At 44.6% G+C, this 57671-nt stretch carries 51 protein-coding genes and 5 tRNA genes (1 of these 56 cut by a window edge); 38 read left to right on the forward strand and 18 right to left on the reverse strand.

Annotation, left to right across the window (positions count from 1 at the left end; genetic code table 11):
• Window positions 1-93 precede the first annotated feature (93 nt).
• The 13 genes from ABH09_RS02100 to secF all read left to right on the forward strand — a co-directional run bounded on the left by ABH09_RS02100 (window position 94) and on the right by secF (window position 12183).
• Window positions 94-2319 (forward strand): SpoIIE family protein phosphatase, encoded by a 2226-nt coding sequence (locus ABH09_RS02100; RefSeq protein ID WP_162662331.1) that lies wholly within the window; start codon window positions 94-96, stop codon window positions 2317-2319.
• 95 nt (window positions 2320-2414) lie between these two features.
• A tRNA-Met gene (locus ABH09_RS02105) sits at window positions 2415-2487 on the forward strand.
• Between the two features lie 62 nt (window positions 2488-2549).
• Complete coding sequence (locus ABH09_RS02110) at window positions 2550-2984, forward strand: Dps family protein (protein ID WP_230977924.1); 435 nt, start codon at window positions 2550-2552, stop codon at window positions 2982-2984.
• 488 nt (window positions 2985-3472) lie between these two features.
• A complete protein-coding gene (rpmH, locus tag ABH09_RS02115) occupies window positions 3473-3628 on the forward strand; it encodes a 50S ribosomal protein L34 (protein WP_006188846.1) in 156 nt (51 codons plus the stop codon).
• Between the two features lie 11 nt (window positions 3629-3639).
• Entirely contained in the window at window positions 3640-4026 is a 387-nt protein-coding gene (rnpA, locus tag ABH09_RS02120; protein ID WP_162662333.1) for a ribonuclease P protein component, read from the forward strand.
• Window positions 3998-4243 (forward strand): membrane protein insertion efficiency factor YidD, encoded by a 246-nt coding sequence (yidD, locus tag ABH09_RS02125; RefSeq protein WP_162662335.1) that lies wholly within the window; start codon window positions 3998-4000, stop codon window positions 4241-4243. The genes rnpA and yidD overlap by 29 nt, the downstream gene beginning before the upstream one ends.
• 11 nt (window positions 4244-4254) lie before the next feature.
• On the forward strand, window positions 4255-6015 hold the full coding sequence (gene yidC / locus ABH09_RS02130) for a membrane protein insertase YidC (protein ID WP_162662337.1): 1761 nt from the start codon (window positions 4255-4257) through the stop codon (window positions 6013-6015).
• Complete coding sequence (gene jag / locus ABH09_RS02135; RefSeq protein WP_162662338.1) at window positions 6012-6692, forward strand: RNA-binding cell elongation regulator Jag/EloR; 681 nt, start codon at window positions 6012-6014, stop codon at window positions 6690-6692. The genes yidC and jag overlap by 4 nt, the downstream gene beginning before the upstream one ends.
• Window positions 6693-6695: 3 nt before the next feature.
• Complete coding sequence (locus tag ABH09_RS02140) at window positions 6696-7499, forward strand: DUF6675 family protein (RefSeq protein ID WP_253715018.1); 804 nt, start codon at window positions 6696-6698, stop codon at window positions 7497-7499.
• A gap of 10 nt (window positions 7500-7509) precedes the next feature.
• Window positions 7510-8580, forward strand: coding sequence for a peptidylprolyl isomerase (locus ABH09_RS02145; RefSeq protein WP_253715019.1), 1071 nt, complete (start codon window positions 7510-7512; stop codon window positions 8578-8580).
• 85 nt (window positions 8581-8665) lie between these two features.
• Window positions 8666-9103 carry a preprotein translocase subunit YajC gene (yajC, locus tag ABH09_RS02150; protein ID WP_162662342.1) on the forward strand — a complete coding sequence of 146 codons (438 nt, stop codon included), beginning with the start codon at window positions 8666-8668 and terminating at the stop codon, window positions 9101-9103.
• Between the two features lie 99 nt (window positions 9104-9202).
• On the forward strand, window positions 9203-10948 hold the full coding sequence (secD, locus tag ABH09_RS02155; protein ID WP_162662344.1) for a protein translocase subunit SecD: 1746 nt from the start codon (window positions 9203-9205) through the stop codon (window positions 10946-10948).
• A complete protein-coding gene (gene secF / locus ABH09_RS02160; RefSeq protein ID WP_253715020.1) occupies window positions 10945-12183 on the forward strand; it encodes a protein translocase subunit SecF in 1239 nt (412 codons plus the stop codon). The genes secD and secF overlap by 4 nt, the downstream gene beginning before the upstream one ends.
• 70 nt (window positions 12184-12253) lie before the next feature.
• Here secF and ABH09_RS02165 read toward each other — a convergent pair whose 3' ends face one another.
• The 6 genes from ABH09_RS02165 to glgX all read right to left on the reverse strand — a co-directional run bounded on the left by ABH09_RS02165 (window position 12254) and on the right by glgX (window position 20533).
• Window positions 12254-13033, reverse strand: a complete 780-nt coding sequence (locus ABH09_RS02165; RefSeq protein WP_253715021.1) for a ComFC family protein — start codon at window positions 13031-13033, stop codon at window positions 12254-12256.
• Window positions 13034-13111: 78 nt separating this feature from the next.
• A complete protein-coding gene (locus ABH09_RS02170) occupies window positions 13112-13873 on the reverse strand; it encodes a hypothetical protein (protein ID WP_253715022.1) in 762 nt (253 codons plus the stop codon).
• Between the two features lie 112 nt (window positions 13874-13985).
• On the reverse strand, window positions 13986-15311 hold the full coding sequence (ffh, locus tag ABH09_RS02175) for a signal recognition particle protein (protein WP_253715023.1): 1326 nt from the start codon (window positions 15309-15311) through the stop codon (window positions 13986-13988).
• Window positions 15312-15422: 111 nt separating this feature from the next.
• Window positions 15423-15866 carry a nucleoside-diphosphate kinase gene (gene ndk, locus ABH09_RS02180; RefSeq protein ID WP_253715024.1) on the reverse strand — a complete coding sequence of 148 codons (444 nt, stop codon included), beginning with the start codon at window positions 15864-15866 and terminating at the stop codon, window positions 15423-15425.
• A 60-nt stretch (window positions 15867-15926) separates the two neighbouring features.
• Complete coding sequence (locus tag ABH09_RS02185) at window positions 15927-18377, reverse strand: glycogen/starch/alpha-glucan phosphorylase (RefSeq protein WP_253715025.1); 2451 nt, start codon at window positions 18375-18377, stop codon at window positions 15927-15929.
• Between the two features lie 11 nt (window positions 18378-18388).
• A complete protein-coding gene (gene glgX / locus ABH09_RS02190; RefSeq protein WP_253715026.1) occupies window positions 18389-20533 on the reverse strand; it encodes a glycogen debranching protein GlgX in 2145 nt (714 codons plus the stop codon).
• A gap of 346 nt (window positions 20534-20879) precedes the next feature.
• Here glgX and ABH09_RS02195 point away from each other — a divergent pair, with 346 nt between their 5' ends.
• The 11 genes from ABH09_RS02195 (at window position 20880) to ABH09_RS02245 (ending at window position 32286) form a co-directional block, all read left to right on the forward strand.
• Window positions 20880-22178 (forward strand): cyclic nucleotide-binding domain-containing protein, encoded by a 1299-nt coding sequence (locus ABH09_RS02195; RefSeq protein WP_162662359.1) that lies wholly within the window; start codon window positions 20880-20882, stop codon window positions 22176-22178.
• Between the two features lie 52 nt (window positions 22179-22230).
• Complete coding sequence (hprK, locus tag ABH09_RS02200) at window positions 22231-23220, forward strand: HPr(Ser) kinase/phosphatase (protein ID WP_162662361.1); 990 nt, start codon at window positions 22231-22233, stop codon at window positions 23218-23220.
• A gap of 9 nt (window positions 23221-23229) precedes the next feature.
• On the forward strand, window positions 23230-23496 hold the full coding sequence (locus tag ABH09_RS02205; protein ID WP_162662363.1) for an HPr family phosphocarrier protein: 267 nt from the start codon (window positions 23230-23232) through the stop codon (window positions 23494-23496).
• A 9-nt stretch (window positions 23497-23505) separates the two neighbouring features.
• The gene (gene holA, locus ABH09_RS02210) at window positions 23506-24516 is read left to right on the forward strand and encodes a DNA polymerase III subunit delta (protein WP_253715027.1); all 1011 of its coding nucleotides are present in this window, start codon (window positions 23506-23508) and stop codon (window positions 24514-24516) included.
• Window positions 24517-24654: 138 nt separating this feature from the next.
• Window positions 24655-26256: a lysine--tRNA ligase gene (gene lysS / locus ABH09_RS02215; protein WP_253715028.1), complete on the forward strand. Its 1602-nt coding sequence runs from the start codon at window positions 24655-24657 to the stop codon at window positions 26254-26256.
• A gap of 361 nt (window positions 26257-26617) precedes the next feature.
• On the forward strand, window positions 26618-27700 hold the full coding sequence (locus ABH09_RS02220) for a uracil phosphoribosyltransferase (RefSeq protein WP_371922137.1): 1083 nt from the start codon (window positions 26618-26620) through the stop codon (window positions 27698-27700).
• A gap of 16 nt (window positions 27701-27716) precedes the next feature.
• Window positions 27717-28538: a tetratricopeptide repeat protein gene (locus ABH09_RS02225; protein WP_253715030.1), complete on the forward strand. Its 822-nt coding sequence runs from the start codon at window positions 27717-27719 to the stop codon at window positions 28536-28538.
• Window positions 28539-29891 (forward strand): sodium-dependent transporter, encoded by a 1353-nt coding sequence (locus ABH09_RS02230; RefSeq protein WP_253715031.1) that lies wholly within the window; start codon window positions 28539-28541, stop codon window positions 29889-29891. It abuts the gene before it with no gap.
• Window positions 29892-30031: 140 nt separating this feature from the next.
• Window positions 30032-30715: a hypothetical protein gene (locus ABH09_RS02235; protein WP_162662372.1), complete on the forward strand. Its 684-nt coding sequence runs from the start codon at window positions 30032-30034 to the stop codon at window positions 30713-30715.
• Window positions 30716-31269: 554 nt separating this feature from the next.
• Window positions 31270-31629 carry a hypothetical protein gene (locus ABH09_RS02240; protein ID WP_162662374.1) on the forward strand — a complete coding sequence of 120 codons (360 nt, stop codon included), beginning with the start codon at window positions 31270-31272 and terminating at the stop codon, window positions 31627-31629.
• 96 nt (window positions 31630-31725) lie between these two features.
• The gene (locus ABH09_RS02245; protein WP_253715032.1) at window positions 31726-32286 is read left to right on the forward strand and encodes a hypothetical protein; all 561 of its coding nucleotides are present in this window, start codon (window positions 31726-31728) and stop codon (window positions 32284-32286) included.
• Window positions 32287-32310: 24 nt separating this feature from the next.
• Here ABH09_RS02245 and ABH09_RS02250 read toward each other — a convergent pair whose 3' ends face one another.
• The 4 genes from ABH09_RS02250 to murC form a co-directional block, all read right to left on the reverse strand.
• Window positions 32311-33144: an HhH-GPD family protein gene (locus ABH09_RS02250; protein WP_253715033.1), complete on the reverse strand. Its 834-nt coding sequence runs from the start codon at window positions 33142-33144 to the stop codon at window positions 32311-32313.
• Window positions 33145-33242: 98 nt separating this feature from the next.
• Entirely contained in the window at window positions 33243-33818 is a 576-nt protein-coding gene (gene cmk, locus ABH09_RS02255) for a (d)CMP kinase (RefSeq protein ID WP_253715034.1), read from the reverse strand.
• An 11-nt stretch (window positions 33819-33829) separates the two neighbouring features.
• The gene (locus ABH09_RS02260) at window positions 33830-34696 is read right to left on the reverse strand and encodes a YicC/YloC family endoribonuclease (protein WP_162662380.1); all 867 of its coding nucleotides are present in this window, start codon (window positions 34694-34696) and stop codon (window positions 33830-33832) included.
• Window positions 34693-36144, reverse strand: coding sequence for a UDP-N-acetylmuramate--L-alanine ligase (murC, locus tag ABH09_RS02265; RefSeq protein ID WP_253715035.1), 1452 nt, complete (start codon window positions 36142-36144; stop codon window positions 34693-34695). The genes ABH09_RS02260 and murC overlap by 4 nt, the downstream gene beginning before the upstream one ends.
• A 98-nt stretch (window positions 36145-36242) precedes the next feature.
• Between murC and ABH09_RS02270 the strand changes: the two genes are divergently transcribed.
• Window positions 36243-36316, forward strand: a tRNA-Arg gene (locus ABH09_RS02270).
• A 113-nt stretch (window positions 36317-36429) separates the two neighbouring features.
• Window positions 36430-38013 carry an NAD-dependent epimerase/dehydratase family protein gene (locus tag ABH09_RS02275; RefSeq protein WP_253715036.1) on the forward strand — a complete coding sequence of 528 codons (1584 nt, stop codon included), beginning with the start codon at window positions 36430-36432 and terminating at the stop codon, window positions 38011-38013.
• On the opposite strand, the gene ABH09_RS02280 is transcribed toward ABH09_RS02275, so the two are convergent.
• Window positions 37994-38761, reverse strand: a complete 768-nt coding sequence (locus ABH09_RS02280) for a DUF1295 domain-containing protein (RefSeq protein WP_253715037.1) — start codon at window positions 38759-38761, stop codon at window positions 37994-37996. The genes ABH09_RS02275 and ABH09_RS02280 overlap by 20 nt on opposite strands.
• Window positions 38762-38914: 153 nt before the next feature.
• On the opposite strand from ABH09_RS02280, the gene nth reads away from it, so the two are divergent.
• On the forward strand, window positions 38915-39568 hold the full coding sequence (gene nth / locus ABH09_RS02285; protein WP_253715038.1) for an endonuclease III: 654 nt from the start codon (window positions 38915-38917) through the stop codon (window positions 39566-39568).
• 57 nt (window positions 39569-39625) lie between these two features.
• On the opposite strand, the gene ABH09_RS02290 is transcribed toward nth, so the two are convergent.
• The gene (locus ABH09_RS02290) at window positions 39626-40396 is read right to left on the reverse strand and encodes a metallophosphoesterase family protein (RefSeq protein ID WP_253715039.1); all 771 of its coding nucleotides are present in this window, start codon (window positions 40394-40396) and stop codon (window positions 39626-39628) included.
• A gap of 24 nt (window positions 40397-40420) precedes the next feature.
• On the opposite strand from ABH09_RS02290, the gene ABH09_RS02295 reads away from it, so the two are divergent.
• The 9 genes from ABH09_RS02295 (at window position 40421) to clpX (ending at window position 47652) form a co-directional block, all read left to right on the forward strand.
• Window positions 40421-40999: a hypothetical protein gene (locus ABH09_RS02295; protein ID WP_162662391.1), complete on the forward strand. Its 579-nt coding sequence runs from the start codon at window positions 40421-40423 to the stop codon at window positions 40997-40999.
• Window positions 41000-41134: 135 nt separating this feature from the next.
• On the forward strand, window positions 41135-41542 hold the full coding sequence (locus tag ABH09_RS02300; RefSeq protein ID WP_253715040.1) for a hemerythrin domain-containing protein: 408 nt from the start codon (window positions 41135-41137) through the stop codon (window positions 41540-41542).
• A 712-nt stretch (window positions 41543-42254) separates the two neighbouring features.
• Window positions 42255-43244 carry a formylglycine-generating enzyme family protein gene (locus tag ABH09_RS02305; protein ID WP_253715041.1) on the forward strand — a complete coding sequence of 330 codons (990 nt, stop codon included), beginning with the start codon at window positions 42255-42257 and terminating at the stop codon, window positions 43242-43244.
• 738 nt (window positions 43245-43982) lie between these two features.
• A tRNA-Lys gene (locus tag ABH09_RS02310) sits at window positions 43983-44055 on the forward strand.
• 84 nt (window positions 44056-44139) lie between these two features.
• A tRNA-Leu gene (locus tag ABH09_RS02315) sits at window positions 44140-44219 on the forward strand.
• 35 nt (window positions 44220-44254) lie between these two features.
• Window positions 44255-44326 (forward strand) — tRNA-Gly (locus ABH09_RS02320).
• A 111-nt stretch (window positions 44327-44437) separates the two neighbouring features.
• Entirely contained in the window at window positions 44438-45829 is a 1392-nt protein-coding gene (gene tig / locus ABH09_RS02325; protein WP_253715042.1) for a trigger factor, read from the forward strand.
• Window positions 45810-46415 carry an ATP-dependent Clp endopeptidase proteolytic subunit ClpP gene (gene clpP / locus ABH09_RS02330; protein ID WP_016523077.1) on the forward strand — a complete coding sequence of 202 codons (606 nt, stop codon included), beginning with the start codon at window positions 45810-45812 and terminating at the stop codon, window positions 46413-46415. Before tig ends, clpP begins: the two co-directional genes overlap by 20 nt.
• Entirely contained in the window at window positions 46408-47652 is a 1245-nt protein-coding gene (clpX, locus tag ABH09_RS02335) for an ATP-dependent Clp protease ATP-binding subunit ClpX (RefSeq protein ID WP_253715043.1), read from the forward strand. The genes clpP and clpX overlap by 8 nt, the downstream gene beginning before the upstream one ends.
• Window positions 47653-47807: 155 nt before the next feature.
• On the opposite strand, the gene ABH09_RS02340 is transcribed toward clpX, so the two are convergent.
• Entirely contained in the window at window positions 47808-48227 is a 420-nt protein-coding gene (locus ABH09_RS02340) for a hypothetical protein (RefSeq protein ID WP_162662401.1), read from the reverse strand.
• A gap of 207 nt (window positions 48228-48434) precedes the next feature.
• Here ABH09_RS02340 and ABH09_RS02345 point away from each other — a divergent pair, with 207 nt between their 5' ends.
• Window positions 48435-50030 carry a UDP-N-acetylmuramoyl-L-alanyl-D-glutamate--2,6-diaminopimelate ligase gene (locus ABH09_RS02345; RefSeq protein ID WP_371922138.1) on the forward strand — a complete coding sequence of 532 codons (1596 nt, stop codon included), beginning with the start codon at window positions 48435-48437 and terminating at the stop codon, window positions 50028-50030.
• On the opposite strand, the gene ABH09_RS02350 is transcribed toward ABH09_RS02345, so the two are convergent.
• The 5 genes from ABH09_RS02350 to ABH09_RS02370 all read right to left on the reverse strand — a co-directional run bounded on the left by ABH09_RS02350 (window position 50027) and on the right by ABH09_RS02370 (window position 56433).
• On the reverse strand, window positions 50027-51382 hold the full coding sequence (locus tag ABH09_RS02350; RefSeq protein ID WP_253715045.1) for an AraC family transcriptional regulator: 1356 nt from the start codon (window positions 51380-51382) through the stop codon (window positions 50027-50029). The two genes, ABH09_RS02345 and ABH09_RS02350, sit on opposite strands and share 4 nt — an antisense overlap.
• Before the next feature lie 471 nt (window positions 51383-51853).
• Window positions 51854-52522, reverse strand: coding sequence for a class I SAM-dependent methyltransferase (locus tag ABH09_RS02355; RefSeq protein WP_253715046.1), 669 nt, complete (start codon window positions 52520-52522; stop codon window positions 51854-51856).
• Window positions 52523-52849: 327 nt separating this feature from the next.
• Window positions 52850-54532: an ABC transporter substrate-binding protein gene (locus ABH09_RS02360; RefSeq protein WP_253715047.1), complete on the reverse strand. Its 1683-nt coding sequence runs from the start codon at window positions 54530-54532 to the stop codon at window positions 52850-52852.
• 63 nt (window positions 54533-54595) lie between these two features.
• Complete coding sequence (locus ABH09_RS02365; RefSeq protein ID WP_253715048.1) at window positions 54596-55525, reverse strand: carbohydrate ABC transporter permease; 930 nt, start codon at window positions 55523-55525, stop codon at window positions 54596-54598.
• Entirely contained in the window at window positions 55519-56433 is a 915-nt protein-coding gene (locus ABH09_RS02370) for an ABC transporter permease (protein WP_253715049.1), read from the reverse strand. Before ABH09_RS02370 ends, ABH09_RS02365 begins: the two co-directional genes overlap by 7 nt.
• A 244-nt stretch (window positions 56434-56677) precedes the next feature.
• Here ABH09_RS02370 and ABH09_RS02375 point away from each other — a divergent pair, with 244 nt between their 5' ends.
• Window positions 56678-57671, forward strand: partial view of an alpha-L-fucosidase gene (locus ABH09_RS02375; RefSeq protein WP_253715050.1) — the 5' portion only. 428 nt of this gene lie beyond the right edge of the window; only the first 994 of its 1422 coding nucleotides appear in the window; its start codon is at window positions 56678-56680; its stop codon lies off the right edge, out of view.

Raw genomic sequence — 57671 nt, forward strand, 5'->3', positions numbered from 1 at the left:
TTATGAAAACAACATACCTAGACGCTCTGCGCCGTGGTATGTTGTTTCAATAGAGAGTAGTAAAAACAACAAAGCATTTTACCAGGAGCGGGTATGGAAACAGGTAAAAAGATATTTGGCAGCAAAAAAAAATATAGACCAACGGTAAATTTATGGAGTAGTGTCCGTATAAAATTTATCGTTATTATTGTTACTATTTTGCTTGTTGTTATTATCAGTGTTGCCACAGCTCTCGCAATTGCCATTATCCGCCCTTATAAAGATTTACTTTCAAACAGCCTCTTGTTGCAAACAAAAATATTACTTGATAATCTTGAATTACGGGTTCAAACTCATTTTTCTAACCCCACTCAGGAGGATTTTGATCTTTTATTATTGAATCGTGTTACTTTCCCCGAAGCAAAATATGTTGTTGTCACAGGTAGAAGCACTCTTCCGGGACAGACGGGGCTTCACTACGTCCTTGCAACTGATTATCAAGATATCACTAAACTGATTAATACCCATCGATATATTCCCGGGGAATCACAGTTTTATCCTGAAGGAATTGAAGAAATCCTTCAAAAGCTGATGTATATTAATGATGAAGCCTCAACAATCGTTCAGCAACATATCGACTCGATTCAACTGCTCACAAATGAGATGGAAGGGTTGGATATACATCGCGATTCGTACATGCTCAAGCGCCAAACTGAAATCCAAGCAAATATCAGACATCTGGAAGCAAAGCTGCAATCTAATCTTTCGGCACTGGCCGATCAAGGTTTTGGTTCCTACCCTGATTATTCCATGCAGAATCTTTCAAAAAAACGGACAGAATATTTATTCTATGAACCGATTATCTATTATAACCCTGAAAAACCGAAGGAGTGTGTTCAAGGAATTGTATTTGTTGATATTTCGGTAGAGGGGCTTTTGGAAAAAATAAATGAACAGCAAAACCGATTAATTCATATCATCGTCCAAATCTCATTGATAGTATTGATTGCGGGTATCTCTACTGCATGGTTCCTCAGTTCATTATTTGTACGGCCGCTCGGTTTGTTGGCGGCGCACGTCGCATTAATTCGCGATACCGAAGATAAAGAGAAGTTAGCTGGTAAGTCGGTTCAAGTTACCTCACGAGATGAATTTGGAATGTTGGGAACAACGATTAACGATATGACTGAAAGATTGGCTGCCGCTGCTGCTATTTCTAAAGATTTAAAGGTTGGAAAAGAGATACAAAAGATGTTTATCCCGCTGGATCTTAGTTCCTCCGGCAGGAAGCTGACAACTGGCAGTCATCGTGACATTTATTCTGAATTTTTCGGTTATTACGAAGGCGCCCACGGCGTTTCAGGTGATTATTTTGATTATAGAAAATTGGATGCCTTCCACTATGCCGTTATAAAGTGCGATGTTGCAGGAAAAGGGGTTCCTGCTGCCCTTATTATGGTAGAAGTAGCGACTTTATTCCAAAATTATTTTCAAAATTGGAGCTATAAACGAGACGGCTATAATCTCAGCGATATTGTTATGCGGATTAATGACGTTATCGAATCGCATGGGTTTGTGGGGCGTTTCGCTGCATTTAGTCTTTGTATTATCAATATGCGTGTTGGCGATGCTTATTTCTGTAATGCAGGTGATAATATCGTTCATATCTACGACAAACAGGCACGGCGCTTGAAAAGCTATACGTTGCGTTCAGGGTCGGCTGCCGGAGCATTCTCTTCGGAAATGATAAATCTTAACGGTGGGTATCCCGTAGAGAAAATACACCTGAATTGTGGGGATATACTGTTTCTTTATACTGACGGTATTGAAGAGTCCAAACGCAAGCTTCGTATCCCGCTTTCGAAGCCGAAAGACGGTGCCGATGCTATATTATCGGAGGATAATGGTGACAACAATCATCTGATAGGTACCGACAGTGAAACATTAGGAAAAGATAGGGTCGAAGCGATTATTGAAGCGGTTTTTGCTCGAAAAAAGTTTACGCTCAAAAAACGGCAGAGCGATCATATTTATGAGCAGATGGACTTTGATTTCTCTTCGTGTAACGGGACGATTGAGGATGCTGTTCTGGCGCTTATTTCAGTTGAGAAAGTCTTTAGAATGTATAAAGACAGTTCCGCGCAATCTTTTGATTGCGTCCAAGTAGATAAAAAAATCGATGCGTTCTTGAGTAAGTGCTTTCTGCAGTATGATATTTACTGTTACGATAAGGAGCCTCATCCTATTTACGATGAATATTTTTACTACAAACAAATAAAAGAAGATATTCAATACGATGATTTGACCATTCTTGGTATTGCACGCAGGGTACCCGTTTAAACGCCTGTTACAGGGCTGTGTATAAGTTTTATATGAATATTGTCAACTCTTACTTGACATTTTTCCAATTGTGTTTTATTTTATACCAAGTACATCGCAGGGTAGAGCAGTTGGCAGCTCGTCGGGCTCATAACCCGGAAGTCGTAGGTTCAAGTCCTACCCCTGCTAAGTTTAAAAAAAAGGCATCCTTCTTTTGGGGATGTCTTTTTTTTTAATCAGGAGGTAAGATTATGGCTATTGTTGAACGTTTGGCAAAGCATGTTGCTGATTTTGGTGTTTTGTATACGAAAATACACAATTATCACTGGCATGTCGGTGGACTTAACTTTTTGGTTATTCATCAAATGACTGATGGTTATTATGAAGATGTTGCAGATAGCTACGACTCTCTTGCTGAACGTATCTTGCAGTTGGGCGGCACCGCTCCTGCTTCGTTGAAGGAATATTTGGCTCTGACCAGTATAAAAGAGGAGACAAAAAAATCTTTTACAGCAAAAGAAGTTATTACCGGCATCAAAACCGATTTTGAATACTTAGTGGCTGAATTGCACGAAACCCGTAAGGCAGCTGCCGATTCGAATGATGCTGCTACCGATTCTCTTTTAACTGACATAATTGCCGGTCTCGAAAAGAAAATCTGGATGCTAAACGCCGCCCTTAAATAACGTTTTTGATATTTTTTTCAATGCGCGAGATTTTGTGTAAAATTTCGCGCATTTTTTTTATCTCAGAGAAAGGACAAAATGCATCAGGCTAAGTAGATAAAATGGCGGAAAAATTGATGCTATCCTTGACAGTTCTGGCCGAATAGCATCAATTTTTCCGCGGGGTTCTTAAAAACCGGCCTGATGCGTTTTGCCCCAAAGCGATAGATTGACTTTTTTATAGTGCTATAGTATAGTCCTCTGTCTAGTATATTGAGGAAGGTTTATTTTCAGCCGCTAAAGATAGCGCGGCTGAAAAACACGGCGAGTTCGCTTTCGCGAACGTCGCTTATTGACGTATGCGCGTTCCGCGCATCAATGCAACAATCTCCAAAATTGATATTTTGTTCGGTCGTTGCATTTTAAGGAAATTTTGCTTTCCTCGCTATCCCAAGATCTTTTAGGCGGGTAATGCGCCTGATAATTATATATAGAAGGAGTCTAGTTTTATGAAACGGACATTTCAACCGAGCAGAACAAAACGCTTGCGCCGTCATGGATTTCGTGCGCGTATGGCAACACGCGGAGGACGTGCAGTTTTAAAGAGTCGCCGTGCAAAGGGGCGCTATAAGCTTTCCGTATCCGACGAAAAAAAGAGTTACTAAGAGTTTAACACATGGAACGCTCTTGTTTGCCTAAAGAAGAGCGTCTTTGCGGCGCCGCGCGGATACGGACTCTGTTTAAAATAGGTCTCCGCTATAGCTGCGACGGCGCAAAGTTGTTCGTTTTACCGAATAAATTACCATACAATCGTTTTGTTTGTACATTTAAACGACATTACGGTTCCGCCGTACAAAGAAATAAGGCTCGTCGTTTATCTAGGGAAGTATACCGTCAAATGAAATCCCAGCTTGTAATAGGAAAGGATATTATTTTGCTTATATTCCCCGGTGGCGATACTTTTTCTATACGGACAACGCAACTACAGTGTTTGTTTAAAAAAGCGGATATGTTTTCTATTCGATCTCAACAATATGAAACACAATTATCTGAAAAAGATTGAGCGTTTTTTTACGTTTTTGTTATGCGCGGGGGTAAAGGTGTACCAAAAGTGTATTTCTCCCTTATTCCCGCCTTGTTGCAGGTATTATCCCACCTGTTCTCATTACGCCCTTGAAAGCCTGACAAAATATGGGCCGGTTAAGGGAGGGTATTTAGCGGTAAGACGAATTCTGAGATGTCATCCTTTTCACAAGGGAGGGTATGACCCCGTTCCCTAGGAGATTCGTTTATGAATAAAAATACAGTTATTGCAATGGTGCTTTCCGGTCTTGTCATTGCAGCTGCGATGTTTGTGCAATACAAATTTTTCCCCCCTGCCCCCGTACAGCAACAGCCGTCTACCACCGCCTCTGTAACGGAGCAACAGGCAGCAGTTCCGCAAAATACTTTCGTAGCGGAAAATATGCCTGCCGATTCAGCTGTGCTGGAAGTCCCTGATGAAACTGTTATCGGTGAACAAATCGTTACGATTAAAACCAATGTTGCAGAAATTACGTTTACAAATCGGGGCGGCGATATCATTTCGTATAAGTTGTTGGAACACAATAATTCCAAGGGTGATTCCCATGTAGAAATGGTAAAAAACCTAACCGATCGGAATAGAGCGTTTTCGATTGCGCTTGGCGGTGCTCAAGCTCCCGCTTTAAATCAATTCTTTAATGTCAAAGAAGAAACGGTAAACGGAAAGCAGACTGTCGGCTTTTTTAAGACAATTTCGATAAAAAACCAAGACGGTTCCATATCTTCGTTTACACTTGCAAAAAGATATACCTTCCTGCCTGATGATTATATGTTCGAACTTGCCGTTACGGTCAGCGGCGATGCCGATATGAAGGGGTTGAATTTTGATAATGCGGGGTATACATTGCGGACAATGCCGCAAATCGGTCCTGATTGGGATGTAAAGGCGGATCGCTACGAGTATCGTAACTTTTTTGCGTATATAGACGGGAAGAAAAAAGATGCTACATTAAAAGCCAATCAGACTAAGTTGATTACGGATTCCGTTCCATGGGCAGGCATTTCGGGAAAATACTTTAGCCTTATCGTTATTCCCTCAACCCCTGCGCAGCAGATCCTGTATTCTGCCGCGCAGCCTAACGCAGATAGGGTACAAGACGGGCAATTGTTTTTTTTGCGCCCTGTTATTACCGGTAATAAGGTAACCGATGTGTACCGTATCTACCTCGGCCCGTGTTCTGAAAATATTTTAAGCACTTATAATATTCCGTCAAAAAACAATTACAATTATGACAATCTGCGTATTGATACGGTTGCTGTTTCAAGCGGTATTTGGCGTCCGCTTGAAGTGTTGCTTAAATGGTTATTACAATTCTTCTATAAACTTATCCCGAACTGGGGTGTTTCGATTATTCTTGTAACGATTTTGATCAAGGTTATCTTTTTCCCGCTTACTAAGAAGAGCTCGGAATCAACGCAGCAGATGCAGAAAATGCAGCCAAAGATTAAAGAGTTGCAGGAAAAATATAAAGGCAAGCCTCAAAAGCTGAATGAGGAAATGGCAAAGCTTTATAAAGAAGCCGGTTACAATCCGCTCTCGGGTTGTCTACCGCTATTGATCCAATTGCCGATATTATTTGCGATGTACCGTCTGTTTAATAACTATTTTGAATTCCGCGGCGCTATGTTTATTCCCCATTGGATACCGGACTTATCTATCGGTGACAGTGTCTTGCAGTTCCCCAGTCCTATTCCCTTCCTCGGATGGACGGATCTGCGTATCTTGCCGATTGTCTATGTGATTTCGCAGATGGTCTTCGGAAAAATAACGCAGACACCGACAAACGATCAGCAACAAAACAGCACAATGAAAATTATGATGTATGGTATGCCGTTGTTCTTCTTCTTTATGTTCTATAATGCGCCGTCAGGGTTGCTACTCTACTGGACATGCACGAACTTCTTAATGCTTGTTCAGCAGATGATCATTAAGGCAATGATGAAGCAGAAAAAGGAGGTTCGGAAATGATTTATGAATTTGAAGGAAAAACCGAACGTGATGCTATAGATAAGGCAATTGCCGAGCTCGGTGTAGAGTCTGATCAATTTGATGTGGAAATTGTTGAAATTCAGAAAAATTCACTTTTCAAGAAGGGGTATGCTAAAATCCGTGTACATATTGACGATAAAGCGACCGTAGAGAGACCAACTAGCGACACTCCCCTTCAATCTGGACCCGGTCGAGAGGCTGCTACGGATAAAGAGGCTGATTTGGTGAAATTTATCGGTGAACTCATTCATGCGATGGGGTATACCGCAAATATCGAAATCCTTTCACATGAAGAACACAAATTGCTTGTGCGGCTTTCTTCTGAGGATTCTGCGATTTTAATCGGTAAGAAAGGGAAGAATTTGGATGCGCTCCAATTGATCGCTAATGTGTATGCCGGTAAAATCGGAATTTCGGAACGGATTATGCTCGATTGCGAAAACTATCGGCTCCGTCGTGAAGAATCGCTGGTTCGACTTGCTTATACCACTGCCGATCAGGTTGTAACAACAAAGACTTCGGTCTTGCTTGAGCCAATGAACCCCTATGAACGTAGACTTATCCACAGCACACTTGCCGACATTCGGGATGTCGATACGAAGAGCGAAGGTGAGGGCTTATACAAACAAGTGCGTGTGCTGTATAAAGGGCTATAGCGGATGAGGCGTTGTCTTATTCTTCTTACCCTTTTAACAGCCGGTTCTCTTTTTGCACAGGATATCGGCAATGTACCCGATTCGGTGATTTCTGTGCTGGATTCGTTTTTATCCGCTGAGCAGCGGATAGAATTACTTAAGCAAGGACATCTTTTCCGGTCGGTGTATAATAAAGAGAACGCTGTACCGCGGCTTGCGCCGCTTTTCGCCGTGCCGCAAACATTTGCGGAAAACTGGAACAAGGGTAATCCTACTTTTTTGATAGAAGCGTTGTATGTGCATAAAAAGACGCAAGGCAATACGAAAGACATAGAGAAAATCTCCCGCATTCTCCGCTCTGTTTCAAAGCTGGAAGGACTGCAATATTATTCGAGCAGCCGCAAGAAGATGCGGACACTCTACGAGGCGTCGTATGTTATTGACGACCCTAAAACACAAGGACGGATTGCCGATCCTGTTGACAATCCTGCAGCGGATTTTTCGGTCTATGTACTGCAAAAGGATTTAACCTTCGATAAAAATATTTATCGTTACCGTTTCTGTTCTGATGCCGATTCTGCCGGTTTTATGTCTACAAATATCGATGTCTTAAAGTATTCGATATTTAAAGCAATGAAACCTGAAAATTTAGAAGTATCGATTGCAGTAACCGACCTTGGCGAATATCTACTGGTACATATGCTGACGCGTGCCGATTTTACTGCGCCTTCCATTTTTAGGGAGCGGGTACAGAATTCGTTTAGAACACGGGGAGAAGCGATTTATAATTGGTTTATTGCGCAATATGAAGACGGGGTAGCACTTTGATGGAGGAACTATGCGGTTGAATAAGATTCTAGTGCTGGTTTTACCGGTTACTTTTTTGATTATCGCGACAGCAGCTGCTGCTGCGATTATTTTAACGGGAGATTCTGAAAAAGGAAAAAAAATGAATGCGATAAGCGCTGAATTACAAAGGGACGGTATCTATGCCGTTATTGATACGAACAAAGGGGATATTGTTTTGGAGCTGTTTTATAAAGAGACGCCCCTGACGGTATGTAACTTTGTCGGATTGGCCGAAGGAACATTGGATGCGGCAAAGGGAAAACCTTTTTATGACGGTTTAACCTTCCACCGTGTTATTTCGAATTTCATGATTCAAGGTGGCGACCCTGACGGCAAGGGCACCGGCGGGCCGGGATACCGATTCCCTGATGAGTTTGTCGACAACCTCAAACACAATACTGCCGGCATTCTTTCGATGGCAAATGCGGGGCCGGGAACAAACGGGTCTCAGTTTTTTATTACCCATGTGCCGACGCCTTGGCTTGATGGAAAACATACGGTATTCGGCCGTGTCGTAAAAGGGCAGGATGTCGTCAATAAAATTGTGCAGGGTGATCGGATGAATTCCGTGTCGATTATCCGTAAGGGAGCTGAAGCACAGAAGTTTACTGCAACGCAAAAAGATTTTGATACTTATCTTGCAGGCGCTACAGAGCGGGCAAAACAACGTGCTACCCAAAAGCGGGAAAAATATGAAGCTTTGATAAAGCAAAAATTCCCCAATGTCGTTAAGACCGAAAACGGTATTTTCTATACAATTACGAAGGAAGGGAAGGGGGCAAAGGCTCAAACAGGCAAGACCCTGACGATGAAATATAAAGGTTCGTTGCTGGACGGCACCGTATTTGATGATTCCGATATGCATGAACCGCTCAAGTTTGTTGCCGGTGCAGGACAGCTCATTGCAGGGTTTGACCAACAAGCGGTACAGATGGCAACCGGCGAGAAACGGATAATTGTTATTCCGCCGGAACTGGGTTACGGTTCACGCGGAGCTGGTGGGGTTATCCCTCCCGATAGCTATCTGATATTTGAGCTTGAACTACTGTCGGTAAAGTAATCTCCGGCAAAACCCTGTGAATTGACTACGCATTTTTTTTGTGCTAGTATTTTAAGGATATTTATCATAAATAAGGATGTAAATAATGAATGCAATTCCATTGTTGCAGCAAGCCGCCTCAGGGGGTAGTTTTATTCCGTTGCTTGCTCTCGGTCTTATCTTTGTAATTTTCTACGTTTTTATTATCGGCCCTCAAAAGAAAGAGCAAAAGAAAACGCAGGAAATGATTGCCTCCGTTCAGAAGGGTGATAAAATCATCACAATCGGCGGTATTCACGGTGTTGTTTCTTCCGTAAAAGAAACAACGATTATTCTTAAAGTTGACGATAATTGTAAGCTCGAAATGAATCGTTCCGCAATCGGCAGCGTTATATTGGACGAAAAAACGAAAGCGAGCCGCCTGGCAAATGTGCCGGAAAAGGCATCTCTGCTTTCTGCTCTCTTTAAAAAGAAAGAAAAGAAAGCTGAAGATTCCAGCTCCGAAAAACCGCAGCCACCCGATTTTTCCGGCGGAGCGGAATAAACGTTTCCATTATCATAGGAGCGTATCAGCTTATAAATCGTTCGTGCTGTGCCTAACCCCCAGTATGAACGTTTGTTTCCGTTAGATGAGGAGATAGACATGAAAAAGCGAACTCGATTCGTGATTGTTCTGGCTGTGTTAGGCCTCTGTTTTGTGTTTTTGTATCCCACCCTTAAATGGTATTTTTGGACAGATAAAGACGATAAGGCACTGGCGCTCGGTTCCAGAGAAAAAATTAAAGATTATGTCATAAATATGACAAAAACGGATATTGATGCATTAATCGCATCTGCAAAAAAAGGTGATTCCGAGCCGGTTTCAGCAAAATATGATCCGCTTATTAAGGCTGCAAAGAAGAATTTAAAGGATCTCGGTAAGGAACGTCCATCGGTCTGGACAGCGAGTGCATTGCTCGCAGCATTCCCTGGGAGTTCTGAAGAGAGGGCTCGTTCGGCAATGAGTTCTATCCTAGAGGATTCATACCGTAGCAAAATACTCGGTATTAAAAACGCGCAAGCAAATGCCGTAAAACTCGGGCTCGACCTCTCTGGTGGTATGAGTATTATCATTAAAGCAGATTTAAGTGCAGTAACCGGCGATAGTGGGGATAGCAGTACTTCGGCAAAAAAAGAAGCGATGAATTTAGCTATTGATACCATTTCGAGCCGTATCGATAAGTTCGGTTTGACGGAACCTGTTATCAGGCAGCAGGGTGAAGATCGTATTTACGTTGAGATTCCGGGTGCTGCCGATGCCGACAAGATCAATTCTATTATCATGGGGCGCGGCTTGCTTGCATTCCATATTGTAGACGATGATGCGACTCAAGCTTTTTATTCCTACTATAATGCCAATCCAACGCGTACTTTTGATGCGGACTATAACCTTATTGATCCTTCGATTATTCCTGCAGACACCAAGGTACTCGGTGTATATAGCAAGGATGTGTACGGTTTGGATGAACGGCAAGGTTTCCTTGTTATAAAGAAAGAAGCAGCGCTTGAAGGTAAACACTTGCAGCGTGTAAGCACAACCACGAGTCAAACCAATGAACCGCTGGTTGTATTTGAACTCGATAAGGAAGGTTCGGAAATCTTTGCAACCGTCACTACCGCAAATCAAGGTAAACGGTTGGCTATTGTATCCGACGATAAGATTAAATCGGCGCCGAATATCAAGGAGCCGATTACCGGCGGTACGGGAACTATCAGCGGTTTCAGCGCGGACGAGGCGGAAAACCTTAAAACAATTTTGCGCACTGCATGGCTCAATGTACCGCTCGAATTGGAAAACCAGCAGGTAATAGGCGCCAGCATGGGAGAGCAAGCCATCAATCAGGGATTAATGGCGTTGCAATGGGGATTAATTGCAGTTTTGGCGTTCATGCTGATTTGGTATCGCGCAGCCGGTATTAATGCTTGTATCGCGCAGATATTGAATCTTTATATCGTATTCAGCGTGCTTTCAGCCTTTAATCTTACGCTTACACTTCCGAGTATTGCCGGTATGATTTTGACGATTGGTATGGCGGTTGACGCAAACGTTGTTATTTTTGAAAGAATTAAAGAAGAACTTGCCCTGCACAAAAGTAGAGAAGCAGCTATTCAAACCGGTTTTGATCATGCCTTCTGGGCAATTATGGATTCCAATATCACTACCTTTATTGCAGCCTTGTTCTTATCAATATTGGGAACCGGCCCGATTAAGGGATTTGCTTACAGCTTGACAATAGGTGTTGTTTCTTCCGTATTTACAGCTCTTTTTGTTTCACGGCTTATCTTTGATTTTGGCACGGAAACATTACACCAAGAAAAGCTGCACATTACGTGGAGGTCGCTCGCATGAAAAAAACGATAAAATTCAGCAAGCTTTTTGCCGTTATGGTTGTTTTGAGCTCTGCTCTTATTATTTCCGGAATTGTAGGTTTCTTTACTAAAGGTATTAACTTCGGGATCGATTTCCAGGCAGGGTTTATCGAGAAAGTACGATTTGCTCCTACCGCATTTATTTTAACGTATGATGGCGAAAAAAATATACAGGTAGCACAAAGTTCCCAAGGAATTGATATTACCGTTATTTCGGTGGATACTGAAAACAAGGTTGTATCTTTTAAGTATACTGAATACCCCACAGTTGGGCAGTTTATTGAGGCCATACAACAGCAAATTGATGGTGTAAAGGTTAAGGCACTTGCAAAGACCGATACCGCATTGCAAAGCGTGTTTATTACCTCAGAAACATCTCGCCTTACGACGGAGCCATTCCGTGCGCATTATATTCCCGAGCAAATACAACCGATCGATGCCGATGAGGTGCGTCATGCACTTGCTTCCATCCCTTCGGTTTCAGTACAGCAAGTTGGTGAATCACGTGACCGCGTGTTCCAAATTCGGTTACCTGATAACGGCACATACACCAATGCAAACGCTGAACTGCGGGCTTTAATTAATACTGCGCTGGTAGCTGCTTATGAAGCGGATAATTTTGCCGTATTGAGTACCGATTTTGTCGGCTCTCGCTTCTCCGGTTCGCTTGCTCGCCAAGCGGTACTTCTGGTAATTGGAGCATTGTTCTTAATCTTCATTTATGCTTTAGTCCGTTTCCGTTGGACATTTGCATTAGGCGCCGTGCTTGCTTTGGTTCACGATGTTCTGATTATGATCACCTTTATTGTGTGGACGCAGATGGAGTTTAATTCCACCACCATTGCGGCAATTCTGACAATTGTCGGATACTCAATAAACGACACGGTTGTCGTATTTGACCGTATCCGCGAAAATATTCGGCTTAATCCAAAGCTTGCATTGGTTGATGTTTTGGATCTTGCACAAACCGAAGTGTTGAGCAGAACAATTATCACAACCGTTACGACAATGCTTGCCGCTGTTTCGCTTTATATCTTTACATCCGGTAGCATGAAAGACTTTGCGCTTGCCTTATTGGTAGGTATGATAAGCGGTGTATATTCGACAATCTACATTGCCGGCGCTTGTATCACCTTCTTTTCCGGTAAAAAGCACGCAGGTGAGTTAGCACTTGGTAGTACTAAAAAAAGGCCGGTTGCCGAGGTAACCATATAATCACTGATATACCTCTAAAGATTGTAAACCTCTAAAAACGTGAGTTTTTAGAGGTTCTTTCTTTTCTTATTTAGTCAAAAAACAGACAGAGCCCATAGACTTCTCTACATCCGGCATTTTTTAACACATGGGCACAGGCTTCAAGCGTTGCGCCGGTCGTCATCACATCATCGAGCAGCATGACTTTGTCGGGAACGGCCTTCGCCGAAAATGTAATCTTCCCCTGTAAATTCACTGCGCGATCGGCCTTGGATAACTTTTTTTGCGGAATGCCGTCCTGTCGCTTTAAACACCGGTATATCGTCAGTTCCGGATAAACCGCTAAATCCTTCGCAAGATCTTCAATTTGATCCCAGCCTTTTTCCCATAGTTTTTTGGGACGCGGCGGCACCGGTACGAGCGGTAGACTTGCAAACTCCGGATGCTGTGTGAGAAAGTTGTGGATAAGCGGTGCAAATACGGTGGAAAAGGTTCGAATACTATTGTTCTTCCAAACAGGCAGCAATTTTTGGCCAAGACCGATATAGGGAAAAAGCGTAAAGATACGATCGCAAGCAGGCCGCGGTTTTTCTGCGGTTTCATCCTTTACAGGCCTGCAGCGGGTACAATACTCGTGCTCGGAAATGAGGATTTTCCCGCAGTGCTTGCAGCGAGGCTCGGCTCGGCATAAATGCTCCAAATCATCGGAACCGATATACGGCTCAAATTCCGTTTGAATACAATGGCTGCACAGCGGCAGCCCTGCCTCGCTTGCGTTCCCACAGAGGATACAAGTCTGCGGGCACAAAAGCCCGCTGTAACATTTACGTAATACATTCTTCACATGATACAAAGGCACGATGCGTTTCATATAATCTCCTATAACAGGGTCGACCTTTTGCAGCCTTATTATGGTCTTATATAGCACGCGAAGGAAAATGGCTTGTATTTATTGATTTTCTGCAGAAGATTTTTCAGAATTTGAAATTATACCAGCCTTTTGAGTGTCAACTGCCGCTGAGTTATCTTTTTCAGCTTGTGTTGCTGCCGTCTGACTGTCTTTTTCAGCCTGTTTTGCAGCGATGGCTATTTGTAGCTGCTTTTGCCGGTTTTCTTCAAGCTGATTCGTATCGTTAAAAAAGCTATATGCCTTTTTTATATCGTCGTAATGAAACGGGATACTGTCGATATAGTCGTCTACGGTCAATTTCCCATCGAGGGTCTCTACTTGGAAGCCTTCAAGCAACAGGTATTTTTTTCCGTCCTTCAGCAAAAAGTTGAACCGTACATGGTTTGCAATTTTTCCTTTGGCAATGAGCCTACTTATCGTCTCTTTAGATGATGCATAGACATAGAGGGTCGTTTCACCAAGGTAACGCTGTCCGTTTTGCCTATGCTGGGAATCGGCTATATTGCTTATGGTAAAAAAGCGGTCGAGTATGGCCTTCATTCCGTTGTTTACGGAAAAATCAAACCGATAGGTATACAGCATTGTATCGACTTTAAAACTGATAAAATCGTCTTTTGCTTTGGGCATTACGCAACAATCAATAGCGTAGACAACGTCAAACTGATGATTTGTCGTATTGACTGTAACACCTGCAGCGACCGGTTCCGTATACAATGCCTTAGAGGGTAGCGTTGTGCAGGCTGTAAGGCAGAATGCGCAAACAGCCGCTGGAATCCAAACTGTTTTTAAAAAGTTATTCATAATATCCTCCTTTGGTCGATAAGTGCTGTTAATCAGAATTCATCATAATCAGTACATTCTCAATTTTTCCAATTATATTATATAAGTAGAAAATTTTTGTGGAAGCAGATTGCTACCCCATCAGCCCCATTAGCCGCGCTTGCAGTCCCTTGCTCTTTGCGACCTTCCGCATTGTTTGGCGGGTCTTTTCAAACTGCTTTAACAGCTTGTTTACTTCGGCGACGGATGTACCGGATCCCTTTGCAATGCGTTTGCGGCGGGGCGGCCCAATGATGTAGTGATTTTCCCGTTCTTTGAGCGTCATCGACTGGATAATCGCCTTTTGCCGCTTAAAGCCTGCTTTGTCGATATCCTCTGTAGAAATTTGTCCGGCAAGCCCCGGCATCATATCGAGCATGGATTCAATCGAGCCCATCTTTTCGACATTTTCAAGCTGGTCGAGCATATCGGAAAGGGTGAACGTTTCCGTCGCCATCTTTTTCTGCAAGCGGGCGGCTTCTTCCGCATCGATATTTTCCTGCGCTTTTTCGACGAGCGAAACAATATCGCCCATACCGAGGATTCTGCCGGCAATACGATCGGGATAGAACGGTTCAAAATCTTCGATTTTTTCGCCGACACCGACATACAGGATAGGCTTGCCGGTTACGGTTTTTAACGATAACGCCGCACCGCCGCGAGCATCGGAGTCGAACTTGGTTAAAATAACGCCGGTCAGCCCCGCCTGTTCATCAAAGGCTTTGGCGACCTCGGCAGCATTTTGTCCTGTCATCGCATCGGCGACGAGGAGGGTTTCTACCGGATTGACCGCCTTTTTTACCGCGGCGATCTCCTGCATCATCGCTTCGTCGATTTGCAGCCGTCCCGCCGTATCGACGATAACGGTATCAAAGCCGTTTTTCCGTGCATAGGTAACCGCGTTTTGTGCAACCCGTACCGCATCCTTGGTGTCTTCTTTATACACAGGTATGTCGATACGCTCCCCTAATGAGGAGAGCTGTTCCACAGCTGCGGGACGGACGAGGTCGCAGGCAACGAGCAGCGGTTTACGGCCTTCTTTCTTTAAACGGGCTGCCAGCTTCGCAGCGGATGTCGTTTTACCGGAACCCTGCAAGCCGAGGAAGAGGATAACCGACTGGGTGTCGGGGCCTTTCAGTTGCAAGCTTTTCTTTTCATCGCCTAAAAACGAAATAATTTTATCGTGAACAATCTTGATAAATTGCTGACCGGGATTAACCGATTTTAATACGGTTTCTCCCTTTGCTTCTTCGATTGTTGCGTTGATAAAGCGGCGTACCACGCGGAGGTTGACATCCGCTTCGAGCAGCGCAATTTTTATTTCCTCTACCGCTTCTTCAATATTTTTTTCGGTAATGGTTGCCTTGCCGCTTATCTTGCGGACAATGCCGCTAAACGTATTGGTAATTTTCTCAAGCATTTTTCATCCTTATTCGTACGGGGTGTTGATTCATGCGGGGGACGCTGATTGAGTGTTAAAAGGTGTCCAATATTTATCAGCTAAAGTAAATGGACTGAACCCCCGCTCTTGTTAAAACCAATCTTTATTGCTGTCTTCCCAGCTGAAAAATTCTTCCGGCTGAAAAAACAGGCCAAGTTCCCGCGCGGCGCTTTCGGCAGAGTCCGACGAATGGACAACGTTGATATTGGTATGCAAGGCATAATCGCCCCGGATGGTTCCCGGCTCCGCATTCAAAACCTTTGTTGCTCCGCAGAGTTTCCGCACAATCGCAACGGCATCATCTCCCTCAAAGGCCATCGCAACTACGGGGCCGGAGGTGATATACTGTACCAATTCACCGAAAAACGGCTTATCGGCGTGTTCGGCATAATGTTTTTTCGCAAGCTCCGGACTGATACGCATCAGCTTTAAGGCAACCAGTTTGAGCCCTTTTTTTTCAAAGCGGCTTAGCACTTCTCCTGCAATCCGCCGCTGCACCACACCCGGCTTCATCATTACAAATGTTCTTTCCATAATCTCTTTTCTCCCATTTTTGGTGATGTCTTAAAAGTGTTTTCCTTTTCGACATTCCCCTTAATTGACACTCACTTTTTCCAGCTTCCAGATATCCCGCACATAGTCTTCGATGGTACGGTCTGAACTGAACTTACCCGATCGGGCGATGTTCAGAAGGCACATTTTAGCCCATTTCATCTGGTCGCGATAGTATTCGACAATTCGCTCCTGCGCTGCTGTGTATGCATCGAAGTCCGCCAGTACGTAATAGACGTCCGGCCGCTGACCTTCCACGCCGTATACCAGCGAATCATACAATTCTCTAAAGCTGTTGTCAAAGGGCGGCGTATACGTCCCGTCGATAAGCTGGGTCAGCGCTCTCGCCAATGCAGGATTGCGGTTCAGGTATTCTTGCGGATTATAGCTGTGCTCGTGCTCGATTTTTTGAATCTCATCGGCGGTGATACCAAAAATAACGGCGTTTTCAGCACCTACTTCTTCCACAATTTCGATATTGGCGCCGTCCAGTGTTCCGAGCGTGATTGCACCGTTCAGCATAAACTTCATGTTGCCGGTTCCCGACGCTTCCTTACCCGCAGTGGAAATCTGTTCGGAAATATCCGAAGCGGGGAAAATCTTTTCGGCAGTCGAGACGCAATAGTTTGCCACAAATACTACCTTTAATTTTCCCCGTACACGGTGATCGTTGTTGATGCGGTCGGCGACGGTATTAATCAGCTTGATGATGAGCTTTGCCCGCCGATAGCCCGACGCCGCTTTTGCGCCGAAGATAAAGGTGTGCGGGATAGGATCATACGTCGGGTCTTCGATAATTCTGTTATAGAGCGTCATCACATGCAGGATGTTTAAGAGCTGGCGTTTGTATTCGTGGAGCCGTTTTATCTGCACGTCAAAAATCGAGTTAGGATCGATCACAACACCCTGCGTCTGCTTGAGAAATTCCGCAAGCCGCTCTTTATTGTGTTTTTTTATTGCGATTAATTCGTTTAACGCTTCCTGATTATCAGCCAGTTTTTCAAGCTGCCGCAGCTGCGTAAGGTCTTTAATCCAGCCGTCGCCGATATACTTCGTAATAAAGGCCGAAAGCGCAGGGTTTGCGGTTAAAAGCCAGCGGCGCTGGGTAACGCCGTTTGTCTTATTGTTAAACTTCTGTGGATACAGGTTATACCAATCGGACAGCTCTTTGGTTTTAAGAATTTCGGTGTGCAGCGCCGCGACACCGTTGACCGAAAAGGAACCGACGATCGCGAGCCATGCCATACGGATTTTTCCTTCGCCGATAATGGACATCTTGTTGTGTTTTTTCCAATCATTCGGGTATTTTTCCCGTAGTTCCAGCAGGAAGCGGCGGTTTATCTCTTCTACAATTTGATACACGCGCGGCAGTAGCCCTTGGAATATCTCGATCGGCCATTTTTCCAACGCTTCCGCTAAAATCGTATGGTTTGTGTATGCAAAGGTTTGCGTAACAATCGCCCATGCCGCATCCCAGCCGAGGTGGTGTTCGTCCATCAAAAGGCGCATCAGTTCGGGGATTGCCACGACGGGGTGCGTATCGTTTAGCTGGATAACATTATAACGCGGGAAGTCGGAAAAATTTGTACCGTGTTTATGGATAAATGAACGCACTAAATCCTGTAAACTTGCAGAAGTGAAAAAATACTGTTGCTTTAAGCGGAGCGCTTTTCCCGACGGGCCGCTGTCGTTGGGGTATAATACGCGCGAAATATTTTCTGCGGAGTTCTGCTTTGCAACCGCAGCGGTGTATTCCATATTGTTAAAGAGCTGGAGGTCGAATCCATTGGGAGAGGAGGCTTCCCACAGGCGCAGGCGGTTGACGGTTTTGGTGCCGTATCCGATGATCGCCATATCGTAGGGGGTTGCGATAACCTCCTCGGCATTTTCCAACCGATAGCACAGGGTGCCGTCTTCTTGCTGCGTGCATATCGGGGTGCCGCCGAAGCGTACCGTTACCGCTAAATCATCGCGGCGTATTTCCCACGGATCGCGATAACGCCGCCAATTGTCGGGGTATTCCACCTGATACCCGTTTTCAATTCGCTGTTCAAACATACCGTACTGGTAGCGGATACCGTAGCCGTGTCCGGGGTAATCGAGCGTTGCAAGCGAGTCCAAAAAACAGGCGGCGAGCCTACCGAGACCGCCGTTTCCAAGCCCTGCATCGGGTTCTTCATCCTCGATGTCCCGATACGAGGCGGAAAGCTCCGTTAAAAGTTCTTCCATCACGGCGCGCATACCGGTGTTGTTCAGGTTATTCGAAAGCGCTCGCCCCATCAAAAATTCGGCAGAGAAATAATACATCTGCCGTACATCGGGTTGCTCCTGCGCGGCTCTGGTTGCGGATATGTTCGGCTGGATGCTATCCATAACGCTGCTCGCTGCGGCATCATAGAGCTCACGCTTTGTTGCCTCGGATATGTCCTTGCTGAAATTCCGTTTCAACTTGCCTAGAATACTTGCCCGTAAGGTTTCTTTTAATTGAGACATAATCTACCTCGCTATTTCAGAATTAACACGACGGCTGTCGCGGCTAATACAACATATTTTTGCTGATTTTCCGACAGCGGCGCCTGTTCGGGATCGGTAAAATCTTCCCCTGCCGGATAGGATGTATCGATCAGCCGATACCAATGCTTTCCTTGCGGAGGAGGGCATATCGTTGCAGTAACGTCTAAACTACCGCCGTTTAATATGATGTAAAAGCTGTTATCATCGCATTCGGCTCTCGTTTCCGCCGCGGAACCGTCAAGAAAATACGCTAAAAACGATGAAGGTTGGTTCCAATTGGGGGTATTGCCCTGTGCATCATACCAGCTGATATCCTGCTTACGCCGGTCTCCGGATTGCGTTCCCGTTAAAAATTCCGAACGCAGGAACGCCGGATGCTGTTTGCGCAGGCGGATCAATTTTTTTACAAAGGTCAGTATGTCGGCATTGCTTTGTGTCAGCGACCAATCGAACCAGCTTATCTCGTTGTCTTGGCAGTAGGGGTTGTTGTTTCCCCGTTGTGTCCGCAGTACCTCATCTCCGGCAGTTAGCATCGGAGTTCCCAGCGATAAAATGAGCGTTAGCAGGATGTTTTTTGCTTTTTGCTTCCGTAGGGTTTCGATGCGGGTGTTTTCGGTTTTCCCTTCAAAACCGTTGTTATAGCTGCAATTAAAATCGGTACCGTCCCGATTGTCCTCTCCGTTCTCTTCATTGTGTTTTTTATCGTAGCTTAATAAATCGTAGAGGGTAAAGCCGTCATGACTGGTAACAAAGTTGATGGAATGGAAAGGCTTGCGTCCGTTGCCGGAGTACAAATCGGCGGAACCGGTTACACGTGTTGCAAGCTCCCTAGCATGGGAGGAATCGCCGCGCCAAAAGAGGCGCACATCGTCGCGGAAGCGGTCATTCCATTCCGCCCACCTGCCGCCGGGGAAGTTCCCTACCTGATAGGCGCCGCCCGCATCCCATGCCTCTGCGATGATCTTTGTTTTTCTCAATATGGGATCTTCGGCAATATGCTCAAGGGTAGGCGGATTATCCATCAGTTTCCCTTTTTGATCCCTGCCCAAAATGGAGCCGAGGTCGAACCGGAAGCCGTCAACGTGCATTTCGATAACCCAGTAGCGCAGGCAGTCCAAGATAAAGGTCTGCACAATCGGGTGATTGCAGTTGAAGGTGTTGCCGCAGCCGGAGTAATTCCGGTAATAGCGGGCGTTATCTTCTAATATATAATAGACGGTATTGTCCAAGCCGCGGAACGAAAGGGTCGGCCCGAATTCGCTGCCCTCCGCCGTGTGATTAAATACGATGTCCAGAATCACTTCGATACCGTTTTTGTGCAGCTCGCGCACCATCCGTTTGAACTCGAATACCGCACCTATGCCTTCACGGTCGGAAGCGTACGACGACTTAGGCGCAAAGAAGGCGATGGTACTGTATCCCCAGTAGTTTTTTAACACCATGCCGGTTCGAGGATTTATTCTAGTCAATTCATGCGCGTTAAATTCCTGAATGGGCAGCAGTTCAAGGCTGGTAATACCCAGCTCTTTTAAATACGGGATAGTATCGATAATCCCCTGATAGGTTCCCTTGTGCTGTTGCGGTGCATTGGGATGGCACGAAAGCCCTTTTACATGCGCTTCGTATATGATGCAGTCCTTCAACGGATAATTGAGGGGATGGTCGCCCTGCCAGTCAAAATCATCTTGAGCTACTGCGATGCACTTGGGAAAGTGAGCAGGCGACTGTTTTGTTAAAAAAGCAAGGTCGCCGTCTATATGCGGCGGAGGTGTTTGCGTAGAAAAATTTCCGCTAAAAGATTCTGTGTTGGCAAGTCCTTGTGAGTATGGGTCGAGCAGATAATTGCCGACATTAAAACGCATTCCTTCATAAGGGGCAAATGGGCCGTCTACGCGGTAAAGATATAAGGCATTTTTCGGCAGTCCTTTTACAAAGACATGCCAGATATCTCCTGTTTTATTCGTTTGAGGATCAAAAGTGTATGAACAACAAGGCGCGGAATCTTCGGATTTTGCAAAGATATCCAACGTTACCGAAAAAGCATGTCGGGAAAAGACACTGAAATTTACGCCGTCGCAATAGACAGCAGCACCGGCTGGAAGCGGGCTACCCGGCAAAAATGATAGGTTTTCCATGAACGAAACGAAATGTAGCACGAAAAGTAAAATTATGCTATACTCTCTTCAAGCACAGGGTAATCGCACCAGACTGTTTTTTACCACCCCGCGGAATAAAGAGGTTGTTCAAGCAGAGCTGCCAAGGATGGCAGTGGTTCCATGCAGCAGCGATGTTTTGTGCACGTACAAAACTCGCCTTCAACGGTTGTACACGGATGTACAACCGTTGAAGATGGTTCAAATGCTTGCCCAATCTCCTGATTTTGCGATTCATATTTATTTGTCTGATGCGTTTGCCCGCCTTTCCTAAAAGTAGTGTGAAATTTTGTATATCTACAAAATTTCACACAGAAGGATAAAAGTTATGAAGAAGATTCCGATTGTCAGTACGGTTGTAACCACAGTAGACGCGATGCAGCAGGCGTGTAAGCAGTCAAACTTCAGTATTATCTCGCAACAATTACATGATTACAGCGAAGCGCTTGCCGCTTTTCGATACGAGATGCCGGAAATCAAGATTATCGATTTCGGTGATCCGGCAGTTCATGCGGAAAAATGCCTTAAAGTGGTAAAGGATGATCCGTGGCTGCTGTTCGGGGGCGTTATTGCAATTACCGATTCACAGGATCAAAAGGCAACGTTGACGCAGCGGAAAGAGCCTAACTTTTTATTCGTTTTAACGCGCAAGGAATTTGAACAGTATGTTGCGCAAATTATTAAAATTTTAAATTCACATGAACATTTTTTAGTCAATCGCGGTATGAACCATCCTGCGAATGAACTTGAGCATGGCAGCTTTATGAGTGAGACCGACCCGTTCGAAATTATGTTCTATGCAAATCTCATTTCTACCTACCTTTATAATACCGATCGTGTGAATGAGGCTGAACGGAGTGCCTTTCAAGGCGCGATGATGGAGCTGCTGTTGAATGCCGTAGAGCATGGAAATTGCAATATCAGTTATAATGAAAAATCAGAATGGCTCAAACAGGGAAAGGATGTACTTGAGCTCATCAGGATAAAACGGAAGGATCCTGCCGTTGGAACAAAAAAAGTCTTGATTACGTATGATATTTCTCCTGAACGCACGCGAATTACCATCAAAGACGATGGAAAGGGATTTGACTGGCGTTCCGCGCTTGATGCTCCTTTTGAGGCAGGGCTGCATGGTATGGGTATTAAGATGAGTCAGAGCTTTGTAAAGGAGTTGTATTATAATGATGCGGGAAATGAGGTTTCATTCGAGGTGCCGAACCAGAAAGACAGCACCAATCTGACGCCGGCAATTCTGCGGGAACAAGAAACCTTTCATTTTAATCACTTGCAGGTCGTATGTCGCCAAAACGACGAAACAAATAATCTCTTTTATATTCGATCCGGTCGCTATGCGGTCTATGTGAATAATACGCTGCTGACAGTGTTGACACCGGCGGATATCTTTATCGGGGAGATGGCTTTCCTCACCAATGATACGCGATCGGCAACGATTGTCGCGATCGGGAACGGTACGTTGGTTAAGGTGCCTAAGATGAAATTTATGAAGCTGATCGAAGCGTATCCCCATTACGGTATCTTTTTGTCACGACTCCTTGCAGACCGCCTCGCACGTCAATCACGCGAGAGCGCAGCACTTAAAACAGAACTAAAAGCTTTGAAGGATTGATGTTCGAATAAACACATTTACAAAAAATTGCTGCTGCGCTATACTTGCACACATGCTTTCTAAAAGTTTAACGGTGCTTGAATTACTCGATCTCGACTTAACAGAACACGATGCCCTTCACCTGCATTGCGTGTGCGGGCAAAAGGGTTTGACGCGCAGTATTACCGTTGCGGATTTAAACCGTCCCGGGCTTGCGCTGTCAGGATTTTTTGATTCCTTTGCATATCAACGTGTTCAGTTATTCGGCAGAGGAGAATGCGCCTATTTGCAAACACTTATCGAAAGCAATACTCTCGAAAATATCAAAAAAATGCTTACCTACGATATTCCTTGCTGTATCTTTTCTCATAATATCCCTCCTCCTGCCGTATTTTTAGAGCTGGTGCAGGGAACGGGATGTCCTGTGCTGCAAACCGACCTTTCCTCCAGTGCGCTTTCCGTGCGGCTGATGCGCGTTCTCTCCAATGTATTTGCTCCGACAGTCGCGATACACGGTGTTCTGGTAGAAGTGTACGGGCTCGGTATTCTTATTTTAGGCGATTCGGGAGTTGGTAAGAGCGAAACGGCGCTGGAGCTTGTAGAGCGCGGGCATCGCTTGATCGTTGACGATGTAGTAGAAATCACCTGTATCAATGGTAATAGTTTGATTGGACGGGGCGCCAATAAGATGATCGGGCATCACATGGAAATACGCGGACTCGGCATTATCAATATCATGCAGCTTTACGGGGTTCGTTCCGTGCGTGAGCAAAAGCAGATACAGCTGGTTGCAAAGCTGGAAGAATGGGATTCGCATAAAGTGTATGACCGTATCGGTACCGAGGAACTTACCACCGAGATATTGGATGTAAAACTGCCGCTTTTGGAAATACCGGTAAAATCAGGGCGGAATATTCCGATTATTTTAGAAACAGCCGCGATGAACGAGCGGCTCAAAAGTATGGGCGTTTATTCTGCGAAGGAATTTAATCAAAACATTCTGCGCTGGATGGAAAGCGATACGAGCCGGGTACCGTATTATTCGGCGGATGATACCTATTAAGGAAAAACTATGGTAACAAAAAAGATTATTGTGCAAAATCGTGCCGGAATCCATGCGCGCCCCTCATCGTTGATTGTACAAACGGCAAATAAATTCCAGTCGAATATTATGTTTGAAAGAGAGAATATTACCGTCAATGCAAAATCCATTATGGGCGTGATGACGATGGCTGCAGGATATCAAACCGAGCTGACCGTTTCCGCCGACGGCGTCGACGAAGCTGAAGCGATTGCTGCACTTGAGCAGCTTTTTGCAGCAAAATTTGAAGAGGAATGACGTAACCGGATGAGTACTCCTTTATGGCTTTTTACCGGCCCCGAATTGGGGGAACGGAGCGATGCGCTTGAAGCGCTGCGGAAGAGTGCAGGAAAAAAATATGGACAACTCGACAATCATCTCTTTTATGCGGCGGATACCTCAATATCGGTGGTGTTGGATGCCGTACAGAACGGTTCCCTATTTGCGGATGCTCGGTTCGCCGTTGTAAGAAATGCGGAAGCAATCAAGAAAAAGGAAGACATACAAGCGCTTACGCAGTGGGTTGAACAGACGCCCAATGAAGATGGCGCCTTTTTAGTGTTGATTTCCGATGAAATCGGCATCGATAAAAAAATTGAAGCACTAGTACCTAAAGATCATAAAAAAATATTTTGGGAACTGTTCGAAAATAAAAAACAGGATTGGATTCGCCGTTTTTTTGCGCAATCGAGGATCAATATTGAACATGATGCTATCGATGTTCTGTTGGAGCTGGTGGAGAATAATACCGAAGCGCTTAAAACTACATGCACACATATCAGCCTCTTTTTTGAGCCGGGAACAACGCTAACGGCGGAGACCGTTGAACGTCTGCTTGCCCATAATAAAGAGGAAACACCGTTTACGCTTTTTGATGCATTGAGCAATGCCAATTTGGAATATGCGTTGAATATCCGCCAAAAGCTGACCCTTTCCAAAGAATCTTCGCCGGTACAGCTGATTGCGGGACTTACTTACTGCTTTCGACGGCTGTGCGACTGGCATGCTCTTGCGAAAACAGGCGGGATTGACGATTTCAGTTTAAAAAAAGCAGGCTTTACGTCGAAAAAAGCGATTGACCAATACCGCCGCGCAAGCAGACAATGGAACGAACAAACCGTGTACCGTATTATATCGCTCTTAAATAAGACCGATATGCAAATCCGTACGATGGGGCAAGAACTTTCGGGAGTGCTGCTCGATACTTGCCTCTACAGCATTATTTACAATCAAGGGCGTGAATTAGCCGCATATAGTAACGCTGCACAGCTGTGCTAACTATGCGACGGTAGGGTATCTTTAATTGACACAATCGCCCGCGCAGTATACAATTCCGCAATATTTTTCGAACAATCACTAAAACACAACCTTTCGAGCCTAATTGACAGGGGCGTTTGAGTTCAAAACAGGGATGATATGAGTAAAGAACAAAACAATCAGAAATTAGTACATTGGGCGGATCAAACCGCGGAGAAGATTATACGCGAGCGCGGCGATTTGGAATCTTATACGTGCGCCTCGGGAATTACGCCGTCGGGAACCGTTCACATCGGCAACTTCCGGGAAATTATCTCGGTTGATTTAGTTGTACGTGCGTTACGCGACCGCGGCAAAAAGGTACGCTTTATTTATTCGTGGGATGATTACGATGTGTTCCGCAAAGTGCCTGAGAATATGCCGGGAAAAGAAACGCTGCAAAACTATCTGCGGTATCCCATCACAATGGTACCCGACACAACCGGCCGCGACACGTCTTACGCGCGTCATCACGAAGTAGATGTAGAGCAGGTGCTGCCGAGAGTCGGTATTCATCCCGAATTTTTATATCAGGCTGAACGGTATCGCAGCGGCATGTATGCCGAAGGGATGAAAAAAGCGCTGCAGAACCGCGACAAAATAAAGGATTGCTTAAACCGCTACCGCGATGATGAGCATAAAATTCCCGCAACGGAAGAATATTGGCCGGTTGCGGCTTTTTGCTGCAACTGTAATAAAGACACTACCGAGATTGTTTCTTACGACGGCGAATACGGATTGGAATACCGCTGTACAAGCTGCGGTCATCAGGAAAAGGCCGACTTACGCACCTCAAAGGAATTAAAACTCGGATGGAGAGTTGACTGGCCGATGCGCTGGCAGTTTGAAAAAACGGTTTTTGAACCTGCCGGAAAAGACCATCACAGCCAAGGCGGTTCTTTCGACACGGCGCGGCTTGTCGCGGATGAAGTATATGATTGGCCTGCTCCCGTCAGCTTCCGCTACGATTTTATCGGTATTAAAGGCTTGCCGGGTAAAATGTCCTCGTCGAAGGGGAAGGTTATCAGTCTGTCCGATGTCTTGAACGTGTATCAGCCCGAAATTGCGCGGTACTTGTTTGCCGGAACGAGGCCGAATACGGAGTTTTCCATCAGCTTCGACTTGGACGTTATCAAAACCTATGAGGATTACGATAAAACCGAGCGTATTGCATGGGGTGTCGATAAGGCTAAAAACGATGAGGTGTATGCGAAAGAACGCCGCATCTATGAACTTTCGCAGGTTGAAGGGATGCCATCCTGTATATCGTATCAAATTCCGTTCAGACACCTCTGTAACCTGTTGCAGATCAATGCGGGAGACATTAAAGCAGTAATGAAGCTTTTGCCGGATATGGAGGAAGAACAGCGGGAGCGTTTTGAAGCACGGGCGAAGTGCGCATGGTATTGGATTACCGAATGTGCGCCGGAAGACTTCCGGTTTGCACTGCGTACCGACGGCGGCAAGGCGGAACTTTCTGCAGCCGAAACCGCTGCGCTCTGCAAAATCCGCGATGAGCTGTTACCGCAGATGGATGCGCTTGATGAAAAGGCTTTTTCAACTGCGCTGTATGATGTAGCTCATGCGTGCGAAATCGAACCGAAAGCGCTGTTTACCGCCGTCTATCAGGCGTTGATTGGGAAAGACCAAGGACCGCGCCTTGCAGGTTTTATGAAGATAATCGGAAAGGAACGGCTTGCACAATTGCTTTCATTTTATTAGAATACTGCGCAAATGATGGCACAAGGTTGTAATGCGGTTTTGAATGTACATTCTACTTTAAAAGACAGGCAAGAGGTATCCCATTTTTGCCGCTTCATCCTTTGCAGCCGGTTGTTATGTTATTATTGAATTTTTTAAACGCTCTTTTTTAAGGGCGTTTTTTTTTGTGAACACGGATGGGCATCTCTAAAAACTCGGTTAGATTTTTAGAGATGCCCGACGAGTATTTTTATAAATTGTTATACTGTAATAATTTATAAAAATACATCGCAAAAAGTTTAAGGAAAACCTCTAAAAAACTGAAGTTTTTAGAGGTTCTCGGATGCTTTAAAAAGCCGGCCGCGTTTATGTATTTAATTTAATAGAGGAGTTTGATATGAAACAAGTTATTATGGAAGCGGAATCGCTTCAAGGGTATTTGACATCGAAGGATAATGCATATCTCAAAAAATTAGATGAATTGTATAATCAGACAATGCAACAATTTACACGGCTCGATACTGCCGCGGATATAAAAGAAAAAGATGCGGCTGAAACTGAGATTATCGCATTATATGATAAAATGGGAAAGATTTTGCAGGAAATCTGTAAAGAAGTGCCTCAGCTCAAGGTGTATTCATTCATTACTGATTTTGCAAGCCATGCGGAAGCCTCTCGCGTTATGGCGAAACTGCGCAGCAGCGAAACCGGTCATAACGAATTCATCTATTATACTCAGCGCGCCTTTGAAATGCTGTTCAAACTTGCGTATAGCGGAAGCCACGAAGACAGCAAAAACTACCTTATTTCCAAAACGCCGGTTACCGTTCCCGTACAGAACTATGCCGTACATAAAATCTGCGACATCGATCATAAGATAGAAAATACCGTCATGTGTGTTATGCTGCGCGGTGCACTCCTTCCGTCGATGATTATGTCCAAGGAGATTGAAGAATATTCCTCACACGGCTATGTAACCCCGTTCGCACTGTTTAAGATTAAACGGGATGATACAAAAAAAGTCGACGATATGCAGTACGTACTCAATTTGGATATGTCGTATTTCAATTTAGAAGAATTGAACGGAAAAGACCTGATCTTTGCAGATCCGATGAATGCAACCGGCGGCAGTTTGATTACTGTTGTCAAATACCTTGAACGGCAGGGAGTGAAACCGAAATCGATCAGCTGCTTCCATGTCATCTCATCGCTCAAGGGAGCTTTGTGTGCCGCCCGCGCTTTAAAGAACTGTACGGTGTATACACTGTGGATGGATCCTGCACTGAACTCCGCCGCGTATATTCTTCCCGGGCTGGGAGATGCGGGCGATAGGATCAACGGGATTGATGAAGCTGAACATCCGCGGAATATGATTCAGCTTATTGCGGATTACGGCGCGACTATTGCAGGTTTGTATCGTCATCAGTTGAGAGCGATTGAGAATGTGGTGCTTCAAAATAAATAAGCGTATCGATGAGAGAGTGGTTCAATTGACGACGGGAGCGGTGGTTCAACGAATTACAGCTGTTAACTCCGCTGAGGACGTCTACAATATTGTCGATCGAGTACCGAAAAACAGCATACTGTTTGTTCTCCTTTTTTTTATAACCGCTGCCGGTCTGTTTGCAAAGGGCAGTGTTGATTCCGAGACAGCAAAAGCCTATTTTGAAATTGCTCAAGCCTATACCGAGATATCCAAGTACGACAAAGCGGCGGAATTTTACCTAAAGGCGGCAAAAGATCCTGCGCATAAAAATGCGGCGGAGTATAATTTGGCACGAGTGTATGGGCTGCAAGGCGATTGGGAAAAGGCAAAGAATATTTTTGAACGGCAATACAAAGAAGCGCCCGGTAATGTGTTGATTGCAAAGGCGTATGCCTACAGCCTTGCAGCAACCGGCGACGAAGCGCGCGCCTGTGAAATGTATAAAAAATTGTACGATGAGGATTCGGAAAATCCCGAAGCGGTGCTCAATTATGCCCGTATACTGATTCTTTCCAAACGGTACGACCAAGCACTTTCTTTTATTGAGGAGATGAAAACTCGATTTACCGAAAGCAGCGAAAACAAAGCCTTTGCCGAACTCGAAGAAAAAATCAAGAAAGCGCAGGAAGAGCCGGAAAAACAGAAAAAAGAACCGCAGCATCAGGAAGAGCTGAATAAAGACGGTAAAGCGCAAGAAAAGCAGGATAAAGAAGAGCGGAATAAGGGCGGTACCGAAAACCGATCGGGAAAAGCCGCCTCCAATTCCAAGGCTGAACCGAGTACTAATTTTGAAAAGGCGAAGGTAGATGAAAGGTAGATGATAAGAAAAAAGCATAACAGGTTTGTCAGCAATGTAGGGTTTATTCTCGCTTGTGTCGGCTCGGCTGTCGGTATGGCGAATGTGTGGGGTTTCCCCTACAAACTTGGAAGCAACGGCGGCGGCGCCTTTTTGCTCATCTATATCTTATTTGTTATCCTTTTCGGATATGTCGGACTTTCCGCAGAATACGCAATCGGCCGCCGCAGCGGTACGGGGACGCTCGGTTCCTATGCCTATGCGTGGAAGCACGGCCGCAAAGACCTTGAGGGCATCGGTAAGATAGTCGGATGGCTGCCCTTGGCGGGTTCAATTACAATCGCCATCGGGTATGCCGTTATCATCGCGTATGTACTCAAGGCTTTTACGCAGTCCGTATTGGGCAGTATTATGACGGTAGAACCCGGACAGTGGTTTGAATCCTTTGCCTTTCAGCAGTTCAGCGTTGTGCCCTATCATATGGTTATTATTATTGTAACGCTGCTGACCATTGTGCTCGGTGCACATACAATCGAAAAAACAAATAAAATAATGATGCCGCTTTTTTTCATATTGTTTGCGGCATTGGCAGTTCGTATGGCATTTTTGCCCGGCGCTTTTGCAGGGTATACGTTTTTATTTACCCCCGATTGGAATCATTTAAAAAATCCGTCCGTGTGGATAACCGCGATGGGGCAGGCCTTTTTCTCATTATCTATTACCGGCTCGGGAATGATTGTCTACGGCGCTTATTTAAGTAAAGATCATGACTGCGTAGCTGGAGCAAAAAATACCGCACTGTTCGATACCATCGCGGCGATTGTTGCAGCTCTTGTGATGATCCCTGCGTGCTTTGCTTATCGGATGGATCCCGCAGGCGGTCCCGGTTTGCTATTCGTTGTCCTTCCTTCCATTCTTCAAAAAATGCCCGGCGGCAGAATATTCGGTATCATCCTGTACCTTGTCGTCGTGTTCGGAGGAATTTCATCCTTGCAAAATATGCTTGAAGTGGTCGCCGAATCGCTGATGCACACGTTTAAAGGCTTAAAACGCACCGCGGTGATTACCGTTCTTGGCGTCATCACCTTCGGCATCGGTGTATTTATGGAACCCATTGCAGAAACCAAGGGCGCAATTCTCGGTGGTTGGGGCGCATGGATGGATTTGGTCTCCACATATATTATACCGATCGGTGCAGTGCTCGGCGCTGTTTCCTGGTTCTGGGTAATGAAAAAAGATGAGCTTTTGGACGAAATCAACACCGGAGCAAAGAAACGCTACGGCAACGGCTGGTACTACCTTGGTAAATACGTGTACACACTCTTCGCATTGTTTTTGTGCGTTGTTGCATTGATGCGCGGCGAGGGATTTTAGAGCATAGGCCTAATCCGGCTGTTGATGATGTGTTCCGGCGAATGCTATGATAGAAAGATGAGGCTGTTTGGCGAGGTATAGTTTAGATTGAAAGCGTGTAGTTTCTATGATATTATGAGGAAAGGTCTAAGGGGTGTTATGTGGTTGACAAAATTATAGGTGACAATAATGAAAAAAAAGGAAAAAAATGGGTAGTGAAAAAAAACAAATTTGACAGAATATCACAATGGATGGGTTTTATTGGTTGTATATTAAGTATAATTATTGCAGCTTTTAATCTTTATTCTAAAATTAAACCATTACAGCATAATGTGAGCATTGCTGTTCCAAAAGTAGATATTAACGAGGATAATATTCAATTTGCTTTAGTTTGCGATAACAAGGGTGATTATGATGAAATAGTAACAGATGTAAGTTTATATTTTGTTGAGAATTACCAAAGTAATAATATGAATAATGCACACATTGCTCAATCGAATGAATTAATTTTATTACCCAAAAAAGGTACTGTTAAAAATATACTTGTAGGCAAACTCGATCTAAACCGCATACCTTTTAATATTTTACTGGTCAATGATAAAACGTATACTATTGTGCTGAATATTAGTTTAGTAAAAAATGATAATGAAATAGTGACAAATGAGTTGCCTATTGGAATGATTAAAATATTGAAAAATAGTAATAATGATTTTGTCTCGGGAGATATTCAATTTATTACACAATATAAAAAAGTTGATTTTAGTAAATCAAAACCAGTTCTAACAATTACTAGTTTCCCTAGAACTATAGAATATGATACTTTTGAATTAAGCATAGTTAAGTAATCGACGAGCGATCTAACACCCGCTTCAACGCTGGCAAGCGGGATAAGTCCGTTTGCCAGCTTAACTGCCTGTTACCCGGATACCCCTCTGGAATGCTTGGAGAATAAAAAATAGTTTTTAATGGTTTTTTACTAATATCATTTTACTTTTTCGTATTCATTCTTCCTGGAATCGGAATAATTTTTGGTATTATAGAACTTAAAAATAAAATCTCAAATAAGAACGCTGTTTCTAAAAAGAAAAATAATAGATTTGGTATTTATGGTATTGTTTCAATTCTTTTTATAATTTTTCTTCTTTTTTTTCCTATCCATACAGTTCTTTCTTTAAAATATTCAAAACCGGAATCTTTATTAAACTATTTTGAAAAGAACTTTGATTATTTTGAAAAGTACAGTTTTGGTTATAGAAAGCAAGTCAAACTTACTAAGGGAGTAGTAATACGTGATTTTATGCTACTTGAGGTATTCTAATAATAGAAACGTAGCTTTGAAAAAATGGAAAGAATATGACTTTACTTATTTCAAATCAGATTATAGAACTGGAACAGACAAATGAATAAATTAACACAAAATAAAGTTAGTATTATTAGTATTTATTTCTTTATTTTCTTATTCTTATTTGTATTATCATTATGTATTTACAAAATATCTGATGGATCAATTACATACATCGAAATGTTACAAGAGGACTATTTAATAATTTTACTTGGTGTTCCATTATTTATTCTTTCAAAGCATAGTTTACTTGATAATTTTATGAGTATTATTATCATTTTAGGTACAATAATTCCAATCGGGTTTTCAGTTAAGAAAAAGAAGTTACTGCCATTTATTATCATTAATATATTATCAGTAGCGTTATGGTTCTTTATCGGAATGATTGCGTTTGGCATTAGAAAAGGAGAAGGATAAAACTTCTAACACTTACTTCAATACTGACATTTCAGACAAGCCGCAAATGCAGATTAAACGAATGTTAGACGTACACCTTTAGTGCAGGAGAGAAAAATGAAATCAACTGAAGTATATAAAACTATAAATGCAATAATTAAGGATGATTTTAAAGCATTAAGATATAAAAAAACTAAAGGTGGAATGCTTGGGTTTTATAAGCAAATAAATAAATTATATGTAATATTTTGGTTTCAATGTTCTCAAAGTGCTTTTAATTTTTATACAGGATCAAAATTTACCATCGAATTTCAGCTAAGTGAGACAGATGGAATAGGCTCTGAGGCTATTGAGAGGCATAGAATAAGTCATTATTTAACACAAGAAGAATTACAATACATTACAAAAAAAGAAAATGAAATAAGAAAAAATATGAAAAAGCCCCCTTCAAATTATTCATTGCTAAATATGTCTGATGATATTAAAAAATGGTTTATGAAAAATTACGAACCCATAAGAGATGTATATAATAATGATACAGATATTTGGCTTAGATATATTGAAGAAAAGAATATAAAAGAATGGGTTGAATATTTTAAAAATATAATCAAAAGAATAGTAGGTGTCTTGGAGCAAAAAGCAATGAGTCAGGAACGCCCATTAATAGTAATTGGTTGATAGTAACATAAAAAAACAATCCCCTTACTGCTTAATGGAATAGAACCCGTCCTCTTCTGCAACAAAACCTTCGCGGATGAGACCTTCGAGCGCTTTATCGAAGAGGAGCTTTTCCGTCTGAGTATTGCCGTACAGCTCTGCATATTCTTGACTATTGTGTGCCGTAAGGGTTCTGATAACCGCTCCCCGTGCCTGTCGTACCGAACCTTCAAACTTGGACTGTTTGGTATAATGTCTGCTTTTTCTGTTCGGATTGACGGTTTTCTTTTTTAATTCCACGCCGTAGTCCATCAGCGCGTAGTACCAAAGTCGCGGATTTTCTTTATACAGCGAGGCTTCAATATGCGGAAATAGTTCTTTATCGCTGATATCGGTTCTGTCCTTAAAAAAGAAAAAGATAAACACCGCGCGGATATTTGTTTCGATAAATGCGTTGGCTTTATTGTAGGCGAATGTCGAAATCGCGGCAGCCGTGTAGGGGCCGATACCTGAAAGTGTTTGAAGCGTTTCAGGAGCATCGGGAACAACTCCGCCGTATTCGCTTACAATGGTTTGAGCGCACTGATGTAAAAAACGCGCGCGGCGGTTGTATCCGAGACCTACCCACTGCTCAAGCACCCGCACGAGGGAGGCAGCCGCAAGGTCTTGCACTGTGGGGAACACTTCCAACCAGCGGTTATATTTTTCCACCACCCGTTCGGTCTGCGTTTGCTGCAGCATAAATTCGGACACGAGGATGGAGTACGGATCGTTCGTTGTGCGCCACGGAAAAGACCGCCCGTGTGCGGAATAATAATCTAAAATCGCTTTTTGAAAATCGCTGTAATCGGGTGTGTGTACGGATTCAAAAGTATTCATAGGTTTTCTATTGTATGGATAATGTGTATAAACTTACGGTTATAGAATTGATATCCATTCATATTGCACGCTAATGTTCAGTTTATGATATGCTTTTGTTATGCATCTGCTTTCGGAACAATGAGCGAACGCCGTAAAAGTTCGTCTATGATGAGCTCTACAATGAGATCGGGAGTATAATGCTCCGTATCGATCAGCATATCGGCAAAGGCATAATCGGTATTGTCGATATTATACAGTTCTTTGTACCGGCGGGTATCGTCGCTGTCCCGCATCGCGGTAAACTCTTTGATATGCTCAAGGCTTCCCCCCTCCCGTTGAAAGATACGTTCCGCGCGTACTTCTTCAGAGGCATAAAGGTACACTTTTAAATCCGCCTCTTTCAGCATCCAAATCGCAAGGCGGGAACCGAGTACACACGATGATTTCAGCGCCTGTTCAACTTGGCGGTTATCGACAATACGGTCAAAACTGAAATCGGTCTTTGCTTGTTCAATGACTTGCTTTAACGGCATATCCAATTCTTTTGCGAGACTTCTAAAGGTGTAATTGATGCACGGGATACCCAACGTATCGGCCAGCAAGGTAGAGACCGTTGTGTTGCCGCAGCCGGAAGCGCCTGAGATCGCAATGCGCAGCTCTTTTTTTGCAGGAATAGCATAGTCGTTTTTCATCAGTGTATCCCTCATTCGATATTATGAGCCTGCTCGCGGATATTTTCCAGAGCATCCTTAGCGGAGATTACCGCTTGTCCGATTTCCGTCAGCTGATTTTTGGAGCCGATGGTGTTAATCTCCCGATTGATTTCCTGACATAAAAAATCAATTCTTCGACCGGGAGCTTCGTTTTCCGTAATTTCTTTTTCTAAAGCGGCGATATGCGCTTTTGCCCGTATAATTTCTTCATTGATTGTATACTTAACAAGCAACGCCGCGACTTCCTGCATAACACGCTGCGGATCCGGTTCACGCTCCATCAATTCGGAAAATTTCTTTTTCAACATCGTAGAAAAAAGTTCTTCCATCCTTGCAGCGTGCCGCTCAATCTCCGCAACCGAGTTGGAAAGTACGGCAAGCATTTTCCGTATGTCTGCGGATAATGCCTTACCTTCTTCAATCCTGCACGTGTTGAATTTTTCAGTCAACTCATCGAGGAGAGGAATAAGAGCGTGTTGCCAAAGCTCCTTATCAAAGTTTTTATCGATTTGCAGCACCCCCTCTTGCCGTAAAATCAGGTCGAGCGTGATTTGATTTTCCATTCCGAGCGCATGAGCGATATCGGCGATGGATTTATAGTACGCTTGTGCAAGGGTAATATTGGGTAGAATGGGCTGCTCATTGTGTAATTTTTTTAAGCGGAGATAAAAATCGACTTTACCCCGTATAATACGCTTGGAAAAATACTTACGCAAAAACGGTTCGAGCTGAGTCATCGTAGACGGAATATTGATGTTGAGATCCAAAAATCGAGAGTTATAGCTTTTCAGTTCGCAGGAAATGTCGGTACCGTTCACAATGCCGTCAAGGTAGGCATAGCTTGTCATGCTCTTCATACGCGCGCCTTTTCGAGTAAGTCGTTATAAACGGCGCGGCCGAGTTTCCAATTATCGCCTGCTCCAACGGTGATAAATAAGTCGCCTGAACGCAGTTCATGTTCTACAAAGTCCTTTGCGTCCATAATCTCTTCAAAGTAATAAACCCGTCTGCGCCGCTTTTTCATTTGGTCGAACAAAGTTTTGCCGCTTATCGATCCGTTGTATTTTTCCCGTGCCGAAGCATATATCTTATGCAGGATCACCGTATCGGCGTAGGAAAAGGCGTCGGCAAATTCGGGAAGCAGCGCTGCGGTACGCGAATAGGTATGCGACATAAAATCCGCGATAATCCGACGTTTAGGATAAAAGTCATGTATACCTTTGAGCGTTTTATAAATTGCGGTCGGATGGTGTCCGTAATCGTCCATGAAGAGGATGCCGTTGACTTCGCCCAAAATTTCACTGCGCCGCTTTGCCCCCTTAAACGAAGCGAGATTGTTCCTGATTACGGTGAGATCGGCAGCGGTAATCTCTTGTCGTTCCTGCTTGATAAGCCCGATTACCAGCGCGATAGCGGCGGCGGCATTGAGGACGCTGTGCTCTCCCGGAATACCGATACGGAATTCTCCGCCGAAGCCGCGCAGAGAAAAGACCGACTGCCCGTTTTGGATGCCGAGGGTTTTAATCCCGTAATCGCCGTGCGCCGTTTTGCCGTAAGGCGTTAAGACAAGATCGGGACGGGAAGAAAATGTCAATTTTGCCGCCTCCCGCGCTCCCGCATCATCGGAGCAATAGATCAGTTCGTTGAACTGGGGCAGGCGGTCGATATACTGTAAAAAGGCGGTTAATATGTCTTCGTATTTAGGATAGTAGTCCTGATGATCGCTTTCGATGCTGGTAAGCACGATTTTTTGAGGATGAAAAAATAAAAAGTTGCGTTTATATTCGCACGTTTCAGCCACAAAATACTTTGAACCGTTGATAACCGTACACCCGCCGCCGAAGTTGGACACGGCGCTTCCCGCCAATACGGAGGCGCTTAAATGTAAGTCCTTTAAAAGAGTACCTGCGATACCGGTAGTCGTTGTTTTGCCGTGTACGCCTGCAATACCTGCCGAATAGCTGTGCTCGGAAAAAGCGCCGAGTGCTTCGGGATAGCTCATGCGCGGGAGATTTTGCTCCGCAGCAGCATGCAGCTCCGGATTTTTATCAGGCGTGTAAGCCGTCGAGTATATGATCAGTTGGGTGGAAGCAGGGATATTTGAAGGCGCAAAAGGACTGCTGACCGGTATATTCAGCTTACGCAGCAGTGCATCAGTATAAAATTCATCGCTGACATCGCTGCCGGTCAATATTGCACCTCGCGAAACAAGCAGCTCCGCTAAGGCCGCCATACCGGTTCCTTTTATACCGATCATATGTATATGATAACCGGAGAGATTTTCCGGCAAACGGGTTGTAATCATAGAGGAATATAATAATGAAAAAGTTTGTTTTAAACAAGGCAAAGCTTTAACAAGGGCTTGACACCCAATACCGTCTTGTGTACTATAAAACAGCCTTTGGGACTATAGCTCAGCTGGATAGAGCGTCAGATTCCGGATCTGAAGGCCGGCGGTTCGAATCCGCCTAGTCTCATTCTTTTTAAAATATATCTAATTTCCGGTTTCTTTTCTCCGTTCTTGCCTACTTGACTTAAATGCTATTTTACTTGATATGCTTAAATGCAGGTAGAAATATTTAGGAGCTATATGAAAATTGTTTTTATTACCGGTGTGTCCGGAACGATGGGATCCGAAGCATTAAAACAGATTGCTCAAACGGGAGCATTCCGTTGTCGTGTTCTATTACGACCTAAAAAGGCGAATATAAAGCTGGCAAAAAAGCTTCAGAAAAACGAAAACATTGAAGTGTTGTTCGGTGATATACAAAACTGCGAAGACTGTCTTGTCGGCGTAAAAGATGCAGACTATGTGCTTCACTGCGCAGCGATTATTCCTCCTGCTGCCGACCACAATCATGATGCTGCATTCCGTACGAATTGGATGGGGACTCAAAATCTGCTTAATGCTGTGGTAGAAAACGGACAAATCGAAAAGACAAAATTCGTTTACATAGGCACCGTTGCGGAATACGGTAATAGAACATTCAAACACCCGTGGGGACGAGTCGGCGATCCGCTTTTGCCGAGTGCGTTCGATATGTATGCGGCAAGTAAAGTAAAGGCCGAGCGTGCGGTTATTGAATCTCCTTTATGCTGGGTTTCGCTGCGGCAAAGCGGCATCTTATATGACGACGTGCTTTTCAATAACATGAATGACGGGCTGATGTTTCATACGTGCTGGAATACGCCGATAGAATGGGCAACGGCGCGTACATCCGGCCTACTTTTGAAAAATCTCGTTGAAAAAGATACAAACGGAACGCTCAGGCCTGATTTTTGGAAAAAGGTATACAATATCGGAAACGGAAAGGATGCCCGTGTTACCGGCTTTGAAACACTTGACCGCGGTTTTAAAATGATGGGACGGAGCGCCGAGGAAATTTTCCGCCCCGAATGGAATGCAAGCCGCAATTTCCATTGTATGTGGTTTGCCGATTCTCATATATTAAACAGCTATCTTGATTTTCAACATGAAGGGTTTGAAGCGTTTTTTTCAAAGCTTGAAAAAAAATTGTGGTATTTTAAATTGGGAAAACCGTTCCCGCGCCTTGTGCAGCGTTTTTCGATTATGCCGCTGCTGAACACAAATAATGCCCCGGTCTTTTGGGTTACGCACAACCTCAAAAAAAGAGTTGATGCCTTTTTCGGTTCGTTGCAGGCGTATAATGCAATCCCGCGCAGCTGGGAAAAATTCCCGTTATTGTGCAAAAATCAAAACCCTGAAACCGGTGCTGAGTTAGATTATGCGGCATTAAAAGACGAAGCATTGCTTGCGGCAAACAATATGCTTTTAAATCACGGCTATGATGAAACAAAGAAGCCGGATGAACTTGATATTGAAGATATGCAGCAGGCAGCAGCTTTCAGGGGTGGCAAGTGCAACAGTACAACAATGACCCGCGGCGATATGTACCGTCCACTGCAATGGCAGTGCCATAATGGTCATCATTTTTCGGCGACTCCGTATTTGGTGCTTAAAACAGGCCATTGGTGCCCCGAATGCTGCAGCGTACCGCCGTGGAATTTCGGAGAGCTTGCAAAACACATTCCGTTTTATGCGCAAGTATGGTACGACGACCACACGAGTGATGAAACGGAATCGTATTCAGCAGAGGATGCCCGCGATATATTCGCCTACGAAGCAGGTTCCTCTAATATACAAAGGGGATGATACGCTTCGGTTTATAGCGGGCAAATTCGTCGGGGAAGTCTTGCGCATATTTTTTATACAAGGCATGAGACCGCGGTACTAAGTTACAAGCCGTCCAAAATAAAAACAGGAAACCGGCGGATGACCATGTTAAAACCGCAAAGCCGAGCCATTCCACCAATTCACCGAAGTAGTTTGCACTGGTAACGTAGCGGTACATCCCCTTACACGGATAGTAATGCTTGCTGTCTCCATTTGATCTCAGCGAACGAATATAGGAATCGGATTGTATATTGATAAACATACCGGCACAAAATAATGCAGCACCAACGATAAAACGGGGATCGGCAAACCAGCGCACGTTATACATCTCTGCAGGAGAAAAATAAAAAATCCATAAACCGATTAAAAACGCATTGACCGTATTAAAGAGCATCCCCATTGATACTATGCTAAGCGGCATTTTACTGTTTCCCTTGAGTAGCATCGGGAAAATCAGCGTGCGCTGAATGTAGTGCGCAAGGAAGAAAGACACAAGCACTATCCGCACCGGTTTGTGTGCATAGTCGAGTATTGATAGTAAAGAAATCATAACGATAAGGGTGGGACACTCCATCAGCATCCATGCAGCTTTATTGTTAAAACTGAAGCCCCATTTTTTATTGATCAGCTTCCCGTACCCTGCCGGGATAAAATACAAGGCAATAAAACACATCAACCCTAACGCAAGCATTGTAATTTCAACAGTACAATATACAGAATATAACATTGCCACAGTATCATCGCTTTTCTTCTTTTAATCAACTATCTTTTGATGCGGAGTGTTGGGGAATGCAACTTTCCGCACGAATCAAGCGCCGGTATGAAGGGTTGACAGGCTGCATAAATACTCGTAGCTTACTTAAAAAGGCTGAATGAGATTATGGATCCTACGATACGATTGCTTCCCGCCGATGCGGTGTACACTGTGTATGAGCGGCTGCGGCAAGAGAACCCTGATCCGCGGAGCGAGCTGCATTGGAAAAATGTCTATACGCTGCTTGTTGCCGTGGTGCTTTCGGCACAGGCAACCGATGTCGGGGTAAATAAAGCGACTGCGCCTCTTTTTGAAAAAGTCGATACGCCGGAACAAATGGTTGCGCTCGGTGAAGAAGGACTGAAGGGTTATATCAATTCCATCAACTTATACCCGACAAAGGCAAAACGGATTATCGCGCTTAGTAAAATTTTGATAGACCAATATCATTCTGAGGTACCGCATGATCGAGCCGCATTGGAAAGTCTTCCGGGTGTCGGCCGGAAAACAGCAAATGTTGTGTTGAACGTAGGGTTCGGTGAACCCGCAATAGCGGTCGACACACACATCCTACGAACGGCGCCCCGTATCGGACTGTCTAACGGGACAACTCCGCTGGAAGTAGAACAAGATTTGATGCGCATAACACCCGAAGAATTTTTGCTGGACGCTCATCATTGGATACTGTTGCACGGCAGATATGTCTGTAAAGCGCGAAATCCTGATTGTGCCGGATGTAATCTTAATGATATATGCTTAAAAAACGGGGTAGGGGAGTAGAACCGTAACAAAAGGCGGCAGGAAGATTGGCTATCTGCTTCGCATTTCCGGCCTTGCTTACAATAGAGCCGTCCCCAGCCGCTGTTTTATTTTTTCATTGGTAGGGCGGACATCGTAATACGCCGCTTTAAAGGTGATTGTGCGGGCTGTAGTATCCCACAGTGCGAAATATGCAGGGAAATGCGTTTTATCGGCAAGCTCCGCCGCTCTATTTTCCGCTGCATCGAATACACGCGGAAAGCCTACGCTGCCAGGATTGACGATGCAGCAATCCTTATCGAGCGTAATCGTTTGTTCCGGTTCAGGATATAATGCGCCGTAGTCTTCTCGATCGGTGTAGTAGAAGGCAGCTTGATGGGTATGTCCGCAAAAGCAGAGTTTAAAGTTTTCGGCATATAAGTATTGAAGCGATATTGCCGTTTCTTGCCCTCCCTGCAGGTATTCGGTAAGAGGTTCCAACGGAGACCCATGTACAAGCAGCGTCTTTTCGGATAAAAAATAGAGAGGGTGCAGACCTGCCAAAAAGAATCGGCTTTTCCACGAGATAAGCTGTGCAGTCTTTTTTAGCGATCGGTGTGCGTTTTCACCGAACCAGCTGCTCGGGAGTCGCTTTAATAATCCCGCTTCGTGATTACCCGCCAGAAGAATACATGGACGGATGTGTCTTTTCAATTCTTTTATTTGCTGTATGCACGCTTCGGGATCGGGGCCGTAGCCGACCATATCGCCAAGCGAGATAAAGCCGCCATACTGCCCTTCGACGGAATCCAGCACAGCGTTGAGTGCTTCCATGTTTGCATGGATATCGGCCGTTACCAGTATCTTCATAATGAGAGGAATATATCATACCGTATGCCGGAAAAACTTACAACAAGACTTTTCAACAACCTCCGGGATAGCTTTCAATCGGATTGGAAACTGCTCTCCGAGACCGAACATTTTCTTGCTTCTACCCCCTTGCAGCGAAATTATGAACAGCAGTTTGCCCTATGGCGTAAACAGCTGCAAATAGAAAAAAATGATGCGGTACGTGCATCGATACGGGGAGAAATCATTGCATTGAGAAAAGCGCTGCGTCTGGAAGGATATGATTTATCGCTCGGTTCAATTCAACTTATTGTAGAAGATTTTGTCAACGATGATGCGGCTGCCCGCGGTTTCCAACGGGTTGTGATCTGCTTTTGCGATGCGGGGGTGTTTTGGTTATCGGGAGAAGCCAATCATCTTGAACTTGCCGGTGATCTACAGACCGAGTTGGAACGTAAACGGCTGTATGTTCATCCTGAGATGCATTATCTTTGGTTTCTATGGAAACGAAATGCTTTATTACTCAGCGGTTCCGCAACTGAAACAAAAGAAGCTTTCGAGCGGCTGCAAAAACGAGCTCAAGCAAACCCACAAAAGATATTGCGGTATCTTAAAGCGTTATAGGATCAGTCTTACTTGTCTTTTCGCTGTTATTTTAGTACCTTCATCCGTAATTAACATACTTTGATAAGGAGTACAGGGGAATTGAGTTTTCCGTACAGATAGATACTTCGTTTATAAACCGTTAGGAGATATGATATGGACATGGATTTATACATAACAAAGCATCGGGTCATGCAAGATTACCTTCGCCAGCTAACCAACCTTGTAAACGGTACTATAGACAAGGCAAATGCGCCATTAATTGCAGAGCTTATTAATAAAACAACGGGTGTATTGAATATGCACCTTGCCTCCGAGGATCATTTTGTTTATCCAAAATTATTGGAGAGCAGCGATGAGAAAATTCGATCAATTACCCGATCATATATGAATGAAATGACCGGCATAGCGGATTCGTATCTCGCCTTTCATAAAAAATTCAACACGCCGTCAAAAATACTTGCGGATATCGATGAATTTAAGCGGACTTTTAAAAAAGTTCGGGATGCACTTTTGCTGCGCATAGATCGCGAAGAAAAAGAACTGTATACGTTTACTGTTTAAAAGTTTCCTGAAAAGGCAATGCGCGGACTTGCAATTTCCTCTTTTTGCTCCTATAATTGCAACTATGCTGAGCCAACGCATCGGATTTTTGCAGTACCAACCGCCTCTTTCCAAAGTGCAGTTGTTATTTTCAGTAGCGGCATATTTGCAAAAGGTAGTTGACATAAAAATAGTCGACGCTACAATCACTCAGCAACTCAGCAACTCAGCAACTCAGCAACTCAGCAACTCAGCAACTCAGCAACTCAGCAACTAGACTGTGCCCTGATAAACGGGCAATTTTTTCATTTAAGCAACACCATTATTATTTTTTCTCATCAATTTTTGCAGACGGCAAGCGTACTGTTAGGCTTTTTTATTTTAAACCGCAAAGGGCGCTAAGTATGCGGAGAAAGATAGAGAGGAGAGTTGATAAGGATATTCCTTCTAAAACCTTAGCATTTTCTGCGAGCTTCGTGGGTGCATTAAGAAAAAGAACTGCAAAGCACATTCCCTATTCCCAAGATTCAAGTATAAATTTCGTACCACATAATTACACATTATGCATTATAAATTATCCATTATTTTCAGCTTTTTATCGTAGGAGCCGTCCTGCAGTATGGTTTGATTCAGGGTAAACGGAGCCGTAATTGGTAATTTGTAATGGATGAAAGCCATAAGCGAAGCCTTTGGTGCTTTGAGGCAAAATAATGATAATAGAGGAGAAATACGTATGAATACTAAAAAGGAAAAGAGCGGAAAGCTCTTAGGTTTAGCAGCGGCAGTGCTGCTTACAGCAGTGTTAGTGTTTACCGGCTGTCCCAATGCCGCGGGTGGTAACAGCGGAGGCAGTATCACACCGCCTGCATCTGCCGGTAGTTATAATGCAGCGACCGGTAAGGGTGTAGTAGGCGGCGTAGAGTTTACGATGAAAGGGATTGCAGCGGTAACAAACGGAAACCTTGGGCACATCGATGAGAGTGATAACGGAGTGCATACGGTAAGCCTTACTGCCTACCGGATAGGCGAAACGGAAGTAACGCAGGAGCTGTGGCAGGCTGTGATGAGCAATAATCCGAGTTATTATGACGGCACTTCCGGTAAAGAACCTGTATCCGGCGAAACGCAAGAAAAGCGACCGGTGGAAAGCGTGGACTGGTATGAGTGTATAGCGTTCTGCAATGAGCTTACCAAGAAGGTAGCGGGGTTAGGAGAGAGTGAATGTCTGTACTATAGTGATGCAGGTTATACGAACGTGTATACAAAAGAAGATGCAGGTGCAAAAAAAGAGGTGTATTTGTATACAGACATGAATAAAAAAGGGTTCCGGTTACCGACGGAAGCGGAATGGGAATGGGCAGCTATGGGCGGAAAAGACTATAAATGGTCTGGAACAAATGTCGAAAGCGAACTTAAAGACTATGCGTGGTACAGGGCTAATAGTAATAATCAAACGCATGAAGTAAGGAAGCAGACTGCGAACGGATACGGCTTATACGACATGAGCGGGAACGTATGGGAATGGTGCTGGGACTGGTATAGCAACACTACGCCTGCGGGCGGGCAGGACCCGACTGGCCCTGCTGCTCCCGGTGCTGACCGCGTCGATCGCGGCGGCAGCTGGGACGGCTATGCAGGCGACGCCGCTCGTGCGTATCGGGGCATCAGCAATCCCGGCAGCCGCCGCAGCATTCGTGGCTTGCGGCTGGTCTCGCGTCCCTAGAGCTCACACATTTTGCCGGAGAGGTAGAGCAGCTGCGGGCTGTTGAGCAGTGTACGTCCGTGTACACTGCTCAACGATAAGTTTTTCTATCGAAAAACTTACTACTGTTTGGAACCGCCGCCGTCCGTGGCGGTATGTGGCGAATCCGAACAGGCAAAATGTGTAGAGGTGCACGTGTTTTGCTGTAGAGCGTGTGCATATCCGCCAAGGAGGGCGGGGATAGTAAACAGAATTTGATGAAGAAAAACGAACGATAAGAGGCTGGAAGGTAGAGACGTTTTAGTTCAATATAACTCCCGCACCAATCCGCCACGGACGGCGGTACTGAAACGAGTTAGTGTGAAAGTCACCACTGTTTAGCTTTTATTTTCAGAACTATGCTTTGGAACCAAGGTGGGTTCTTAGGGCAGAGCCCCGCCCAAGAATGTGCGTCCTTGCACATTCTTGGGCTACGAGTTCGCAATGCGAACTCGCTGCTGCGTAGAACCACCGCCATCCGTGGCGGTACTGCGGTATGTTGATTTGGCAGGAGTGCAAACGCACCAGGTAGAGTAGATAAAAGCGCAGAATAATTGAGGCCGTGAGACCATTTGAACCGCGAAGAGGTTCAACTCTGGTTGAACGACCTCAATTATTCTGTGGGGATGCTAAGAAATAGCCTGATGCGTTTGCACGGGGCTTGACTTTCTTTTGAAATTGTGGAATACTCGTTCAGTCTTGCTAAGACGGTTATGTAACGGGCCATTAGCTCAGCTGGTAGAGCAACAGACTCTTAATCTGTGGGTCGCAGGTTCGAAGCCTGCATGGCTCAGATGAATAGGAAGTTAAGTAGCCTAAAGGCTAGGACTTGACATTCCTAAGAATCATCGGTATATTGTTTCGACTCACTTTGTGAGCGAGAGTGGTGGAATTGGCAGACACGCCAGACTTAGGATCTGGTGCCTCGGCGTGAGGGTTCAAGTCCCTCCTCTCGCAGGATTCCACACTGTACATACCGAGCGATATATTTTGCGGGAATAGCTCAGTGGTAGAGCGCCACCTTGCCAAGGTGGATGTCGCGGGTTCAATCCCCGTTTCCCGCTCTTGCAGAAGCGATTCGGTACATCCGAATCGCTTTTTTTTTAACCGGATAGTGCCGGTGAAGAATAAAGTTCTCTTGCGAGAAACCCTTTTAGAATCATAAGGACATGCCAATGAATTTTACGAAAGAATTTACCCCTATCGAAAAGTCTCGGATGAAACTTTCGATTACCGTTAAACAGGATGAGGTGCAAAACCGATATGCGCTTTTAACGAAAAAATATGCGAAACAGCTCCAGATACCGGGCTTTCGTAAAGGCAAAGTACCGGTAAAAATCCTTGAACAGAAATTCGGTGATACGCTACGTGCCGAAACGTATGACGAAGTAATTCAGAATGTATTGGAAGAAGTGTTTGAAGCTGCGGATAAATATTCACGGCCGTTGCCGTATTCGCAGCCTGAACTTGATGGCACACCCGATTTCAAACTCGACTCCGACTTGGTGTTTACCGTTCTGTATGATGTACTTCCTAAAGTAGAAATCTCCAAGGTAGAAGGTTTTACGGTGTCCGTGCCTGAGGTAGCCGTTACCGATGCCGATATCGAAAAAGAATTGGAGCTGATACGGGAACGTAATGCACTTGTTATCGATTGTGGCGATAACGATACCGTGCAAAAAGATAATATCGTAACCATTAATTACGTGCAGCTTGATGATGCCGATGCGGAAATCGAAAGTTCAAAACGTAACGATTTTGTATTTACCGTCGGCAAGGGGCAGTTCCATTACGGCGTAGACGATGAGCTTATCGGTATGAAGAAAGGCGAAGAAAAGGTTATCACCAAGACATACTCTACCGGATATGCCGACAAAGAGCTTGCAGGGAAGACAATCAAGTTAAAGGTTACCGTTACTGCGTTGAAACGCAAAGACCTACCCGCTATTGATGACGACCTTGCACAGGATGTAAGCGAAAAATACAAGACGCTTGCCGACTTAAAAGCCGACATATCGAAAAACCTTACACGTCAGGTGGAAGATGTTTTGGAGCGGAAAAAGACCGACAACCTGCTTAAACAGATGGCGGAAGCTAATCCCATTGAACTGCCTGAATCTATGATTAAGGCGGAACTTGAAGGCCGATGGGCTATGCTGGCACAGCGGTTAGGTATGTCGCCCGACAACTTGGAAAAACTGACGGGCGGTGTAAACGGTAAGTTTTCTAAGGAATCTGCGATGGCTGAATGGCGAGCAGAGGCGGAGCTGCGGCTTAAGACCCGCGTCATTGTCGAAAAATTGATGGAAGAACGGGAAATCGCTGCCTCACCGGAAGATGTTGAAGCGGAATATGCTTCGATAGCCGAACGTACAGGAGCTTCAACGGCGGATGTTAAAAAGCATTATGAGGGTAGTCCCCGCGAAAAAGAATATTTAATCGATGATATTAAAGAGAAAAAACTCTACGCACAGCTTTTTGAGAAATCAACGGTAAAACCGGGCGAAAAGCTGACGGTGGAACAATTACTTGGAGAGGGAGCTGCCGATGTCGGAACAGATGCATAGCCTTGTTCCCTATGTTATTGAGCAGACAGGAAACGGGGAACGCAGCTACGATATTTTTTCGCGCCTGTTAAAAGACCGTATTATCTTTGTCGACGGTGAGATAACCGATGCAACCGCCGATTTGGTGGTTGCACAGTTGCTTTTTCTGGAGTCCCAGAATCCCGACAAAGATATCAGTCTTTATATCAACAGCCCCGGAGGTTCGGTAACGGCGGGACTTGCCGTTTACGATACGATGCAGCATATTCATCCTCATGTGCAGACCATCTGTCTCGGACAGGCTGCAAGTATGGCTGCCGTACTTTTGGCAGGTGGAAGCAAAGGGAAACGCTTTGCACTGCCTTCCTCTCGCGTGATGATCCACCAACCGTGGGGCGGCGCACAGGGGCAAGCCAGTGATATTACCATACAGGCACGGGAAATACTCCGGTTAAAAAAACTGATTATTCAATACTGTGCCCATCATACCGGGAAAACGGAAAAGACAGTTGCCGAGGATATGGAGCGGGATTTTTTTATGTCTGCGCAGGAGGCTTGCGAATACGGCATTGTCGATATGGTCATGGATAGGAGAAAAAATGCCTAAATTAAGAAGTGATCCTTCTTTGGTTTGCTCTTTCTGCGGAAAGCGTGAGGATGCAGGCCGTAAAATTGTCCCCGGTCCGGGAGTTGCCATCTGCGATCATTGTATCCAGCTTTGCAAAGAATATTTGGCCGCCTATAAGATGGCAATGCCTTTACAGCTTTCGGGGGATATTCCGACGCCGATGGAATTAAAGGCCTATCTTGATGAATATGTCATCGGGCAAGAGAAAGCCAAGCGAGTTTTATCGGTTGCCGTTTATAATCATTATAAGCGAATTATGCATCCTCCTATAGATCGGAATGCTGTTGTTATTGAAAAATCCAATGTTTTACTGATAGGCCCGACCGGTTCGGGAAAAACGCTGCTGGCGCGGACGCTTGCACAAAAGATGAAGGTGCCCTTCGCTATCGCAGACGCGACTACTTTAACCGAGGCCGGTTATGTCGGAGAAGATGTCGAAAATATCCTTTTAAAGCTTATCCAGAATGCTGATGGCGATATTGCCCGTGCAGAACGAGGTATTATCTTTATTGATGAAATTGATAAGATTGCGCGGAAAAGTGAAAACGTGTCGATTACCCGTGATGTTTCAGGCGAAGGCGTCCAGCAGGCTCTGCTAAAAATTGTCGAGGGAACCGTTGCTTCGGTGCCTCCGCAAGGTGGCCGTAAGCACCCTAATCAGGATATGCTGAAGATTGATACATCCAATATTCTGTTTATCTGCGGCGGCGCTTTTGTCGGGCTTGATGCAATTATTCAGACGCGAGTTGCAGAGAATCCTATGGGCTTTGGTGCGGATGTACGGTCTGCAAAAGAAAAAAATTTGCAGGAATTATATGACAAGCTCATTCCCGACGATTTGGTAAAGTTCGGTATTATTCCCGAATTGATCGGACGGCTCCCCATCAGTGTCTCGCTTAACGATTTAAAACTTGCAGATTTGCGCCGTATTCTTGTTGAACCCAAGAACGCGATTATCAAACAGTTCCAAGAATCGTTTAAGCTTGATAATGTTAAACTGACTTTTGATGATGCCGCACTTGACGCTATTTCGCAACAAGCGCTGGATCAAAATACCGGTGCACGAGGTCTCCGTTCTATCGTAGAAAAACTGATGCTTGATGCAATGTTTGAAGCGCCTTCAATGAAAGGCCAAAAATCCTTGCATATCACAAAGAAGGTTATTGAAGAAACGGAAAAGCCTGAGTTAAAGCTGATCTCGGAAAAAACGGCATAGTTTGCCGAATTGTATTTTGTTTGGTTTATTTTTTAAATAACATCAAATGCCATAAAAAGAGCCGGTGCATTAAACGGACAGAAGCTAAAACTTCAACCGTTAGCGTCGGCTCTTTTTATATTCGCGCCGCTTTAATTAAAAAAATGAGTTGCGGTTTAGTTGCGATATTGTACACAGATGAGTGCGCCCAGTACCATCAGGTGAGCAGAGAGCTGCTGCAGGTAGGTTAGTAAACCGTGCACACCATGTATGCCGCTGTTAAATGTTCCGATAAAATCAATCAAAATAATATTGATGATCCATAAAACGATAAAAATAATTAAGATTACATTTAAAATTTGAGGGGAGAGTGTAAATAGCCCCATCAGCAGGAAAAAACCGGCGATAAGTTCACATACGGCAATCGCGATGATGATGATTGTGCTTATTGTTGAACTTTTTACCAGCTGTGTAAGAAAGGTAACTACCGGATTTAAATTACCGGCAGTGGATTGCATAAGTCCTGTTACGCCGCTAACCAGTAAGAAAAAAACAAGTGCAATTTGTAAGATGGTGATCCCCATACTTCGTCTCATAAAAACCTCCGAGTATCTTTTGTAAGAGACATCCTAAAACTTCTATTTTTAAAGATGTCCTGTATAATATCGGCGGATAGCCGCTATATTTTTACGGTATTGGTAATTGAAAATGCTGGAAATTGTTTGCTCAATTCGGATTCTAAATAATTTATGAATTATTTCTCCCTCTTGCCTGAATATGACCTGCCGTTTATACTTCCCGACATGTGTAATCACCACTATGCAAAATCAATTCGTCAATGTCTTTTTTCTATAAAACCGATAGAAGTGCACGGGGTAGATGTTACGGTGCATTCGCTTTCGTATGATTCGCGTGAGGTACGGGCGGGCACCGCTTTTTTTGCCTTGCCCGGCGTGCATACCGATGGTTCAAAGTTTATCGATGCGGCTATTGCGAAGGGCGCCGTTGCGGTTATCCATGAAACAACACTACCATTATATCAAGAGCATATTTGTTACGTTCAAGTGCCGGATGTTCGCGCTGCAATGGCCGCTGCGGCTGCCGTTTTTTTTGACGAACCTTCCAAAGACTTGGTAACAATCGGAGTAACCGGTACGGAAGGAAAAACCAGCACCGTCGATTTTATCTGGCAGCTGCTGCGGCTTGCCGGAAAAAAGGCAGGGTTTTCTTCGACCGTATCTTTTTCGTTTGGAGATGATCCCGTCGCCAATCCGGCGCATCAGACTACACCCGAATCGGTTACAGTGCAGGAACGGCTTGCCCGTATGCGGGATAACGGCTGCGAATATGCAGTGGTAGAAGCATCTTCTCACGGGCTTTCTCCCCGAACGGCGCGGCTATTGTATGTGCATTTCGATGCAGGCGTATTTATGAATGTGACGCAAGAGCATTTGGAATTTCACGGCACCTTTGAGCAATACCGCTATGATAAAGCGAATTTATTTCGGTCATTAGATACCCATGATCATAAGAAAAAAAACGGAACGGTTGCGGCCTTCGGCATTGTCAATCTTGAAGACCCGTCTGCCGCCTATTTTGCACAGGCAACAAATCAGCTCGTATTCGGATTTTCCGTGCAGAAGCATATCGGTGCTGCTACAGCTGTTCCGTTCTCAAACTTTGCAGGCGGCTTATCGGCTGATAACATTCATGAAGGGGAGAACGGTTTAACCTTTACCATTCACGCATCGTTTAACGGTGTGCAAAAAACATATGAGGCCGCCGCTCCGGTAACCGGCTTTTTCAATGTATACAATATCCTCGCCGCGCTTATTGCCGTTCATAACTTAACGGGACTGTCGTTTGATATGCTTGTGACGTTGCTGAATCGACTTATGCCGGTAAGGGGAAGAATGTGCCGTGTTGAAGCGGGGCAGGGCTTTGAGGTGCTTATCGATTATGCACATACGCCGTCATCATTCCAAGCGATTATGCCGTCTGTCCGTGACCGTGTTAAAGCGAAAGGCGGCCGCGTGATTGCCGTATTCGGCTCGGGCGGAGAGCGCGATACCGTTAAGCGACCGGAGCAGGGAAAAATTGCCGGAGAATACTGCGATACGATCATCCTCACCGATGAAGACCCTCGCGGCGAAGATCCTGTCGAGCTTTTGGAGATGATTGCCGCCGGCTGTCCTAACAAGAAGCGCGGCGAAGAACTGTTTATCATTCCCGACCGGCCGGCTGCCGTCCGTAAAGCATTTTCCCTTGCGCAACCGAATGATGCGGTATTGTTGCTTGGAAAGGGGCACGAAAATTCGATTATCGGGAAAAACGGCGCCATACCCTATGACGAGTACACCGAAGCGCACAATGCCCTACGGGAATTGCGGGATTTTTAATGTGTAGGATTTACTGCAAATACTTGGCGTTTAAATTCCGAAGGTGTAAGTCCGTACCGCTTTTTAAAAGCACGGCGGAACGTTTGTGTATTTGCATAGCCGCAGTGTTCGGCCAAAGCACTAAGAGATTCTTTCGTGTTCTCCGCAATCAGCGCTCGAGCTTTTTCGAGCCGTTTATCTTCCAAATATTGAGCAAAACTTTTTTGCATTCTGGTACGAAAGAAATAGTATAGAAAATTCTCCGTCATACCGAAATCTTGAGCCATTTGAGAAAGATTTAAAAGCGGATTTGCATAAGATTGTTCTATATATTCGGCAATATGATTCATGAGGGTTATATCTTTTCCTTGACATACATCTGCCGGCACCGCATGTTTGTTGTCGTTTATTCGTGCGGAGGGTTGAGATTCCGAAAATGAGCAGGGAGAGGTCTGCAAAGAACTTTTTCGCGGTACGCGGAGCAATAATACGGCTGTATATCCGATATAAGATAAGAGACAAATCATAAACACGGCGGATACGGCAAAACGTCCGGTTACTATGTGCTGAACAAATGTAAATTGCGGAATGCTTACAAGAAGGACAGTATCGGTGCCCCGTATCGGTTGTGCAAAGAGAAAATAAGATTTGCCGCGTATACGCTGTTGCGTGATGATTATCGGTTCGCTTCTTTCGCTTGTGTTTTGTATCGATTTTGGCAAGGCCGATAGTATTGTTTGTATTTCAGATTGTACGGGATCGGCTTCTTTTACTGCCCCGTCAGGGCGGATAAGCAACGGACTACCTTTGCTGTCGATAAGCCAAAAGACGGCTTTGGCAGAAGCCGGAAGAGCGGAAAAAAGCCCTTCAAAATAGCTTGTTTTTAAAAGTATTATGAGCTTTCCCGCATTTGCTGCCGTATTTTGCAAAGGAAAGGTCTGTTCAAATACAAGAAGCTTCCTCTGTATACCTTTAGAAACCACTGAAGACTCGGGCAGCCATGCATTGACATACACAGGCCGTAGATAGTATTCCCGCCATTGTCTGCTGTTTAAATCTTGGAATGTAAAAAGAGCTGCATACATGGCATCTATATCGAAAAAAGCGTTGTCTGCTTCCAGTAAATAGTCGCTTTTTTTAGAATAAAGATACAGCGAATCGATTGCCGGATGTACCGATTTGACATAGGATAGCTGACGCTGTGCATTGATAAGTATTTGTATATCGGCGGAACCTTGTGCAATCGTATTCTGCATTACAAAGGCTTGTACATCGGTATTGATCATCAGCATATAAGAGAATCGCTGTATTTCACTCATTGTTAAATGAAGGGCATCGGCCGTTTTAATCAAAGTGTTTTTACAGGTATCCATTTGTTTTTTTATTGCACGGCGGAAAAACCGGTATTCAGTGACAGCTATCACGACACAGGCAACACAGCATAGTGCAAATAAAGAACGGGAAGCGGAAGTTTTCTGTATGTTTCGGCGTAGCGATCGAATCGGCACAATAAAAAAAGTATACCATGTTTAGAGTAAAAATGCAAAAATTTAGATTAGTTTAGGCAAGGTAAACGCATCAGGCCGTTTTTTTAACAACCCCGCGGAAAAGTTGAGACTATTCGACCAGAGTTGAACCTCTTCGCGGTTCAAATGGTCTCACAGTCTCAACTTTTCCGCGATTTTTATCTACTCTACCTGATGCATTTACCTGTCTGTTGGAAAAATGTACGAAATTTTAAGTAAAATTTCGTACAGAAGGAGGACAACCTCTGAAAATATTTTATAATGCGGTTGCCCTGTTAGGTTAGGATGCTCCTAAAAAACTGAAGCTATAGGGCATCGCTAAAAACGAGGTTTCCGGTTTTCACCCAATATAAAAAAATGCCAAGAACCGTAGGGCTTCCCATTAACGATAACATCTTGCGTGTGCTGCATACTGATAATATGTATATCCTGTAAAAGCGTCGGAATGGTTTCCGCATCGGTAAAAAAGTGAGGAATACCGTTTTCCGGCCCATCTTCAATTTTAATGACGGTATTTTCATCAACGACGGGAAATCCTGCCTCCTTATAGCTCCACGCATTTTTTGAGCAGAGTGTAAGATACACTTCGCTGCCGTTTTTTACGACCCGTCTTATTTCAGAAAGTATTTTTTTAATACCGGCAGTATCCGTATGAGAAATCACATGGTACGCAAGGAGACAATCAAACGAATCATCCTGATATGGCAAAGCACTCATATCCCCGCATTGAGCGGTAATCGGTAAATTTTGTTCCGCAGCGGTTGCACGCAGCCCCTCAACAGCACTCTCCGCTAAATCGATTGAATGAACGGTAAAACCTTTTCTTGCAAAAAACAGCGAATGCCGCCCCAATCCGCAACCGAGATCAAGAAAATGCGAATACCCCTTTTGCTTCCACCGCTCCGCCAAATAATACGCAATTTCCGCCGGCCTGTACCATATATCCGTTTCTATTTTCTCCCAATCCCATGCTTTATGTTCTACCATATATATACCACCTTGCAGCTTTTGCCTTTCCAGCGCTTTTGAAAATAGCCTGTCCGGAAGTGTACGTCCGTGTACATTCGTGGGCTACGAGTTCGCAATGCGAACTCGTTTCTGCGTTACACCCCGGACGTCCTTGTCCGTTCTGATACGTCGAGGATGTAACAACGAAATAGATGCCTGTATGCATAATCCTCATACCAGCGCTTTTAAAAATAGTGGTGCCGGATACAAGGCGCGAGCAAAAAACACCCGCAGGCGTATCTTTGATACGTTGAGGACTGTTTTTTGCACAGCAACGCCGTAGACGGCATGCATATTTTTAAAAGTTTACTTGTATTGTCGGTTATACGCAGTCTGCATATTCTCAAGAACTGCAGACAGCTGGAGCTTATCCAAATTCTTTAGATAGTTATCCCATTCCGTATCGCTGTTGATATCCATGGTACCGACCATGAATTTAACGGCGCTCTGGCGGATATAGTTGGCAAGCTCTTGCTTCACTGTAGAGAATTTTTCAATTTCTTCTGCAGTGTACTTTAACGGCGGCACTTCTTTATTGACATCTGCATAGGGTTTATACAGATTATGAGTTTCATCGTAGAGGACTTTCTCAAGGTTTTTCGGTGCATAGTAGTCGCCGCTGAGGTCAACAGCCTGTCCAAGCCGGAAGGATGAGATTTCGGCAATGGTTTGCCCTTGAATAAAGGTTACGTTCTGCGGGTCTTTGTCGTTCCACGGTTTCAGCTGTTTCCAAATTGCTTTTTGACCGTCTAAACCGACATCTCCTTCGGCTGCCCATGCCCATGCATCCCCTTCATTACCGTATTTCTGCTTAAGCGTACCTTCGGTGCTGTACATGTAATCAAAGTAGCGGAGGATTGCCTCGGCATGGGGTGTTTTTGACGAAAGAACGAGGGCGCCGGTTCCCGGTACGGACAAGAAGTTTACGGCTTCGCGTACTCCGTGCGGCCCCTTTAACGGTGCAATAGCTTGGAAGTGCAGGAAACGCTCTCCGCTTAATGATGAGAACTGGCCTCTCCAGCCGCCGGCAACAAACCCGACTACCGGCTGTGCGGAACTTTCAACTAACTGTGTCAGCTGACTTGAATCTTGGGTAAATGACCCGCTATAAATCAACCCTTCTTTATAGAGCTTATTGATAAATTGTAGAGCTTCACGGTATGCGGGTTTATTGACTGCAGTATCGACTTTCTTACCGTCCAGCAAATAGCCGGTGTTCAACTCCGCATCCGCAGAGATATTGGTATCGAGATCGCAGTAGATAAACGAGTTGATAATGAAGCGTTCAACCTGATCATTCCAGCCGATAATGGAACCGGCAAGCGGTATTTCATCTTTTTTACCGTTACCGTTGGGATCGTTATCGCGAATGGCAACGAGCGTGTCATAGAACTCATCGATGGTCTCCGGTACTTTAAGCCCGAGTTTATCGAGGAATGGCTTGTACACAAACATCTTCGCGGCATTCGTACAATGATAGCAGACTTCCAGACGAGGCAGCGAGTAGATATTGCCATCCGTCATGGTCATAAAGCCCATTGCTCCCGGAAAATCTTCTAAAGCCTTAGTTAAATTGGGCAACGTACCGTCGGAATAGTATTTATTAAGCGGCATAAATAATTTTTCTTCCGTACCGTAGGTTGTTTCTTCTTTAAAACCGATACCCATACCTAAGAAAGCGTCAGGCAAATCGCCGCCTGCAAGGGTGAGCGGTAATTTCTCCGCCGCTGCTTGCTCCGGCACCATAATCCAATTTACTTTAACGCCGGTTTTCTCTTCCATAAACTTGGAAAATTCGTTTGTGTTAAAATCTTCAACACAAGGCGGCTGAGCTACCATGATATTCACGGTAATAGGCTCGGTAACGATGGGATACGTTCCTTTAGGCGTATACTTCCCTTTTTCCGCAGTTCCCGATGCCTTGCATCCGCTGATGATAAGGCATGCAATAAGCGCCGTAGCGCACACAATACCGGTGATCCTTTTCATATTCCCTCCTTGATATCTAATATCGATATCTAAAATCGGCTTATAGCCTGATTTTCACTATTTTTAGCCCTTTACGGAACCAATCATCACACCTTTTACAAAATATTTTTGTACAAACGGATAAATAACCAAGAGCGGCAGACTAGCCACCACGATAAGCGCATACTTGACGGTTTCCGCAAGACCCTGTACACGTACGGCCGCGCTCACATCCGACAGCATAGTCGGGTTCGTCTTATTCACGATTAAAATATTGCGCAGCACAATCTGCAGCGGATAGAGCTTTTTATCCTGCAAGAACACTAAGGCGTCAAAATAGCTGTTCCAAAGCACCACCGCATAAAAGAGCGACAGTACCGCGATAATAGCTCCCGACAACGGAAGCACCACGGTAAAGAAGAACCGCAGATCGGAACATCCGTCTATTTGCGCCGCATCATACAGCTCATTGGTGATGGTTTCCTGCAAAAATGTGCGCGCGATGATAACGTTCCAAACATTGACCGCATTGGGGAGCACAAGCGCCCAGCGGGTATTGTAAAGTCCGATCCCTTTTACGACAAAATACAGCGGTATCAGTCCGCCGGAAAAGAGCATCGTCGCCATAATAAACTTGGTTACGAATTTTCTTCCATAAAATTCTTTGCGCGAAAGCGGATATGCCAGCAGCATCGAAAGAGACACGCTGATAAAAGTTCCGAGCGCCACATAGATGATGGAGTTGAGATATCCCAGTCCGATATCCTTGTTTGCAAAAACCGCCTTGTATGCCGTTAAATCGAAATTGACCGGAAAGAGCGTAACCCGATGCTCAATCACCGCCTTAGGATCGCTCAAAGAACAGGCAATAATATACAATAGCGGATACAAAACGATGATAAAACACAACCCCAAAAAGACATTGTTTATCCCGTTAAAGAGATTGTCAAAAGGCGTTTCCCGAATTTTCGATGATTGTTGTTTCTTCCATATAGAATGCTGAGTTTTTACCATAGCCCGCCGTCCTTTTGCCGTAGCTTTGCCAGATAGTTAAAGAGCAGAATAAGCGCTACGTTGATAAGAGAATTGATAACGCCGATAGCGGTTGAATAGCTGAAATCGTTATTGACCAACCCCATCTTATACACATACGTCGACATGATTTCGGCGGTTTCAAGGTTGAGCGGATTTTGCATCAAAAAGGCCTTTTCAAAACCTAAGCTCATAACAAAACCCATGTTCAAAATAAACATGATAACAATCGTGTTTCTGATACACGGCAAATCGATATACCAAATTTTCTGAAATTTATTTACGCCGTCTACACGCGCAGCTTCATACAATCCGGGGTCGACGGAGGTAAGCGCCGCAAGATAAATAATGGCATTATAGCCCGTATTCTGCCATAAGGCCGACCACACATAGATATGCCGGAAAAGTTTCGGCTCCCCCATAAAATTTAAGGGCTCAAGCCCGAATTCCGCCCGTATCACATTGAACAGTCCCAACGCAGGATCCATAAACTGCATCAAAATTGAGACCATAACCACCGTCGAAATAAAATACGGCGCATACGTCACCATTTGAACGGATTTACGCCAGAGCCTGTTTTGCGTTTCGTTCAATGCAAGCGCCATAATAACCGCAATCGGGATTGAGGCAAACAGCGCATACATACTCAGTATGAACGTGTTCCACATAATTTGCAGCGCAGAAGGATTACTGAAGAATTTGACAAACTGCGCCAAACCTACCCACGGACTTCCCCAAATACCTTTTGAAATACGGTATTTTTTGAACGCAAGCAGGATACCGTACATCGGCACGTACTTAAATACGATAAAATACAGCATCGGTAAGGCGATAATGACATAAAATTGCCAATGCGCACATATTTGACGTTTTGTGTTTTTACTTAGCATATATATAGTATTACACCGGTTCTTCCGATTTGAAAGTGTTGATATTTAAAAATTAGGTATGCTGATATAAAAAGAAGAGGTATTTTATGTAAAAAAGGTCATTTTTTGAACATCATCGAAATACCCCTTTATTTTGCCGGCATATCAAGTACAATAATTGCACAGGCGTACCGTTATTCGTGCAGAGAATTCAATACCGAGTCGGTCGCTTTTGGAGCATCCTCAAAGCTGTTCGGAGAATAGTATGAAAACAAGTTTATATACGGAACATCAATTACAGGCAATACAGAGGTGGCAAAACCTACAATTCGGTATGTTTATCCACTTCGGTCTTTACTCACTTGCGGGCGGCTGCTGGAAGGGACTTCCCGTCAAAAGGGGGTATTGTGAGCAAATACTTTCGCACGGGGAGCTGCCGCAAGCCGACTATGAAGCTTTACTGCATGAATTTCTCATACCCGATTTCAATGCGGAATCGATTGTCCTCCTTGCCAAGGCTGCCGGAATGCGTTATGTAGTGGTTACCTCGAAGCATCATGACGGCTTTTGTCTTTTTAATACAAAGACTACATCTTATAACAGCATGAATGCGGCTTGTAAGCGGGATATAGTTGCCGAACTCAGCGCAGCTTGTAAAAAAGAAGGGCTTGCGTTCGGAGTATATTTTTCGCTCATCGACTGGCACTGCCCTGATGCTCTTCCGATAAGCGCTCATAATTCCGACCGTATTCCGCCGAAACACCATGAATATAACTGCGCTCAGTTAACCGAACTGCTAACAAACTACGGCGAGATTTGCGAATTATGGCTCGATATGGGATACCCGACCGCCGAACAATCGAAGGATATGTATGCGCTTGTACATTCGCTCCAAAAACACATTATGATTAACGGGCGTATATGGAACGATATGGGCGACTTTGCTACGCTCCCTGATAATGCAATGCCCGAATTGCCGGTGAATGAATACGAATTAAACATCCCATGGCAAACGCCGGCTTCTATCTATAAAGAAACATGGGGATATAAAAGCTGGCAGGAACGCGGCAGCATTGATGAAAAAATTGCCGAATTAACCGGAAGTTTACGCCGTGTCGTATCCGGCGGTGGTAACTACCTTCTGAATATCGGGCCGGATAATACCGGTAAGGTTATTCCCTTTGAAAAAGAAGTCTTAGAGGGGATCGGCTGCAGTTTACGCGAAACCCCTCTTCCGCCCGTGCGCAGTTTCGGCAGGG

The organism is Treponema sp. OMZ 803 (assembly GCF_024181165.1).
Taxonomy (GTDB): Bacteria; Spirochaetota; Spirochaetia; order Treponematales; family Treponemataceae; genus Treponema.

Excerpts from the sequence above, each read along its gene's own strand:
- ABH09_RS02100 (WP_162662331.1), top strand. The coding sequence starts at position 94 with ATGGAAACAGGTAAAAAGATATTTGGCAGCAAAAAAAAATATAGACCA.
- ABH09_RS02110 (WP_230977924.1), top strand. The coding sequence starts at position 2,550 with ATGGCTATTGTTGAACGTTTGGCAAAGCATGTTGCTGATTTTGGTGTT.
- rpmH (WP_006188846.1), top strand. The coding sequence starts at position 3,473 with ATGAAACGGACATTTCAACCGAGCAGAACAAAACGCTTGCGCCGTCAT.
- rnpA (WP_162662333.1), top strand. The coding sequence starts at position 3,640 with ATGGAACGCTCTTGTTTGCCTAAAGAAGAGCGTCTTTGCGGCGCCGCG.
- yidD (WP_162662335.1), top strand. The coding sequence starts at position 3,998 with ATGAAACACAATTATCTGAAAAAGATTGAGCGTTTTTTTACGTTTTTG.
- yidC (WP_162662337.1), top strand. The coding sequence starts at position 4,255 with ATGAATAAAAATACAGTTATTGCAATGGTGCTTTCCGGTCTTGTCATT.
- jag (WP_162662338.1), top strand. The coding sequence starts at position 6,012 with ATGATTTATGAATTTGAAGGAAAAACCGAACGTGATGCTATAGATAAG.
- ABH09_RS02140 (WP_253715018.1), top strand. The coding sequence starts at position 6,696 with ATGAGGCGTTGTCTTATTCTTCTTACCCTTTTAACAGCCGGTTCTCTT.
- ABH09_RS02145 (WP_253715019.1), top strand. The coding sequence starts at position 7,510 with ATGCGGTTGAATAAGATTCTAGTGCTGGTTTTACCGGTTACTTTTTTG.
- yajC (WP_162662342.1), top strand. The coding sequence starts at position 8,666 with ATGAATGCAATTCCATTGTTGCAGCAAGCCGCCTCAGGGGGTAGTTTT.
- secD (WP_162662344.1), top strand. The coding sequence starts at position 9,203 with ATGAAAAAGCGAACTCGATTCGTGATTGTTCTGGCTGTGTTAGGCCTC.
- secF (WP_253715020.1), top strand. The coding sequence starts at position 10,945 with ATGAAAAAAACGATAAAATTCAGCAAGCTTTTTGCCGTTATGGTTGTT.
- ABH09_RS02165 (WP_253715021.1), bottom strand. The coding sequence starts at position 13,033 with ATGAAACGCATCGTGCCTTTGTATCATGTGAAGAATGTATTACGTAAA.
- ABH09_RS02170 (WP_253715022.1), bottom strand. The coding sequence starts at position 13,873 with ATGAATAACTTTTTAAAAACAGTTTGGATTCCAGCGGCTGTTTGCGCA.
- ffh (WP_253715023.1), bottom strand. The coding sequence starts at position 15,311 with ATGCTTGAGAAAATTACCAATACGTTTAGCGGCATTGTCCGCAAGATA.
- ndk (WP_253715024.1), bottom strand. The coding sequence starts at position 15,866 with ATGGAAAGAACATTTGTAATGATGAAGCCGGGTGTGGTGCAGCGGCGG.
- ABH09_RS02185 (WP_253715025.1), bottom strand. The coding sequence starts at position 18,377 with ATGTCTCAATTAAAAGAAACCTTACGGGCAAGTATTCTAGGCAAGTTG.
- glgX (WP_253715026.1), bottom strand. The coding sequence starts at position 20,533 with ATGGAAAACCTATCATTTTTGCCGGGTAGCCCGCTTCCAGCCGGTGCT.
- ABH09_RS02195 (WP_162662359.1), top strand. The coding sequence starts at position 20,880 with ATGAAGAAGATTCCGATTGTCAGTACGGTTGTAACCACAGTAGACGCG.
- hprK (WP_162662361.1), top strand. The coding sequence starts at position 22,231 with ATGCTTTCTAAAAGTTTAACGGTGCTTGAATTACTCGATCTCGACTTA.
- ABH09_RS02205 (WP_162662363.1), top strand. The coding sequence starts at position 23,230 with ATGGTAACAAAAAAGATTATTGTGCAAAATCGTGCCGGAATCCATGCG.
- holA (WP_253715027.1), top strand. The coding sequence starts at position 23,506 with ATGAGTACTCCTTTATGGCTTTTTACCGGCCCCGAATTGGGGGAACGG.
- lysS (WP_253715028.1), top strand. The coding sequence starts at position 24,655 with ATGAGTAAAGAACAAAACAATCAGAAATTAGTACATTGGGCGGATCAA.
- ABH09_RS02230 (WP_253715031.1), top strand. The coding sequence starts at position 28,539 with ATGATAAGAAAAAAGCATAACAGGTTTGTCAGCAATGTAGGGTTTATT.
- ABH09_RS02240 (WP_162662374.1), top strand. The coding sequence starts at position 31,270 with ATGAATAAATTAACACAAAATAAAGTTAGTATTATTAGTATTTATTTC.
- ABH09_RS02245 (WP_253715032.1), top strand. The coding sequence starts at position 31,726 with ATGAAATCAACTGAAGTATATAAAACTATAAATGCAATAATTAAGGAT.
- ABH09_RS02250 (WP_253715033.1), bottom strand. The coding sequence starts at position 33,144 with ATGAATACTTTTGAATCCGTACACACACCCGATTACAGCGATTTTCAA.
- cmk (WP_253715034.1), bottom strand. The coding sequence starts at position 33,818 with ATGAAAAACGACTATGCTATTCCTGCAAAAAAAGAGCTGCGCATTGCG.
- ABH09_RS02260 (WP_162662380.1), bottom strand. The coding sequence starts at position 34,696 with ATGAAGAGCATGACAAGCTATGCCTACCTTGACGGCATTGTGAACGGT.
- murC (WP_253715035.1), bottom strand. The coding sequence starts at position 36,144 with ATGATTACAACCCGTTTGCCGGAAAATCTCTCCGGTTATCATATACAT.
- ABH09_RS02275 (WP_253715036.1), top strand. The coding sequence starts at position 36,430 with ATGAAAATTGTTTTTATTACCGGTGTGTCCGGAACGATGGGATCCGAA.
- ABH09_RS02280 (WP_253715037.1), bottom strand. The coding sequence starts at position 38,761 with ATGTTATATTCTGTATATTGTACTGTTGAAATTACAATGCTTGCGTTA.
- nth (WP_253715038.1), top strand. The coding sequence starts at position 38,915 with ATGGATCCTACGATACGATTGCTTCCCGCCGATGCGGTGTACACTGTG.
- ABH09_RS02290 (WP_253715039.1), bottom strand. The coding sequence starts at position 40,396 with ATGAAGATACTGGTAACGGCCGATATCCATGCAAACATGGAAGCACTC.
- ABH09_RS02295 (WP_162662391.1), top strand. The coding sequence starts at position 40,421 with ATGCCGGAAAAACTTACAACAAGACTTTTCAACAACCTCCGGGATAGC.
- ABH09_RS02300 (WP_253715040.1), top strand. The coding sequence starts at position 41,135 with ATGGACATGGATTTATACATAACAAAGCATCGGGTCATGCAAGATTAC.
- ABH09_RS02305 (WP_253715041.1), top strand. The coding sequence starts at position 42,255 with ATGAATACTAAAAAGGAAAAGAGCGGAAAGCTCTTAGGTTTAGCAGCG.
- tig (WP_253715042.1), top strand. The coding sequence starts at position 44,438 with ATGAATTTTACGAAAGAATTTACCCCTATCGAAAAGTCTCGGATGAAA.
- clpP (WP_016523077.1), top strand. The coding sequence starts at position 45,810 with ATGTCGGAACAGATGCATAGCCTTGTTCCCTATGTTATTGAGCAGACA.
- clpX (WP_253715043.1), top strand. The coding sequence starts at position 46,408 with ATGCCTAAATTAAGAAGTGATCCTTCTTTGGTTTGCTCTTTCTGCGGA.
- ABH09_RS02340 (WP_162662401.1), bottom strand. The coding sequence starts at position 48,227 with ATGAGACGAAGTATGGGGATCACCATCTTACAAATTGCACTTGTTTTT.
- ABH09_RS02345 (WP_371922138.1), top strand. The coding sequence starts at position 48,435 with ATGTGTAATCACCACTATGCAAAATCAATTCGTCAATGTCTTTTTTCT.
- ABH09_RS02350 (WP_253715045.1), bottom strand. The coding sequence starts at position 51,382 with ATGGATACCTGTAAAAACACTTTGATTAAAACGGCCGATGCCCTTCAT.
- ABH09_RS02355 (WP_253715046.1), bottom strand. The coding sequence starts at position 52,522 with ATGGTAGAACATAAAGCATGGGATTGGGAGAAAATAGAAACGGATATA.
- ABH09_RS02360 (WP_253715047.1), bottom strand. The coding sequence starts at position 54,532 with ATGAAAAGGATCACCGGTATTGTGTGCGCTACGGCGCTTATTGCATGC.
- ABH09_RS02365 (WP_253715048.1), bottom strand. The coding sequence starts at position 55,525 with ATGGTAAAAACTCAGCATTCTATATGGAAGAAACAACAATCATCGAAA.
- ABH09_RS02370 (WP_253715049.1), bottom strand. The coding sequence starts at position 56,433 with ATGCTAAGTAAAAACACAAAACGTCAAATATGTGCGCATTGGCAATTT.